At 52.2% G+C, this 47150-nt stretch carries 38 protein-coding genes (1 of these 38 only partly in view); 4 read left to right on the top strand and 34 right to left on the bottom strand.

Annotated features, from left to right (window positions below):
• The first annotated feature begins 55 nt into the window (after positions 1–55).
• From ACFQND_RS08365 to ACFQND_RS08355, 3 genes are all read left to right on the top strand, one after another.
• Positions 56–283 (top strand): helix-turn-helix domain-containing protein, encoded by a 228-nt coding sequence (locus ACFQND_RS08365; protein ID WP_377413107.1) that lies wholly within the window; start codon positions 56–58, stop codon positions 281–283.
• The gene (locus ACFQND_RS08360; RefSeq protein ID WP_377413104.1) at positions 280–1398 is read left to right on the top strand and encodes a site-specific integrase; all 1119 of its coding nucleotides are present in this window, start codon (positions 280–282) and stop codon (positions 1396–1398) included. Before ACFQND_RS08365 ends, ACFQND_RS08360 begins: the two co-directional genes overlap by 4 nt.
• Before the next feature lie 4634 nt (positions 1399–6032).
• The gene (locus ACFQND_RS08355) at positions 6033–6641 is read left to right on the top strand and encodes a glycine-rich domain-containing protein (protein ID WP_377413101.1); all 609 of its coding nucleotides are present in this window, start codon (positions 6033–6035) and stop codon (positions 6639–6641) included.
• Positions 6642–7738: 1097 nt separating this feature from the next.
• Here the strand turns inward: ACFQND_RS08355 and ACFQND_RS08350 are convergent.
• The 31 genes from ACFQND_RS08350 to ACFQND_RS08200 all read right to left on the bottom strand — a co-directional run bounded on the left by ACFQND_RS08350 (position 7739) and on the right by ACFQND_RS08200 (position 44207).
• Positions 7739–8140: a hypothetical protein gene (locus ACFQND_RS08350; protein ID WP_377413098.1), complete on the bottom strand. Its 402-nt coding sequence runs from the start codon at positions 8138–8140 to the stop codon at positions 7739–7741.
• Between the two features lie 3572 nt (positions 8141–11712).
• Positions 11713–13167 (bottom strand): shufflon system plasmid conjugative transfer pilus tip adhesin PilV, encoded by a 1455-nt coding sequence (gene pilV / locus ACFQND_RS08345; protein ID WP_377413096.1) that lies wholly within the window; start codon positions 13165–13167, stop codon positions 11713–11715.
• 25 nt (positions 13168–13192) lie between these two features.
• Complete coding sequence (locus ACFQND_RS08340) at positions 13193–14296, bottom strand: type IV pilus twitching motility protein PilT (RefSeq protein WP_377413093.1); 1104 nt, start codon at positions 14294–14296, stop codon at positions 13193–13195.
• Positions 14297–14298: 2 nt separating this feature from the next.
• Positions 14299–14751 carry a type IV pilus biogenesis protein PilM gene (gene pilM / locus ACFQND_RS08335; RefSeq protein WP_377413091.1) on the bottom strand — a complete coding sequence of 151 codons (453 nt, stop codon included), beginning with the start codon at positions 14749–14751 and terminating at the stop codon, positions 14299–14301.
• 7 nt (positions 14752–14758) lie between these two features.
• Positions 14759–15709, bottom strand: a complete 951-nt coding sequence (locus ACFQND_RS08330) for an ATPase, T2SS/T4P/T4SS family (protein WP_377413088.1) — start codon at positions 15707–15709, stop codon at positions 14759–14761.
• Positions 15710–15745: 36 nt separating this feature from the next.
• Positions 15746–16285, bottom strand: coding sequence for a type 4 pilus major pilin (locus tag ACFQND_RS08325; protein WP_377413085.1), 540 nt, complete (start codon positions 16283–16285; stop codon positions 15746–15748).
• A 48-nt stretch (positions 16286–16333) separates the two neighbouring features.
• Positions 16334–17407: a type II secretion system F family protein gene (locus tag ACFQND_RS08320; protein ID WP_377413082.1), complete on the bottom strand. Its 1074-nt coding sequence runs from the start codon at positions 17405–17407 to the stop codon at positions 16334–16336.
• Positions 17397–18896 (bottom strand): GspE/PulE family protein, encoded by a 1500-nt coding sequence (locus tag ACFQND_RS08315; protein ID WP_377413079.1) that lies wholly within the window; start codon positions 18894–18896, stop codon positions 17397–17399. Before ACFQND_RS08315 ends, ACFQND_RS08320 begins: the two co-directional genes overlap by 11 nt.
• A 58-nt stretch (positions 18897–18954) precedes the next feature.
• Positions 18955–19560 (bottom strand): type IV pilus biogenesis protein PilP, encoded by a 606-nt coding sequence (locus ACFQND_RS08310; RefSeq protein WP_377413077.1) that lies wholly within the window; start codon positions 19558–19560, stop codon positions 18955–18957.
• Positions 19547–20842: a type 4b pilus protein PilO2 gene (pilO2, locus tag ACFQND_RS08305; RefSeq protein WP_377413074.1), complete on the bottom strand. Its 1296-nt coding sequence runs from the start codon at positions 20840–20842 to the stop codon at positions 19547–19549. The genes ACFQND_RS08310 and pilO2 overlap by 14 nt, the downstream gene beginning before the upstream one ends.
• A 20-nt stretch (positions 20843–20862) precedes the next feature.
• Positions 20863–22539, bottom strand: coding sequence for a PilN family type IVB pilus formation outer membrane protein (gene pilN / locus ACFQND_RS08300; RefSeq protein WP_377413071.1), 1677 nt, complete (start codon positions 22537–22539; stop codon positions 20863–20865).
• Positions 22540–22541: 2 nt separating this feature from the next.
• Positions 22542–22958 carry a TcpQ domain-containing protein gene (locus tag ACFQND_RS08295; protein ID WP_377413068.1) on the bottom strand — a complete coding sequence of 139 codons (417 nt, stop codon included), beginning with the start codon at positions 22956–22958 and terminating at the stop codon, positions 22542–22544.
• A complete protein-coding gene (locus ACFQND_RS08290; RefSeq protein WP_377413065.1) occupies positions 22955–24280 on the bottom strand; it encodes a TcpQ domain-containing protein in 1326 nt (441 codons plus the stop codon). Before ACFQND_RS08290 ends, ACFQND_RS08295 begins: the two co-directional genes overlap by 4 nt.
• A complete protein-coding gene (locus ACFQND_RS08285; protein ID WP_377413062.1) occupies positions 24277–25722 on the bottom strand; it encodes a TrbI/VirB10 family protein in 1446 nt (481 codons plus the stop codon). Before ACFQND_RS08285 ends, ACFQND_RS08290 begins: the two co-directional genes overlap by 4 nt.
• On the bottom strand, positions 25719–26591 hold the full coding sequence (locus ACFQND_RS08280) for a TrbG/VirB9 family P-type conjugative transfer protein (RefSeq protein WP_377413059.1): 873 nt from the start codon (positions 26589–26591) through the stop codon (positions 25719–25721). The genes ACFQND_RS08285 and ACFQND_RS08280 overlap by 4 nt, the downstream gene beginning before the upstream one ends.
• Positions 26591–27322, bottom strand: coding sequence for a type IV secretion system protein (locus ACFQND_RS08275; protein WP_377413057.1), 732 nt, complete (start codon positions 27320–27322; stop codon positions 26591–26593). The genes ACFQND_RS08280 and ACFQND_RS08275 overlap by 1 nt, the downstream gene beginning before the upstream one ends.
• Before the next feature lie 277 nt (positions 27323–27599).
• On the bottom strand, positions 27600–28103 hold the full coding sequence (locus ACFQND_RS08270) for a hypothetical protein (protein WP_377413054.1): 504 nt from the start codon (positions 28101–28103) through the stop codon (positions 27600–27602).
• A gap of 54 nt (positions 28104–28157) precedes the next feature.
• The gene (locus ACFQND_RS08265; RefSeq protein WP_377413052.1) at positions 28158–28769 is read right to left on the bottom strand and encodes a lytic transglycosylase domain-containing protein; all 612 of its coding nucleotides are present in this window, start codon (positions 28767–28769) and stop codon (positions 28158–28160) included.
• Complete coding sequence (locus tag ACFQND_RS08260; protein ID WP_377413049.1) at positions 28763–30829, bottom strand: AAA family ATPase; 2067 nt, start codon at positions 30827–30829, stop codon at positions 28763–28765. The genes ACFQND_RS08265 and ACFQND_RS08260 overlap by 7 nt, the downstream gene beginning before the upstream one ends.
• A gap of 77 nt (positions 30830–30906) precedes the next feature.
• Positions 30907–32325, bottom strand: a complete 1419-nt coding sequence (locus tag ACFQND_RS08255; protein WP_377413046.1) for a type IV secretion system protein — start codon at positions 32323–32325, stop codon at positions 30907–30909.
• A gap of 19 nt (positions 32326–32344) precedes the next feature.
• Positions 32345–33124: a hypothetical protein gene (locus tag ACFQND_RS08250; protein ID WP_377413043.1), complete on the bottom strand. Its 780-nt coding sequence runs from the start codon at positions 33122–33124 to the stop codon at positions 32345–32347.
• Positions 33111–35651 (bottom strand): VirB4 family type IV secretion system protein, encoded by a 2541-nt coding sequence (locus ACFQND_RS08245; RefSeq protein WP_377413040.1) that lies wholly within the window; start codon positions 35649–35651, stop codon positions 33111–33113. The genes ACFQND_RS08250 and ACFQND_RS08245 overlap by 14 nt, the downstream gene beginning before the upstream one ends.
• Positions 35652–35660: 9 nt before the next feature.
• Positions 35661–35966, bottom strand: coding sequence for a VirB3 family type IV secretion system protein (locus ACFQND_RS08240; RefSeq protein ID WP_377413037.1), 306 nt, complete (start codon positions 35964–35966; stop codon positions 35661–35663).
• A 6-nt stretch (positions 35967–35972) separates the two neighbouring features.
• Entirely contained in the window at positions 35973–36356 is a 384-nt protein-coding gene (locus tag ACFQND_RS08235; RefSeq protein WP_377413034.1) for a TrbC/VirB2 family protein, read from the bottom strand.
• 36 nt (positions 36357–36392) lie between these two features.
• The gene (locus ACFQND_RS08230; RefSeq protein ID WP_377413031.1) at positions 36393–37388 is read right to left on the bottom strand and encodes a CpaF family protein; all 996 of its coding nucleotides are present in this window, start codon (positions 37386–37388) and stop codon (positions 36393–36395) included.
• A gap of 102 nt (positions 37389–37490) precedes the next feature.
• Positions 37491–38129, bottom strand: coding sequence for a DUF4400 domain-containing protein (locus ACFQND_RS08225; protein WP_377413028.1), 639 nt, complete (start codon positions 38127–38129; stop codon positions 37491–37493).
• Positions 38130–38132: 3 nt separating this feature from the next.
• Positions 38133–38744: a hypothetical protein gene (locus ACFQND_RS08220; protein WP_377413025.1), complete on the bottom strand. Its 612-nt coding sequence runs from the start codon at positions 38742–38744 to the stop codon at positions 38133–38135.
• A gap of 2 nt (positions 38745–38746) precedes the next feature.
• Entirely contained in the window at positions 38747–40702 is a 1956-nt protein-coding gene (traD, locus tag ACFQND_RS08215) for a conjugative transfer system coupling protein TraD (protein WP_377413022.1), read from the bottom strand.
• The gene (mobH, locus tag ACFQND_RS08210) at positions 40702–42609 is read right to left on the bottom strand and encodes a MobH family relaxase (protein ID WP_377413019.1); all 1908 of its coding nucleotides are present in this window, start codon (positions 42607–42609) and stop codon (positions 40702–40704) included. Before mobH ends, traD begins: the two co-directional genes overlap by 1 nt.
• A 204-nt stretch (positions 42610–42813) precedes the next feature.
• The gene (locus tag ACFQND_RS08205) at positions 42814–43560 is read right to left on the bottom strand and encodes a hypothetical protein (protein ID WP_377413016.1); all 747 of its coding nucleotides are present in this window, start codon (positions 43558–43560) and stop codon (positions 42814–42816) included.
• A 14-nt stretch (positions 43561–43574) separates the two neighbouring features.
• Entirely contained in the window at positions 43575–44207 is a 633-nt protein-coding gene (locus ACFQND_RS08200; protein WP_377413013.1) for a hypothetical protein, read from the bottom strand.
• 163 nt (positions 44208–44370) lie between these two features.
• Between ACFQND_RS08200 and ACFQND_RS08195 the strand changes: the two genes are divergently transcribed.
• Positions 44371–45075 carry a hypothetical protein gene (locus ACFQND_RS08195; RefSeq protein WP_377413011.1) on the top strand — a complete coding sequence of 235 codons (705 nt, stop codon included), beginning with the start codon at positions 44371–44373 and terminating at the stop codon, positions 45073–45075.
• 61 nt (positions 45076–45136) lie between these two features.
• Here ACFQND_RS08195 and ACFQND_RS08190 read toward each other — a convergent pair whose 3' ends face one another.
• From ACFQND_RS08190 to ACFQND_RS08180, 3 genes are all read right to left on the bottom strand, one after another.
• Positions 45137–45292, bottom strand: coding sequence for a hypothetical protein (locus tag ACFQND_RS08190; protein ID WP_377413008.1), 156 nt, complete (start codon positions 45290–45292; stop codon positions 45137–45139).
• A gap of 140 nt (positions 45293–45432) precedes the next feature.
• Positions 45433–46500, bottom strand: a complete 1068-nt coding sequence (locus tag ACFQND_RS08185) for a DUF7146 domain-containing protein (protein WP_377413005.1) — start codon at positions 46498–46500, stop codon at positions 45433–45435.
• 263 nt (positions 46501–46763) lie between these two features.
• On the bottom strand, positions 46764–47150 hold the 3' portion of the coding sequence (locus tag ACFQND_RS08180; protein WP_377413001.1) for a VWA domain-containing protein. 1881 nt of this gene lie beyond the right edge of the window; the window shows 387 of its 2268 coding nt (coding positions 1882–2268); its start codon lies beyond the right edge, outside the window — the gene reads right to left on this strand; the stop codon is at positions 46764–46766.

Raw genomic sequence — 47150 nt, 5'->3', positions numbered from 1 at the left:
TCTTGACCTTCTGAGCCCGCTGGCATTCGAGCAGCTTCGTACTGGAAGCTGAAATGTGTCTACGAAAACGGGTCAAGTCCAAAAAGCCAAAGGGTGGTCCCAAGAAACGCTTGCACTTGAAAGTGGCATCTCACGCAGCTATTTAGGCGACGTAGAGTGCGGAAAAAGGAATATCGCCCTAATCAACATTTGCAGACTTGCAATAACACTTGAAGTCAAGCTGGCCGTCTTAATGGATTTCCAAATCACAGAAGAAGAGAATTCACAGGCGCCGGTACGATGAGTAAGTTGCTATTAAAAGATGCCCTGGCCAAGTACACCGACCGAATTTCATCACAGAAAAAAGGACAGATCCAGGAGCAATACCGTGCGAACACCATTCGTCGATATCCACTGGCATTAAAACCTATCGATGAAATCACGACCGTTGACATCGCGGACTATCGTGACCTAAGACTGAAAACCATTTTCGGCAAAGATGGGAAGTCGATTTCGCCTTCAACGGTTCGTCTCGAACTGTCCCTACTTTCGGACGTTTTCACAATTGCAGAGATTGAGTGGGGGGCATGCTCAGGCAATCCCGTCACCAAAGTTCGTAAACCGAAAATCCCCCCAGGTCGTCAGAGACGCCTTGAGCGCTATGAGGAAAAACGCATCCTGCGCTATTGCGCGCTGACCAAAAACCATCTTGTTGCAGCCATCGTTTCGTTTGGACTGGAAACCGCCATGAGGCGCGGCGAGATCCTCGGCCTGCTCTGGGAACATGTGGACCTGCAATCACGTGTGGCCCACCTGCCTGACACCAAGAACGGCAGTAAGCGTGATGTTCCCCTTTCATTGGCTGCCGTGCGGATCTTGAATAGCTTAGGCCCCATGCGTACTGGCCTGGTCTTTGACTGCAACGTCAACAGGTTCAAGTCGGCCTGGCGGCTCATCATGCAGAAGACCCGCATCGTTGATCTTAGGTTCCACGACTTGCGACATGAAGCAATTTCTCGATTGTTCGAGCTGGGTACGCTGGACATGATGGAGATTGCGGCGATCAGCGGTCATAAGAGTCTTCAGATGCTCAAGCGTTACACACATTTGCGAGCGCGCATGCTTGTCAGCAAACTTGATGGCGGTAAGAATTTCCATCGAGGCGTTCGTGCTGTCATGCAGATATTTATGCCCTACCCTGCAAGCGTGAGGAATGAGGGCGACAGATTCCACCTTTCGTTTTTAGATTTCACCGACATCCAGGTTGATCACGAAGAGATGCAGGAGGCGGTTGCACTGGCAAGCAATGCGTTGCTCAGGCGATTGGCGGCGCTCATGAAAGACTGCAGGATACCGCCTCGACCGAACATGACGGTCGATGAAGAGGGCGAGGATTTCATGCTGATCAGTCCGGTATAGATACCTCTTTGCCAATCCGGGTTTTGGCGTACGCCCACTACGGCCGGGCAATATGCGTTCTTCAATTCAATGGTTTGCCCTTTGGGATGGACCCCCGCAAACGGGACAGCCGGCACCATAGACCTCAGAGGTGAGTTCATTAGGGGATGGGATAACGGGCGTGGTGCAGATCCTGCGCGAGACCTGGGCACTTGGCAGGCTAACGAATTGCAGGCCCACAACCACGGACTTGACAGCAGGGTCATCTACACCAACGGCGCAACATGGGGCCCGGTCGATGTTGTCTCCGGCGGCGGTGGTGATGGCTATGGCATAACGGCGCCTATAGGCGGCTCAGAAACTCGCCCACGGAATGTCGCCCTGTTGGCATGTGTGCAGCAGTGACTCGCGCCTTGCCAATCCGGGATTTGGGATTGGGTGGGTTCCAAGCCTGCAGCGTTTCAGACAATTAGCTTCGCCGATATGACGCCAGCTGGACCAGATGGCATTTGCACAGGGGTACTGAATACGCGAAGGAAATCGTATGTCTACGAAGCGCCAACGAAGTCGATCATCACGTTGACATCTTCGATGGGATCATCAGGGAGTCCTGCCGTCTGCCTGTTTATCGACTCCAATTTATGCGCTGCTGACGCTGGGTCCATGAATTCCAGCGTCAGCGCTACGTGCATCAAAAATATCGAAGCCGGAACTCACACAATCGATTTTGTGCTTATCGAGCAGGGGACGACTCACCTTTCGGGGACGCTGATGATCTCTCCGTTATGAAGTCTTTCGAATGACTATTGATACGGATAATTCCGACTAAAGATACGGATATTTTCATGGCCCGATTAAAGACCGCTACCTGAGCGCAGCTTTGCCAATCCGGGGTTTTGCATCGAACAGGGGAACCAGCCGCTGTCATCCAGGTTGATTCTGGTTGGTTCGGCGTAACCTCAACTTCTGGTGGAGCCAGATATTCGACTGCTACGGCCTATTGCCCTGCCGGTTTTCAATTAATTGAGACCAACAGCTCGTGTGGATCGGGTAGTGCGTCAAGCGACGTTAAATTTCTAGGAAGCGGCGGCGGCTCCACGACGTGTGGTACCACTACTGATCCGTATCCCATGGCTCGTGCCGTCGCCTCCTGTTGGGGTTGGTAGCCCCTTTATGGCGAGGCGCTGGTCGATGTTCTCGGGTTTCGTTTATTGACATATATAGGCATTCGAATCAGACCCGGTGAACTGTGAGTATTGGCCGGTTTGATATGCACTGAAACCTGCAGGACAACCGCATGCACCACTAGCTCTCGGGTTCCCGATGAGGCAACCAACATATATATTGGTTGCGAAATGCCCACCAAAGATGGTGCTTCCCCAACGGCCAATTGACCTCAAATAGACATCGTTTAGGTACGCAGAGCCAGGCGCGTTGCCTGCCGAGACGTTTGGATTTACGCCACTGTCATATAGAGTTAACCCCCAGTCATTGGCCGAAACGCCCAGCCGCCCCGTCATCAAGTCACCAGTTGTTTGCACATACCGGGTGTACGCCCCGGATTGGCAAGACATCACGAGCACATCCATGCCACGTAGGGCAGCAGAAAAACCTTGGCGACATATCTAGCCCTCACATCGGGCGTGAGCACGCTGTACTGAAGGACGCTAGTAACGCAGGCCAGATCACTGAGACAAATTTCCACAAAAGAACCCCAAGGATGGCTTCCAGGTGTTCCGTCCCAAATGTCACCAGTAAATAGCCCTGAGCCTCTTTTCATCCAACCCAAGCCAATGGCTGGCTGGCCTCCGATTGTCCCGCACCATTTTCCATAGGCTCCAGCGCCATCAGCAGACCAAATCCCGGATTGGCAAGGCGCATTAGTCCCAACAATTTGCCGAATTCCAGTTCCCACCGGCCGAAAGTTGCCAAAAGTAGCGCCCCTGTGTATCGGGGCCACTTCCGCGATACACGCCACCGTACGAGAACAAACGGCCCGTTAGGCAAACACGATGCCAGCCGAGATCGACAACCCCATTGAACGCACTGTGCTCAGTGAATCGACCGTCAAATGACTTATCCACCCACAACCCGGATTGGCAAGGCGCTCCTCGCTTGGATGGCGAAGCTAAAAACAGGCCGCATGAATTCGATTGTTCCCAGTTCCACCGGTCGCTGATGCTTCCCAATTCCGCTTCCCGAGTGCATCTTGTACGTCGGTGGGATAGACATCGAAGAAGGTCGAACCACCGCCAGGTTCAAGCCAAATTCTGCTTGCTGAGCAATATATAAAACGCCCGAGCTGGGCGGTGGTCGGACCGATAAGAAAAATTCTGAGGTCGGCTGAAATAGACACAGCATGCGAATTGACCCACAGCCCGGATTGGCAAGGTGGCCTCGGTCGGTAAATTGCGCCTTGCCAATCCGGGTTGTGGCAGAGCCTTGGAAAACCAAGCACCTGGATCGCCTATAGCGGGGAATCTGGGTATGTGTTCGGCTCATCGGGAATTAGCTCAGCACAAAGGCTCGGAGCAGGCCAATACCGATTTTTCTTTAATTCTCCAAAAACGAACTACATCCTTTCGGGCTCTTCCACGACCAATGTCGCCTTAGAAAACACATGGATTTGCTATGTGTATAAGTCGGCCAACTATGTTGACGTGAGTACCTGTGACACGTTGCCAACTTTGACCTATATCGATACCTCGAATCTGGATGTGCTCATCAGTGAGTTTTGACATCGTTTCCATTCCGAAAAATATCCGTATCTTTAGTCGGAATTATCCGTATCAATAGTCATTTGCAAGATGCTAATCAATGCAGGTCGCAAAACAAACGTAGTCCACGGTGAGCGCCGCCGAGGTTGCCGAATCAACTGACCAGGTGCCGTTTCCGTTTGGGTATGTAAGGCAACGCGCGTACGCGCTGTACGCCGCGCCGTAAAAGCTTTGTCCTACGGCTGAGAGGGCGCAGAACCGATGCTTCGCGGTGGTCTGAACGTTGTTGTACGCACCCGCTGAAAGAGTGCCGCTATACGAAGTGACGGTGTTGATCGCCTGCCGCGCCCACAACCCGGATTGGCAAGGCTGGCCGGCACGAGTTGAAGGCAGATTGCGTTTTGCCAATCCGGGGCGTGGCTGAGACAAACTCCAGACTGGAAAGCACCAACGTATTACGATGCAACTTCAAGCGATCTCTCAACAATTGTGCCCACTGCGACACATAAGTTTTGCACGCTGGCCGGAGCTGGTGGCAACTCCAGTGCGGGATACAACCGGTGTCTTATTTACCCAAATGGGGATGGAACTTGGACGCTTGACAATGGGAACTCATTCTCGGCGTACACAGTGTGCCGTGCCACTTGCTTTGATTAGCGTTTTGCCAATCCGGGATTTGGAAACCACAAGCAAAAAGCACTTACTACAGTGATTTAACAACTGACGCTCCCACCTATCTCGCGGGCGGAGATGGTTATTGCACCGAAGGGCCGATATATGTGACAGAGCATGTATTCAACAGCCCGGGCGAAGGTCTTGTGCTCGCAACCGCTTCGATCAATTCGGCGAACACAACAACGGGAGCCTTTGTTTGTGTGGTGCTTGATGGTTCTATTTGTGGTGGCGCGAATAACGCCGAGTCTTCAATGACCTCCGTCGTCACTGGAACTTGTCAAAGGCGCGTGTCAGCAGGCACCCATACCGTCAGGATTGGCGTAGCAAATCCCTTGTCAATTTTTGGTATGTCAATCCACGTAAGCCCACTCAATTAGCTTGCGTTTTGCCAATCCGGGGTTTGGAAAGGGGGGCCGATTAAAGACTACGTGGAGTATCCCTATGTGGCATTGAGCAGCTGCTCCGTTCCTGGCGTTTGTCGTGCTTACGTCGACAATTTCACGACCACGGCTGGCGGCTATGTTCTGGCAACTGGGACTCATCTAGCTGCCTGGCCATATGGGTCTTCCTATGTCCAAATCATCGTTGATGGAGCGAACTGTGCCATCGATAGGATGGCAGATACAGCGGGCTATACCCCTTACTCCTCGGCTACTTGTTTTAAATGGCTCCCTGCTGGTAGTCACCAAATAGTCACCTATTTTGTCGGCGATGGAGCATCGAGCGTCGCTGATGCGTACGGATCGCGAGCACTACTGTAGCCGGCCAGGTCCGCACAAAAAGTGTGGGCTGCGCGTTGCCAATCCGGGATTTGGACCGGCTTCGGAATTGGGTATGGGCAGAGTTGGGCGAATTTCACAGCGATGCGAGCGGCTGGTGTTCCTTACACGAACTTCACATCGAGGGCGATTCAGGTATCTGTGATAGCTGGTTCAACTGGAGGTAATGCGGTTTTGTGGGTGCAAGGCGTCATGGCGTCTCAATGGCTGGGGTCTAGCACGGATCTCCACACGTTGACCGCGACAGTGCCGCCAGGAGCTTCCTACTCGCTAACAATTTCCGGCGCCCTCAATGCACTCCTTTGGTCGGAATTGCGGTAGAGGTCTAGCTTTGCCAATCCGGGCTGTGGGTCAGCGCCGTCAGGACCTGGTGGACTGAGTCGTGTTATTCGACCTGGGGTACGTGGCGCGGAGAGATAACCTGGCAGGGTGGAAATCTTTGTCGCTATACCGCCCAGGGAGCCGGCGGCGACTACCACTATCTATGTTGTCCTGGTTGACGCGCGTTTGCCAATCCGGGTTGTGGGCGAAGTCGGCGCAGCCAAGCCTTTATCGCTACGTTTTCACCAGCTCCACGACGTGGACTGTCCCTGACTCCGTCAAAACAGCGTACATCAGCCTCGCAGGAGGGGGCGGGGGCGGTTTGTCAGGGTTGCAGTACTACGCAACCGGCTCAAGTGGTGGCTATCTTCTTTCCCGGCCGGTTGACCTGGTCCCCGGCCAATCCATACCCATAACCATCGGAGGTGCGGGCGCTGAAGGCTCATACGGCGGTACCACGAGCTTTGGCAGCTACTTCAGTTGCACAGGCGGTTCATCCACTCTAGGTGGACCCTCCAGCGGAGGAAATTGCGGTAGCGCTGGGGGTGAAGGCGCGTACAGTCAATACGTCATCATGTACGAACCAGATTCCTACAACTACGCAAACCACGGTGGATATTTTTCTGGCGCTGTGACGCCGCTGGGATACGGAAGCGGTGGCGGCGTGGGTCGGTGCGCCGGATGCTCACGCGCTGTCCACGGCGCCGCCTCGTTGTATACGAATGGCATTCCGGGTCGAGCTGGGGTTGTCTTCCTTGACGTGCTGTACTGAGCGTTTTGCCAATCCGGTAGCTGGCGAAAGTCCGGTGGCAATGCTGTAACTACCACGACTGAGTATCTAACTGATGGCATGGTGTCCACCGGCTGGCATCAGTTTTGCGCCTCCAATGGGGGATCATTTCCGAACAGCGGAAGCGGTTCCTATATTTATCCCTACGGCATCACAAACTCGGATGGCCAACGCCAGTGGGTTGTAAGCGGCAGCGCGAACACAAGGGCTGTCTGCTTCAATTGAGGGGTTGGCCAACACGGCGGATCAAGGGCTACTCATTGGGGATCACTACGATAGACCCGGCGCCGTTTACGCTGCCATCCGCAATACAAAAATTGAAAATGTAGGTGCCTGGGTCAAGCTTCTTGAAGCAACTCGTGGAGCTTGTCGAATATGAAGCGCCAGGAACAAACGAGGCGTCGTATCCGCAAAGCACCCCACTGATTCCAATTCCCGCAATAGACCCCTCACCAACCTTCCCATTTATCAATGACATCAGCACTATCGACCGCTTGGTAAGCGTGAGCACATACGTGCGTTGTGGCAATGGTGCTGCAGAGCAATAGTTCGAACCTAGAGAGAATCCAGATCCATCAAATGCATCATCGTAAGAGGCTGGCATCGGCTGTCCCGCCCACAACCCGGATTGGCAAAACGCTCATGATCGCATTGACGTTGCTATTTCAAAACGCTAACTGAGTACGTGGCAGTCCAACTATCTACCGCTCGACCAGAGGCGCATATCCGAATTGACCTATTACCTTGGAGGAGCGTTTCTGAGGCTGAAGCCGATACGCTGAAGCCACCGGTCGTCTGCGCAACGTCGTAATTTAATGCAGTCAGTCGTCCGTCCACATAAACGAAAGCAACTAGCTGAGCAAGTTTTTCAACTAGGCTAATTGCGCTTGTCTGGATATTGACAACGACGAGCCCGGTACTCTTAACAGTCTCAATATATTCTTTGCAGTAGGTGCTAAGTCCATCTCCGCCTGTTCCTAAATATGTAAGTACATCGCTCACAGAACCCGATTGCACATCTTTTCCGGCCACAGATAAGCTGCCGTCGTCCCACAACCCGGATTGGCAAAGCTAGACCTCTACCGCATTTCCGCCCACGAAAGCAATGTAACCGGCCCCGCCGTACCAACGATGTAAGTACCACCGGCAGGAACAATGCCCGAGACAGAGCCGTAATAGTCATAGTCCCCCATACCGTTTGAAGTCATGGATGCCAAGACACCATCGACGGTCAAGAAGGCGTGGCCATAAGCTGGTGTTCCGCCTACTTGCGCAACGACATCCACTTGAATTGGCCTGCCACTGAGATTTTTAAACGGAACGCCAAACGCGCGGATGGATGTGACATTCGTGAGTACCTGACCGTAGCCAAGACCAGCACCGTTCCAAACCCCGGATTGGCAACGTGGCCACAAGCTGCAAATTGCGCCTTGCCAATCCGGGTTGTGGGCGAAATCATTTAAAGGCGGTGGCGGCTTCATGGTGGGTAATTCAGGCTGCGGCGTAGGTAACTCAATGGCTGGTGGTGCGTTGGCCTGCCCTGCAGGCTTTACCGCCAGCTTGCAGGCAATGGTGAACGCACTAAGTGCATGTACTGGTCTCCAGGATCAGCAGTTTTTTTATGTCTGCAACTAACGGTCAGTGAAGGTCTGCTTTTGGAACGTGGACCGATTCAAAGGGGGAGGATGACCAGGGACCCGCCAAAGCTCAACAAGCCCGACAGCGAACCCACAAATTCGAGGGTATGCGTTCCAGCAGGAAGCGTTGTTATGCACGTAGCGCTGGAGCCTGCGCTACTCGTGCTCGACGCAGAGTTTTGACTACAAAGTCCACCATTAACCATGATGCATGTGATCGACTTTGCATCCCAGGCTCCAGCAGCGCTTTCAGCGTTCGCCGTATGCAGCGAGGCGTTCACCACAGAGTCCTCTTTTAAGGTCAAGGAGTACGCCCTTGAGGCAATAGGGGTCGTACAGCCCGTAGCCACTACTTTCGGGATATACCCTCCTGAAAATGAGTCGTAGAACGTTGTTTTTGCCTGCCTCTGGAAAACCCCGGATTGGCAAAGCGCGCATTTAAAGAGATTGTTCGCAGGTATAGCCCTGATACAGGGTATCCCAAGGAGCAGCCCAGAACCCATAACCCGATCCGACGACGCGGGAAGAATATCCGGGCGGGCACGCGCAAGCGCCAGTTGCCCAGTTCACCGAACCGCAGCCTGGTGGTGAAAGCGTGGCCAGCATGTCCATGGTTGCTTGCGTAGATGAGCTGGTGTGGGACATGACCAAGTAGGACCCGCCATACGCAACCGCCCCCTTGTTGATAAATTCCCAAAACCCGGATTGGCAAGGCTGACCGGCACGAGTTGAAGGCATATTGCGTTTTGCCAATCCGGGTTGTGGGGGAAACAGTCTGGCGGCTGGAGGCCGCTAAGCCTTGCTGACGCAAATCCATTCAACGCTCAGTGCCAATATTTAGTAGACGGTGCACAGGTGAGTCTTGTAAGTCCTACCGTCCTAATCGTCAACTATGCTGCCATCACGTCGTCAACATACACTGTGATGTACAACAGCAAATCAGTTAAGAGCTACGTTCAGTACAACTGGTCGAACTCGATGGACTATGGGAACGTTCCCGTCAGCAGCATCTTTTACAGCTGCCCATAGCGCCTTGCCAATCCGGGATTTGGAGCAAACAGACGGGCGTTGGAGTGGTGGGGCACGCCAGTTGGGGGCCAAATCAGGGCTGGATACAGACTTGGGGGACTTGTAGTGGAGCCTCGTATATCTATACAGGTTTTTCAACAGATTGCTGCCAAACAATAACCTGGCATGACTGCGTGCGGTAGCCCTGCGCCTTGCCAATCCGGGGTTTGGGCTAGACAAGCAAAGCCGTTTGGTGGGTACTACAAGTTATCGAATGGGGCTTCGTCTGTAAACCCACTGACAGGCGGATTCAGTTGCCCAGCTGGGTACTCTGCAGAGGGTCCTGGGCGGGTCGGGCGAGACTACATTTATCTTGCTTGGGACTATTGGTACGACCTCTATATTTGCATGTGACGTCAAGGTTCTCTCGGAATCTTGTCAATCTCGTTCGGACCAAATCAATAAGCTTGCTGGAGTATTCGTGTAGTTTCCGTTCACCAAATAGCTCTCATTGGGATTGACGGAAAACGACACTGGATTAATCAACCACGTGCTTGAAGAGAGAGAGATCATCGAAAAGGTGATGAGCGCTCCATTGACATACACGCCAATGCCACTGGACCCCCATGCACTAACTGTATTTGCGGCAACGATGACGTGGCGCACTCTGCCCGAATCATTGATAAACGGTATTCCAAATGCCCGGATCGACGTGACATCAGTCCATTCAGTGTTAAATCTATTGCTACCGGCCCACGCCCCGGATTGGCAAGTCTGAATTGCAAAGGCGGGCCTTTGCGCTGGCATCAGTCGGGTGTGACGATGATCGAGCCAGCGAACCAGTTGCTGTCCGCGATGGGGGAATGTGCCGTGAATTCGACTGTATTCAAGCCCGCAGGCAATCGAGCGATGCAGGTGGCCGATGTGCCCGTAAAGGCGCTATAGCTGCTTCCGCAAACTGCCGCGTTGTACGAGATGCAAGGAGTGTTCGTTGTGCCTCCTGCGAAGGTCCACAGTTGCATGAGGACCGTGGAAGGAGACGGAAGATTCAGGGTGTATTTGCGAACCAGGTCGTTGCTACTGCATACCGATGGTGACGCGGCTGCAAACCCACCATTGAAACTGTCGGTGTATGAGGGTTTGTTCTGTTTGCCCCACAACCCGGATTGGCAAAACGCTCAGTTGTAGCAAGCAGCCTCGCACCATCCATAGCCTGCGCCACTAGAGGTTGCCTGATCAAGTCGCCACGTTCTATCGGCGACCTGATACAGCGAGCATCTGCCGCCTTCATTTGTACCGGCGGAAGCCAGCGAGCAATGGGAGTGTTTAGAAGTGGCCGTAACTCGATTACCCCATCCGTTCGCGTCGTAAAAAATGGGTGCGCTCCAATTTAAACCAGGCTTGGCCCACAACCCGGATTGGCAACGCTGCATGGCCTCACTCTTATTGGCCAACCTTGCCAATCCGGGGCGTACCGCAAAGTGACAAAAAACGGTGGCAGTTTCTTTGTCGAATATTCAGTTGGAACTTGCTGGGGGCCAAATCCCCAGACTGGTGGTTGCTCATGCCCAACAGGCTACACAGCAAACCAGTCGGGGGCAGGCTACTACTTCAACCCATGGGACACGGTGTTTTGGTCGTGTTCATAAGATTGCCAATCCGGGCTTTGGAAAAAGCAGTTCAACCCCGTCCCCGACACTCAGGTTTTCAATTGGACCGAAAACTTCGGTTCGGCAGTCTGGCGATACTGTCCAACCGGATTTGCGGCAACTTCCTCGTCAGCTATTGAAGTTCCGAGTGGACAGTCGGTATGCCAGACAAGCATCTTCAATAACTCCACATCGGGACAGGCCGGATCTGTATATGGTGGTTGCGGCCAGAGTCTGCCTTCCGACGTCGGTTTTCTTCACCAGATGGTCTGCTCTCGCTTCCAGTAGCGCCTTGCCAATCCGGGGTTTGGAGCAAGGTGGCAAGAAACGGGGGCAGTTTTTTTGTCGCTTACTCTGGCGGCGCCTGCTGGGGACCCAACCCTCAAACGGGTAGCTGCTCATGCCCACCAGGCTACGCGACAAACCAAACAGGGGCAGGCTACTTTTTCAATCCGTGGGACACAGTGTTTTGGTTGTGCTCATAGGCTTGCAAAGAGCAGCCATTGCCAATCCGGGTTGTGGGTCGGTGGCGGCGGCCGACTCAAATACGGGGGGATGTATGCGATGCAATACTCAGTATTTTCAGGGTCAATGGATTGCTACGTTGCAAATCCATCGACTGGTGGTTGTTCATGCCCAGCTGGATACAACACTCAGCAGCTCTACACCGGAGCGGGCTGGAACGCCACATGGGAATTCGTTTTCTATTCGTTTAACTGCTGGGCCTAGCTTCTAGGCAATGCTCACTCAGTAGCTTTATTAAAGCTCCAGCACGGTGACTTTCCAGGTCTGGATGCCGAAGCCGCTCACATTAATTGAGTGTGTTCCAGGCCCATGGTATTGGGTACAACTCAAAGAGGCGAAGCTGTTCGTCCCAGTGGAGGCGGCCATACGGTCCTGGCCACAAACCCCACCATCGATATAGCCATAAATGTAGGCGTCGCTGAGAGACGTGGTATTAAGGTCCCAAGCCCAACCCTCAACAAAAATGAGTGACGGCCTGGAAAAGGTGACAGTGGTTATGCCAGGCCCGCTGAAATAACTGTTTGTGGTGATCTTGGTCTGCGAGGCTTTTTCAAACAACCCGGATTGGCAAGACAGTATCAATCCGGTGGCGTCCTTGGAAACTAAGCCATTTGGGCTACAAGCGGCCCCCAGGACCACGGTGTCATTGAGTTGGACTTTGCCGGTGGCAAGAATGCCTGGCAGCGTCAAATTGCCGCCGTCATCGACAGCCAAGGCCTTCCAGGCGGCGCCGTCGCAGGTATGGGCACGGGGTCCGGTGCCGGTCGTTGGGGTTGAGACGATGCGGGTCTGGCCGGAGATTGCCGCCGCACAAGCGGGCAAGGCCGCAAAGTTGGCAACTGGGTCCTGCCAGTAGGCAGAGCCTTGCGTCTTCCACTTACCGGCGTTGCACGACAGAACTGCGCCTGACGCATCGCGAGCAATGGCTCCCAGGCTGGAGCAAACTGCATCGGCAGTCTGGACCGAGTTCATGACCAGTGGGGTGTTCATCTGGTTCAGCTCTGGACGGCCAGGAACCGGATCACGGGCAAGAAAAGCGGAAGAAGTGTCACCGTTCTCAAACCACAACGCCATCGCTGGGTGTCCGGCAGTAAATCGGACATTTCCCGCCGTGCCATCACACCTCTTTCCGACGTTGTTCACGCGATTGTCGAAAGTTGCGGCCGGAATCGACCATCCGCCAATAGCACCACGAATGACCGATGGATCGGACGCATAAACGGCGCCACCACTTCCTCCAACGATGGCGGCGATATTCCCCAACGAAAGATCATCGATAACGGTACCGCCCTCGGCAATAACCATCGCCTGCAGGCGATTGGCGGTCGGTTGTAGAACCAAGGCGCACATGCTTTGGCCGAAAGCATTCTGAGCCAAAAATCCAGCGGGGAGATTGCCCGAAGCGATCAAGGTGGGAACATCAATCAAAGCAGGTGCTGTTGCGGTCGCAATGCCCTGCACTGCTGAATAGTTGTCCTTGATATAAGCCTTCGCAGCTTCACCAAAAGAGCGCCCCTGGCTGGCGGCTACGGTGTTTTTTGTGTCGTCAGAAAAACGGTCTGCAACCGTATTAAGACCAATCGTCGCACTGGCGATGATAGTCAAACTGATAAGCACTTCGAGCAGAGTTAAGCCCGTTTGTTTCGAGGAGCAGCGTGCGCCAGAGATCTGAAATTCATTGGTTCTCATCAAATTCACCATACCTAGAATGACTTCACAAATTGTTTATCAACACCTGGGCGCGGGCGTACACAGCGCCTTGACCCGCGACACTTCTCAGAGCATCGCCTTTGGTCACGCGCTTTGCTTTGACATGCTCTGCCAAACTGAATGCGAGCGATCTTGAAATGCCGTCCGTTGCAGCATCAAGCGCCTGCTGGATCTTCACTGCGTCACCAAGAATTGGGGAGAACACTTGCTTGTGATTGAAAAGGAGTTCAGTGGCCACGACTCCCTTAATCCCGTCCACTGCAGGAAGCATCGCCTGATAGGCCACACCCATGAGCGATGTTGCAAGCGATGTGAGTTTTGCCGCCTCCTCACCTGGGAAAAAGGACAGCATTTTTTGAATGGCACCATAAGCCGAACTGGCGTGCATGGTGGCGATGACCAGGTGTCCGGACTCGCCCGCAAGAATGGCGTTCTCAGCGGTTACACGGTCAAGAATTTCACCGATCACAATCACGTCAGGACGCTGCCGCATTGCGCCACGCACGCCTTCGCTAAAACTGGGCGTATCCGATCCGATTTCGCGTTGCGAGAAAATTGATTTTTTGCTCTCAAAGACGAACTCTATGGGATCTTCAATCGTCTCAATGTGGGCGCTGCGGGTCGTATTGATGAAATCGACCAACGCAGCCATGGTGGTGGACTTGCCCGCACCTGTGGCACCCACAATCAAAATGATGCCACTACGGTTTTCAGCCATGAGCCTGATTTGGTCAGGCAACCCAGTTTCACTGAGCGGAATTGGTTTGATAGGTGTCCGCCGAATGGCAAGCCTCTTTTTCTTGCCACGCAAAACGAGGTAAGCCGTAATGCGCAGACGCCACGGCCCCACTTCAAATGGACAGCTGAAGCCACCGGCCAACAGATGAGCTTGCCAATCGGAACGCATTGCTTCAAGAACGAAGTCAATGTCAGCATGCGTGAACCTCTTGTCTGGAAATTCAGTCCACCCGCTTGCGTTGTAGATCATCACAGGATCGTCAGCTGAGATCAGCATGTCACTGAACTCAACCTCACTATTGGCAACCTCAAGCAAGGCGGCCATAGTCTTCTGCGCTTGAGTGCGTTTTTCTGTTTGTTCCGAGTTCATAATTATTTACCTACAAACACAAGTGCACCGTTCGGGACAGCTGCGGGAACAGTAATCCCAGTCGAAAAACCATTTGCACTGACTAGCAAACCTGATGCGTTACGGCCGACCATGAATGACGAAGCAGTTTTCCGGTACAGCTTTTCCAGCACCAAAGACGTGTTTGGTGATTTGGCCACTACTTCATACACGTACAGCGTCCCGCCACTGACAACATTGCTCCATCGAGGATCACGAACGTATCCCCAAATAAACGTCAAAGACGAATCAGGAACGGTACCTGAGTAACCAGGGTTGCCATTGAGATAATTGATCACTGACTCTCGATAGGCCAATAGCGACGTAGCGCCCACATCTGCAACAGCAGTATTCCGCTGGGCCTCCTGGGCGGGCACGTACAAGGCCCCCAAAAGAGTGACCATTGCGACAAAGAAAACAGAAGCGAGCACTGGCATAAGTTGCTTAGCTGATTGCTTTTCCGCCCGAGACAATCATCCGATTTTTCTGGAGCTGACCAATACTCTTGAGCTGATCGAACTTACGCTGGCGAATGATATTTCGAGCGCCCTGCCCGTCTTCGGCAGTCATGAACAAAGGGTCCAATATCAACTGACGACGTGAGCCAGTGCTTTCCAGCTTTTGATGAATCACCGCCGTCAATCCGGATGCCAACATGCCAAGGACATCATCAGGTGATGAGCCATCTGCGCAAGCCAGTGCAAATATTCGCTCAATTGCCATCGCAGGGTTATCGGCATGAGCGGTACAAATCACCAGCTTGCCGTTGATGGAGGCGCGAAGTGCTTCAAGAGCTGTCTCAGAGTCCCGGATTTCACCCAAAAAAATGATCGATGGCGCCCAACGAGCTGCTTGCCGACAAGCATGGCCAAAGCCGCCGCGCTGGACCCAGGTCTGGTAGCAAACACCCTCCCCGTGTCTACCATGCAGGGGCATTTCAGGGGGTTCCTCAACAGTGATCGCTACACCACCATATTTGCCGATGCGCGAAGCGAGCAGTGCCGAAGCCGTAGTGGTTTTTCCCTGCCCGAAAGTACCGCTGATGATAAATAGACCCGTCAACTTGGGGCGCATCATCATCTCAACAAAGCCGGGAGGGATGCCCAATTCTGCGATAGATGCAATTTTCTCGCTCAAACGACGGAGCACATAGACGACCTCATCAATCGTTGTCATCACAGATGCTCGATAGCTGACGTCCGCGTATCGAATCGGGAAATCTTCGCGCTCGGGGTTTTTAGCGCGATATTCATCACAGGCCTCACGGAGTTTCATTACTTCGGGAACATCCTCGGGAGGGGTTGCTACTGGGTCTGATGTTCCAGGAACACCGGAGATCCAGGCGTCACTCACACCTAAGTACAAATCCGAGAAAATGAGATCTTTGAGGGCCATGAAATGTCTAAGTTGTAAGTTATACCGGGACTGGAATTACAAGGACGTAAACGTCATGTTGATGGGGTCCGAGACTGCGCATTGGGTCGATGCAGTCGCAGGACTGATCGGGAGAACCGGATTGTTGGTTGCGCCAATCTGCAATGAGCTCCACCCGTTCGCAGAAGCGATTCCAATGCATACATCGGTTGACACATTGGTAAGTGCGACAGTGAATTGTGTATTTGCGCCCGTCACGGTTACCGTGCCATTCTGGCTGTGATTGATCACGCGGGCAGGAGCCACGCCAGTGATTGGCATGGTGCTTGGAACCTTTTTCCCGTTGATCAGAACTTCGTTCAAACTGACTGCACCGTATCCACCCTGTCCGAAAAAGAGAGATTTTGTTGCAGCACGAATGGCAGACAGATCAGAAGTCATTTGCGTTGTCGTTTGACTTGACGATGCTGATCCGAATAGTGCAAGCGCACCGCCAACAACTAGAGCAAAGATTGCAAGAGACACCAGCGTTTCGATCAACGTCAGACCGAGTTGCGATTTAACATTGGCTTGATGGCAGCGAAGAGTTTTTTTCACGAGAGGCTCCTTGGGTTAAAAAAATAAACAGTGAATGTGTAAAGGAAACTATTGCGTCGCACGCTGCAGTATTTGAGTGAGTTGCAACTGCATGGCTACAAATCCAGCGGCGATAAACATGATCACGCCACCGACAAGCAACATGCTGACACCAAAGACAATATTCATCAGTGACTTGACTCGATCCACTGACTCTGTAATCCACTCATCTCCGATTTGCCGTAGAGCCTCGTCAAAGCCAGACTTGCTCGCATACAGACGAATGTCAGAAATAATCTCGCGGTCTGGGAACTCATATCCGCTTCTCTCAAGCGACTCGCCCAGATTACGTCCAGCACGCAAGCCTTTTAGTGCTGCGTCACTTCGTGCACGAGCCCACGCATGTGCATTCATTCCAAGTTGTTCAATGGCTGTCTCGATCCGAACGCCCGCCTGGACGAGTGCAGACAATGCGATCAGCCAGGAGGATCCCTGCATAACGCGATAGATGCTGTATGGAGCGTAGCGGTCCAAAACTACCCGAACCGATGAATTCCACCGTGGGAGCGAAACAAAAAAGGCGCCCACCAGGATGACAACCACAACACAGATCCAAAGCAGCCAATTTTGAATAAAAGCAGCGGCATCAATCATGGTCCGGGCCAATCCAACCCAGACATCTGGACGTGCCGCTTTTGAGAATGCCGGAATAATCTTGAAACCAAAGAAATACAAAGCGGCAATTGACACAAACAGCAGGAAAATTGGGTACGCCAATCCACCAATCACCGCCGACCTTATCGCGGCCGAAGCCTTAGCGACCTTGACCACGGATTGAAGAGCATCATCCAGCGATCCTGACTGTTCGCCAGCCACGATCAACATGCTCTCTTCGGTTGTCACCCATGGCTGAACCACATCAGAAAGTTTTCGGCCATTGTTGAGCCCGCGAACCCATTCAGCAATTGCCACAGAAATTGCTGCATTCGGCTTTTTCAGCGCACGAATCTCACTCAGGCCCGCAATAAGTGGAATTCCATCGCGCAATTGTTTCGAAAGCTTTCTCCAGAGTGCTTGTCGGACTTTCCCTGCACTCCTGAATTGCCAACGCACATAAGCACTATTCAATTCATCAAGAGTCATTGCCATCTCCTGCGAACGTTAGCGTCATGTCGCTGAGTGGCCCGATCTCCTCTTCGACCTTGAACGGATCGCACAATCCGTCGTTTATTTTGTCAATCGCCATTTCCCGCATGGTGCGTCCACCACGGCCACGCCAATATTCGATTGCACGGGCTTTCTGGCCACTTCGGATCAGGTCCATCATTGGCTCATCAGGTACAACCACCTCGGCGGCTGCAGTCATACCAGATATGCCACGCCCGCGACATTCAGGGCATCCATCGCCAATCACATGCGCGGACGATACATCGACCGCCTTCATAACGCGTTCAAGGTCGTCTTTCGCATAGCGCTCAAGGACGCTTGCCAATGGCCTTTTGCAAGACGGGCAAAGAACTTTGATCAATCGCTGACAGATGATCCCCGTAATGATTGCGTCGTCAGTCATGACATTGCTGGAGATGCCTAAATCGACCATTCGATCGATGACCGAAAACGCATTGTTTGCGTGAACCGAGGTCCAGACCTGGTGTCCGGTCATAGCGGCCTGCATGCCTAGGCTGGCCGATGGTGTATCACGCATTTCGCCAATCATGATCACGTTAGGATCCAGGCGCATCGTAGCCTTGATGGCTTCCTGGAAAGCAGCCGATCGTTCCTGTTCAGTTTTGGCGTTCGCAACGGGTGTTTGCACAATCCCCGGCATCGAATACTCCGGCGGATCCTCAACTGTCATGATGTTTTTTGTACCGTGACACTCTTTGTGAATAGTGAGCAAAGTACATCTGAGAGTCGTCGACTTTCCAGACCCGGTTGGACCAGAAATAATATTGATGCCCGTAGGCTTGCTTCTCATCTGATCGATTAGATCCTGCTGATCTCTTGTATAGCCATAATCACATATGTCAATGGATTTGCCCTCATCGTTGTAGAGCAGGCGCAAAACCATGACGAGCCCATCGACCTGGGGCGTCGTTGCTATTCGAATGCCATCGAGGCCCGGTGAAAGATTTTCACGTACAGAAATTCGAGCGTCCTGACGCGACAGTTCTTCGAATGTTGCGTCAGAAATATCAGACATGCCGGTATAAATTGCCGAACACAACAACTTTCCCCACGATGCTGGATGCTCCTCATAGAGCTCTAAATCACCATGGACGCGAAAGATGATCTTTGTGTGGCTTTTACTGGCAACGCGGATATGAATGTCAGAGGCACGCCGCTCAACAGCCACCTTAAATATTTCCGTCGCGGCGCGCTGCATGTCGCTTCGTCCCATGACCTCCGACTTCGCGTTGTCATTCAAAAGTCTTTTTTGATGAATGACATCCATCGCAACAGACTGCACCTCATAGCGAATACTCTTTTCATTGAGCAACTGCATATAACTTCTGACAGGAGCTTCAAATGCATTGTTCTTGGAGACATAGAGAACCTGCGTCCCCTGATCAAAAAATACCATCTTCTCCAGATCGGTACCTTGAGTGGGCGTGAGAGCGTGAAAAGTCATGCTTTTTACCTCGTGAAATGTACTGATGGTTTACTGAATGAGTTGCAGGCCAAGGTGATCAACGCGCCATTGGGACAGACGGCATTCCACCAGGCGGAGCCTGAATCGCACCACTGCCAGGAATGGATGAACCGGCCTCGCGTGTAATTGGTGTGGTTCCAAATGAAAGGCGTTGAACGTTTTTTCCTTTCAGGTCGGTTAACACGACTTCATTCACTGCTATCTTGGACACGCGGCGATCCTCAATCACATCACCCTCTTGGACCCGCTGGGTGACACCCCCCGGGAAAACTAAAACCGCTTTCAAACTGCCCATAAGCCCTGCGACAGAAACAATTGCCGGGCTCCCGTTCTTGCTGCCAAACGAACTGACCATTCCTCCACTCACAGCCATTAATTCACGCTGCTTGGCAGCGATCTTGGCTTGAAGTTCTAACTGATTGAACTGGGCTTGCAAAACAGTCATGTTTTCGCTGATTTTCTGAATCTCGGCAGCGGTTGCAGAACTCATTGGCGAAGACGGCAACGTGGCGGCAGATTCGACCGGTACCGCGGCAGGTTCTGCCTTTGTTTGCGCGTAGACAGTCGTTGTGAAGAACAGGGCAAGTGCGAGTACATGGCGCGCACGAAAAATGCAAGATTTTTTATTTTCAAAGACGAACATATTGAACTCCGGTCAACTGATATTGGATGGCGCCAGCTTTGTGGATGTAGGCGATTTTTGTAAATCGAAGCCCTGGGTAGTCGAGCACCGCCGCTACTTCGGCGGGATCAAAGTTCGCGGTAATGTTTACCCCGAAAGAGGACCATGTAGACGGGGTGACAGGTGCCGCATTGGCGACCTGTCCCGGTAGAACCGCCGGCGCTGCAGGCGCACTAGCCTGTTCAATGCGAAGTGCTAATCCATACCGTGATGCGAGATCGTAGTAACGCAACGCCAACCCGTTAGCGCTGGGCAACGATGTCACGGGGGCATGAATTTGTGAGGCGACCGCCTGGATTGCCACGGAAGCGCTCTGCCCGTCATTTGCAATGACTGCATTGGGGTGTGTGGTTTTCAGATGGCTTATCCAAGCCTGTTCACTTGTCTTTTTCCAAGTCACTGTGAGCAGCCCGCCCTCGCAAATTACGCCATCAAGGGTCCAGTTGCCACCGGCCAATTCAGCTTTGCTGTACGCCATCGAGCAGGCTTGAGCAAAAGCTGTTGCACCTGGACTAATAAGCCATGGTTTGGTCGGCACAACAGACGCGACACGTTGGCCACGCTCGTTTTCAGCCTCTTGCTGCAGTCGCAGTGCCTCAGCCGCTGCTATTTTCTTTTTCTGATAAAGATTCCATCCATATGAAGTTGCACCTGCAACAGCAATTAATAGTAGTAATGGCAACACGGCCTTGCGCCACGCAAGTTTGATTTCTTCAAGCCGCCAACTTTTTAAATTATTGAGAGATTCCTGCGAAAAGAAACTATCGAAAGTTCGCTCTTCTGAGTCAAGATTTCCCCATTCAGCTGGACAAATTATTCGATCCCATCCACCAAACGAAATGGCGCCGCCCATGCGAACTCGAATTTCGTCTGCAGTCCCTACGGCATCACCGTCAGCAAGGATGACTCCGCCCCGAACTGCGACGTACACATATACATCCTGGTTATCCGGAATCGACATGGCGACCAGAATATTTCTGGCGCTATTTTTGGCCAACGAATCGGCGATTACCGCGGCTGCAGAAAGTTGACCGGCTTTTGCCCCATCCGCCTTTTTGGCCAAGCCCACATGCGGCGAATCGTCACCTCGCATTACTTTCAAGTCCGCGCCACCGCTTTCAGCGAAGCTCAGGACTTCTTTAGCACGGGCTGACCTTGTGGCGTTAGTGTTTAGCGGATGCCAAATCAAGCCCGCTACGAATTCCAGCGTCTTTTTGCCTGACTGAATTTCAATGATTCTCATCGGAACGTCGATTCAGGTGATTAAGGTGCAAGAGTAGGTTGGATCATTACCACGAGCATCGTGCGCTTGCGGGTTCCATTCCGACTACCAAGGAGAGGGTTTTCTGCCGCGCCAATACCGTTTGAAACGGCGGAAAGGTTGTCCTGATCAAAGCCGGCCACAACCAAAGTTTCACCAGTCTGCATGCGAACGCGCTGGATGAAGTTCGATGTCGATACATCAGGAGCTTGGATTGATGCCTCACCCGAAGTGATAGTTGTCAATCGCAACAGTGAGGACAGATCAATGGAATACTGCAAGAGCAGTTCACTCTCATCGATGATGTGAGGAATCAACGTCATCGAAAATCCAGTCTGCACGTTGCCTGGCGTCAATGCCGTCGTTGCACCCACATTCGGTGTTTGGGTTGTGGATGAGCTTGCCAGGTACGAAATACGACGGCCGACGTTGACAGGGGACGGCTGATTGTTGAGCGTCACAACAGTAGAGGAAGTTAACTCACGAACATTTCCCTGCGTAGAAAGTGCGGAGATCATGGCGCTAGACCCCGCCCAGCGACTCGTCGAGGTATTTGGTGCGGAAATTACCAAATTGCCCGCCCCACTCGCTTTGGGGAATGCAGTTTTTAAGGCGACTGAGTAGGCGCCTGAAACGGCACTGAGGTTTTGGGATACAACGTCCCAATTAATGCCGTAGTCATCCGTATCATTGAGTTCGACGGAGAGAACACGAACATTGACAGATACCTGGCGGTTTAAAGCCTTGTTCTGGCTATTAACAAATTCCGTGACTCGCGCCAGAACACTCGGTGTATCCGTGACGGTGACAGTGCCAGTCGCAGGGCTAGCAATAACGCGGCCGTCCTTGCTCAGCATCTGTTTGATGCCTGATTCCAGCCCTGACCAGACTGACAGTCCAGTAAAGCCAACGCCTGTTGAGTTCGCCGAAGACCCTGTTTGGGTTGCTCCAGAAGATGTGCCAGACGAACCACCACCTGTTGAACTTGATGCGGATTCCACGGAACTGCTCAAGCGTGTATCACCTGGTAGTGCGGCAATCCTGAACGTTTTCGAATCCATCAGAAAAAACCGGAGTCCAGATGATTCCGTTTTCCAGAATACGCCGTAGTAGGCGGAAACCATGTTCATGAAGCCCGTCAAACTGCCCGAGTAATTCGCCGAAAATGGTGATGCGACAGTGATTTGGCCTGTGGCCGACGAAGCAGGTCCAGCGAGGGCTGAAGGGAAGCCACCAGCTGGCAGTGGTCCGCCAGGGATACTTGGAATTCCTGAAGAAGGTGGCCCACCAAGCATCTGCCCACCTGTGGGCATGCCAACCGCAGTCGGTGTACGAATTTCAGCGCCGATGAATACTGGCAGCCCGGTCAATGATGAAACCACACCAGCAACATCATTCAAACTTGTGAATCGTTGGTTGATTTCGATCTTTACCGTGTCCGCTTTTGCATTCGCGATATCACGATCCGATTTTTCCAATTTGCGCAGAGGCACCCAACTTTGATCGGTGTAACTCACTGGGCTGGCAACTACTGGTGACATGCTTGTAGCGAGCAAACGTTGAGCTTCTGCCTTGGCAGTTGCAACTTGCGATTTGATGCCAGCGATTTCAGCCGGCCCTGTTGCGCAACCAGCCAAAAGCGAAGCGGTCACGGCCAGAAATATTGGGGTGCATTTCATAATCAAAACTCCATAACCCTGACGGTCTTGTTGCCTTTGTAGAAGGTTGCCTTGAGGCGCGAACCGCTCAGATTTGCGGATTCGATAACAGTTGTTAACGCCTTAACGAAATCGCTGCTGACCGCGACCTTTTGTTCAACATTGAAATCGGCTGCTTCCCAAATCAGTTGCCAGCCGCTTTCATTGGCCATGATTTGCAATTGCACTGAGATTTGCTTGCCAGCCATGAGCGATGTAAAGGGGTTCGCTGCAATGACGTCGTCAAAGCCCGGTGCGCTTTTGACCGGAATGACATCCGTTCCAGCTGCCGCCGGCACGTAAGGCGCATCAACAGTCTTGGCCCCTTGCTGTGCTGCCGCGGTCAACGACAAAAACATACCCATTGCTATGAGCGAAAGCTTTATTGCTTGCTTCTTCACTTTGTTCCCCCGGTAAATCGAACCACTCGATTGCTATAGACAGTTGCTTGAATGTCGTATCCTTTGCGTTGCAGCGCAGTCACAACTTTGTCCAAGGCTTCTTTCATTGAAACGGCGGCTATGACAGCGTCACCAGTAACTGGAGCATCGACGGATGGCGCCGCATCCCAGATCAGCTGGTAATTGGTAGCGTCTGCCCAACGACGTATGGAGCCGGCGATAGTCTTGTCGCCCGACCTGAAGTCAAATCCTGTTGGTGGGACTTCCAGGTTCACCGGTGCTTGAGGTGCAGGTGCCGATGCCGGCACCGCGGAAGCCACTGTTTCAGAGTGCAGATCAACTTTTTTACGCAGGATTGCGATGGCTTGATCACGGGTTAAGACTCCAGCTCGCACCAGACTTTCAACGTTGGATTGAACGTGTGCAGTTTTTTCGTTCTGGGCCTCGGATGGTCGCGCGATTGCTGTAGGCACAACTCGCTCGATGCGGATGTCGCTTGGCCACAACTTATCCTTTGGCGTACCTTTCACGCCAATCTTTACGCTGATTCGATCAGCGCTGATGCCCATCTTGAGCAAAGCGTCACGCAAGTTGTCAGCCCTGGCTTTTTCCAGGCCTTCTTTCTCGCTGGAATCGTCACGTCCAATAATCGTGATGCTGGTCGCGCTCTTGACCTGGGCAGTCATGGAGTTCAATGCCTTTTTGGCTTGTGGACCCAATGCCGCAGTTCCAGCTACAAAGAAAACCTGACGTTCGGAAAGTTCAGTTTCACCTTCTTTCCAGGTGACACGATCACCTTTAGCTGGGGTAGCGTAGGAATTTGATTCCAAGGCATCATTTGGAAGGAACGAAAGCGTGGGGCCCAGCGAAGCAATCAGTTTGACATTTGCATTCGCTGGGTAGCCTCCCCCGTTGTATGCCGTCCGCAACCCGTTCCGATTCACCGCGTCAATTGCTGGTGTTTCTTCGCGGCCAGAACCACCATAGACAACTTGTGCCTGCGCCCTACCCAGTTGAAGCGTGAACCTCCCCGATGTTTCTTGAACCCGGATATAGGGTCCTTCAAAGTAGGGAACCAGCAAGCCGACTTTCCCATCTTTGTTACTGAAGATTGCCGGAATGGCCTCACCAGCACGGAATTGAAAATATGTGCTCTTCCCATCATCAAAGACTTGAACAGGCGTAGCGCGCTGCTCACCGCTTGTGAAATATGTGAAGTCATACTGACCAACACGCTGCGCGGAAGACCCAATCACCGACGGCGATACCACCAGGGCCAGAGCGAACAATCCACTGAGCGCTGTTATTTTGTTGAGTTTCACTTTTTGCTCCAGCTATACGGACCTGAAAATTCCATGTCTTTTTTGACTTCGACATTGATGCGTGTACCCTGCTCAACACTGATGGTCGGAGCAATGGTGCGGTTTCTGTCGAGGATGGCTTTGCTCACATCTACAAGAACTTGCCCGGCTGGAGACACTGAGGTAGTCAATCCAGTTGTTCCGGCGGTTGTTGTCTGTGGTTTGACACGATCGGCGAGCCATGCCGTAAAGAAGCTCGCACTGAACATCTTAAAAAAGTGGTTATTTACGTCGCCCGTGATACCCGCAGCTCCTGCGAGATCAGAACCTTGAGCACCAGGTAGATCGAAACTCTGCCCATTCGGCATAATCAAGCGATTGAAGGCAAACAAGACTCGCTCTTGGCCAGGCTTGACTTCCGAGTTGTAGCGCCCAGCCAGTACAGAACCCTGTGGGATAAGGAGGGCACCATTACCAAGGCTGTCATAGACGTTGGACACTACATAGGCTGTAATCTCACCCGGCAAGTCAGAATTGATCTGACGGCCAAGGACAGCAGGGATGATCTTTCCTTGATGCAGGGTGTAAGGTGAATTTGTCGGGTAGGATTTAATCGTTTCTGAGCTACGCTGACCCGTACCGGCCGCATATTCACTGACCCACGCTGTATTTCCACTGCCACCACCTTGGCTACGACCTGCGGCCCCGCCGGGAGCAGCTCGCAAGTTTCCGAGCATTCGATCCATTGAGCTTTGCATCGATGCACTTGGCGCCTGGACGTTACCTGCAGAGGCAGCATCCGGCAGTGCAACTAACGCACGTTGAGCGCCATTTCCACCTGATGGCGCCTGAAGACCAGTCAGCACAGTCGCTGCTTGCCCAACCTGGGCAATGCCTGACGAACCCTGTGACTCATCAAAAGCAACCGATTTAGCCCCCCGGACTTGTGCCTCGATCTCAAAGTCATCACCACCGCGCCCATTGCCGGCCACCGCAGCGGTATGAGTTCCAGTAGTGACGTTCCCCTTAGACAATGCCCTGTCGTATAACGCTCCATCTTGGTTGTCACGACGAACTCCAGGAGGCAAAGGGTTTTGCAGAACGCTTGCAGCAGTTACTGATGGCTGTACACCTGGCTGATGTGTCACTTGTGCATTTGGCTGTGAGGTCTGGTTAGGTTTCCCACCACCCTGTTTCTTTTCCTCTTCATCAGCAGCTTGCTTTGCCTTCTTCAGCTCTTCATCAATAGCGACTTTCGAACCAGAGTCTTGGGTAGGATCAGTTGACTTTGCATCAGCAAGTGCAATCGGAGGAGTCGTCGGATTTCCTGCGTTGAGTACCAATGCGCTGACAAACGCAACACCCACGACCAATGCAGCGATTACAGCCAATGTCGACTTCTTGACTGGAATACCAGGATTGTTGGGCTCCGGGTCAATAATTGACTTGTCGGAAATGCTCATTGCGCGCCGTCCCCACGAAGAAAGCCCATAAATCCACCGCCCGACTTAACCTTGGTAACCATCACTTCGGACTTGCCCAACTTGAGCACGGCGTTTTCCAGCAAGCGTTGTGCAACCATGTAGCTGCCATCGACCGTGTAATTCACCAGTGAATATTCTTGGCCTTCGATAACACTGAAGAGCGCCGGCATCTCCTGGACATCCTGAGGCATTTTTAAGTAGGTGAACTTGCCATCGTCAAAGACCTGTGTGGGCTTAAATGCAGCGTCACCCTCAATCTTGTAGTTGAAGCGCAAAGAGTCAGGCTTCAAGGTAGTTGGAGAACTAACTGACGCAGTAACGCGAGGAAGATTGAATGCCGTTTGGGACGGGCGAATGCCGTTATTAGCGGCGAGATCAGGTAGCCCGCCAGACACGGGAGCATTCGGTTGTGCATCCAGAAGGGCGTCTTGTTCTAGTACAAGACTGGACGAGTACATCCAGGAAACACGCTGGTACCACTTTTTGCCGTCCGCTGTTGATCGCAGCACAAACTGATAGGTACGCTTATCGGTGATCACCGTCATTGAAGTTTCGATACCTTCAAATTTCGGCTTGATGAACAGGTTTTTCCGGTTCTTCGTGGGGGTTAGCTCCCACTGGGCGGTATCTCCAGAAGCAACAGACTGCAGCATTTCATCCGCGGCAAACTGCAAATGAGTCACAGCTTTCGGTTTAGCAAGGACCAAGAATGTGTTGTCTTCATCGTAAGTGAACTGCACTAGCCGCGTATCACCGGTCAGAGGGGTAGCAATCAGTTCCGCGTGGGATTGACCAACTAAGCCAATGAGGGATAGCGCAGTTACTAGCGCCATTTGCCGAAAATTCATCAGTTGGCCCTTTCTTCGGCTTCATTAAAGAAGTTCACATACAAGCCAAGTGGGTTCGCCAGCAGGGCAGTCTCTTCTCGTGGGGAATCAAGTTGGTAGTGCAGCGTCAGGCGATAACGCTTGACCTTGCTGTCCTCAACACTTTGGTTGCCGGTACGCTCCAGTGTTTTCAAAAAGATGAAGGCCATTCCGGTCTGGCTGGCATCAACCGAAGAGACTTTCACCTCACGGACAAGGCCAGCTTCACGTTGCAAGCGGGCGAAGACTTGTTCGCGCGCCCTGAACTCAGAGAACTGGGCAATCGCTTTTCCCCGTGATCGCACGTTTGCGTACTTGAACAAATCATTGGTGCGAAGGGGATCAATCGTGTACACAGCTTCGGCCCAACGCGCCAACTCAGCCTTCACCACAGCTATATTGGGAGTTATCTTCTGGACCTCGATTGGCTTGTTGACCATCCCCGAGCCCGGATTGACCTCGATCACATACGGCGTGACCTCTTTGAGCGGGGTCAATACCATGACAGCCCCAACCGCGGTAATGGCCAATAAAAGCGACACCACGGAAATGACGAACAACCGTCCAGAATTGACCATGGAAGAACCCCAGATCTCAGCGAACTTGTTGGCCCCATCCTCATAAGCTGAAACGGGTGTATTGGGTTGGAGGCGAATGTCTTCGCTTCGATTGCCCTTAGGCTGCTTGCCTGATTTACCTGAAAATAACCCCATGCGACGATTCCTACAGTAGTGTGGTAATCGTAGGTGTGCAGTCATCTTTTTTTGACCGCCCAACACACGTGAAACAGTGCATTGCTCCTGTCTTTGGCCTACAAATCGTGGGTGTTGAGGTGATATTTCAATTCAGTGGGGTGTGCAATGCCCACTAGTTTTCCTTCCCCAGACTACGGCCGCTTGCTTCACGTCATCTCGGCTTAGTGCGTGCCCCCTCTCCCGGGCATAAAAAAAGACCCGCAAGCAGGCCTTCTCAGTTGGTTGAGGAATTTTTCTAAAAGATCCACCCCACAAAAACCTTGCCGAATCTGTAAAGTCCCAGGCCAAGACCGAACAATGCAACAAACATCAGGACTGGGTGCTCATAGGCATACCGGACAACTGCATTCTCAGCAGCGAGCCATGGGTGAGCATTCTGGACCTTGGCGATTTCGGCATGCAAAAGGGTGATTACCCATTCTTCACTCTCTTGGTCGAGCGCTGCCTTTAATTTCTCAATCCTCTCTTTCGGTGGCAATGGCTGTTGCGCACTAATCCACTCAGTAAGCTTTGCAACCGCATTTGGATCAATAACCCCGTCCTGCGCTATAGCTTCGGACGGAAAGGAACCACCCCTTTGGGATTGGTCCTGCCCAAACGAAGGATCCATGGCCGCCCACACTCTCGCGAGTGCCTGCCTCTGTTGATCTGGCATAACCAGGATCTGATGCACGAGAGCCAACACCTCAGAATTCTGATCTGGAGGTTGGGTTTGAGATTCTGTTGCGGTTGAGCTCATTGATCTGTCCGAAGTCTAAGAATTGAACGTTGAATGAAGGATGTGCTGGCAGCTTCAATCCAGTGCGAGCAGTGAGGATTCTTTAGTCTGAGTGGATTTGGTAACCCTTGTGCTCGATTTATCAGGAGCGCAGGCCGACATGGCTACAGGTTTTGCCTTTGGGCCATTGACCACTCCCCATTTGAGAAGAACATTCCAAACCAACCCTGTGTACCGGCGATTAAAGCAGGGCGTTGCAGAGTGATATGCGCCCACAGCAAACCATGTATTCCCATACGCATTGACCTGTTTTTTCAAATGCCAAGCAGCAACATAACTTGCAATGCACCCATTCATCAAATCGCGAGGCGCAATTCCAAACTTGCCCAGTTCTTTGAAGTGCATGGAGTTAATTTGTGCGATCCCAACATCTACCGTGCCATTATTGTTTTTATTCATAGCATTAGGATTGAAACTGGATTCCACCTGGATGATGGCGCGAAGAACCCAAGGACTCACCGAGTGATAGGTAGCCGCCTGGGTCACGCAATCATCAGGTTGTTTCGGTCCTTGCACTACCACTTCGTCACCAGAGGTACTCTGTGCGAATGACGTCTGGGTGGAGGCGATGAAAAGAAAGCCCACCACCGAAGTGGCGAGCAGCTTAGAGATACGGATTTTCAGCACGAAGCCCCCAAAACCATCGTTACACCCCTTTGAACATCGGCTGTTCCTACTTCAATGAAATCATCGTTCGTCTTCGAGATTGCACGGTTAACTGCATACTGCAAGACAGCTTCTGCATTGGCAATACTTTCATCGCCCAGCATGGATGCGATCGTCGGTGCATCCAAACCTGACTTCAGGCCAATCTTGCGGCTTGTGAACCACTGTGCAATATGTGTTGTCAACTGGTTTTCGTCTGGACGAACAAATTCAACCTTCTCTGTGAAGCGACCGCCACGTAGCAGAGCGGTATCAATCTGCTCTGGATTGTTGGTAGCAGCCACCCACACCACATCGCGCACACGGTCATTCACGCCATCCATGATGGTCAGAAGCTTGTTGGTAGCTTCCGAATTACGGGATGCTTCACGTGAAATCAACAAATCATCTGCCTCGTCCACAAAAATGATGCACGGCCGCAAATCCTTTGCCTGCGCATAGAGCTTGTCCAGGGCTTTGGGGTCACGCACCAGATCGGGGCCGGTCTTGGTCAGGAATGCCCACTCGACTTCTTTCGCCAAAGCCTTGCATGCGACGGTCTTACCCGTGCCAGGAGGGCCAAAGAACAGGACACCTGAGGGCAGCGTGCCGCCGAGGCGTTCAATGCGCTGTGGGTCTTTCAGGCGGCTCGCAAGCATCGTCATGGCTTCCCGCGTCACCTCGGGCAGAACCAGGTCAGCCATGGCCTTAACATTCTCAGGTGTTGACCCCTTACGGCCCTGCAGCCGGCGCAATGCGGCCATGAAGTCGTCAAACTCCAGTTCACCCTTGAAAGCACCTTGCTCACGTGCTTCAGCCACGTAGGACGGCACTTCCTCCGTTACGGCAAGGATTCGCTTCACCGAAAAGCCATTCCACCGCTGAGCAACGGTTTTTATAGTCGCCAGATTCACTCGCAAAGTGGGTGCGTTGGTTTTTAAACCGGCGGTCAGTAGGCCAATACGAGCTTCCTCATCCGGTGGGGTTATCTCGATCTTGAAGTCAAAGCGACCTTCACGAATGGCAGCACTGTCAAGGCGATCAACGTAGTTCGTTGCAGCCACGACCACGACACGGTGCTTACGAATTTCTATCAGTAGCGTCAGAAGTGAATTGGTGACATCGCTGTCTTCCTTGGTTTGGGCGCTATCGGTTGACCGATCTGGCAAGAAGCTGTCGATTTCGTCAATGAAGAAGACGCAGGGCTGTGTGCGAATCGCCTGCTCAAAAGCGGCCTTAACTTTTTCAGTGCGTTCTCCTACCCAGCGACTGGCCACATCCGAGTGGGTGAGTGTCAACAATGGGAGCTTGAGTTCACCGGCAAGGGCTTCGGCCAAGACCGTTTTGCCATTGCCTGGCCCACCGTCCATCAAGATACCGTTGCGAGCTTTGCCCAGGCCTCCTTTAGGAGCATCCACGATGGCACGTCCTGCCTCCAACAGACGACGCTTGATAGCTGTGTTGCCGTGAATGTCCTTGAATGTGATTTTGGCTACTTGCTTGCGGGCCACGTTCGCGTGTTGTGCTGGCTCAGAGGAATCACCGTACTGAACACGTGAGCGGTCAGCAATTACGAAACCGTAGAGCCAACCTGTTTTGATGATTACCCAGCTCAGGAAAGTTATGAGACCAAATGCAGCCAGAAGCACATAGTTGGTTGCCGCAACTTTGGTGCCAAATGCACCCCACAAGGCGAAGAACACAATGTAGGACGTCATGACTGCGGGCAGAAAGGCGCGAAGACTGTCACTGGTCAATTCAGGCTCAAATGGAATTGTCCCATTTGCATCAGTAAGGCGCTTGCACATCCAAATGCGGGCCAAATGAAGCAACACTAGGTACGCTATCAAGCTCAATAAAACACGGGCTTCCGTGGTGAACCTGCCGAAGATATGAAAGCTCAGTGGTGGGTTCTTATCACCCATCCAGGTACTGAACATAATCACGGCGGAAAGGATTGCCGCGGCTGATGGCAATACACCAAACAGCCAAAAGCCTACTGTTTTCAGAAGGCGGCTCAGATATTGTGATCTAGCTTTCATTTATAAATCCCGTGTCTATTTACATTCAAATTAGCACGGAATTGTCCTCTGTCAACAGCCGCCCCCCTGCCCCCATATCAGTCTCGCCAAGTGCTCTTTTTGCCAGCGGAGGCGTTTTGTGTTTGCCCACCTTTAGCCTCCGAATGTCCTTTAAGGTAGGCTGAAGTTGTACGATTGCTTCCATATTGGCGGCCACCAGTTGAAAAGCCGCCGGCAGCATCTTTAGCCCCCTGGCGGGCTGCACGAGCCTCACCAATGCCCTTGTCGTAGGCCAATCGACCACCAGAGCTCGCTGCACTGGTGCCAGCTTTAGAGCCCAAGTTCTGCGAAACACCCTTTAGGCCACTGAAGCCAGCCCCACCGGCACTTCCGGCCAACAATCCACTTGCAATGCTTGGCACCTGGGCCATCAGCAAGCCCGCAAGTACAGACATAAGCAGGATTGTGGCGAACAAAACAATGTCTCCAGTGAAGGTGTCAAAGGTTCCGGACGCTGAATCGGAATCTATCTTCTGTGCAACAAGCATCATCGAGCTCATCAGTCCAGAGGTAAGGCTCAGCATGAAAGCACCCACCAACTTCATCATGGAAGCACCAAGTAGAAATTTCAGCCATGAATCAAAGAGCCACGCTGTAGGCTTGAAGATTAAGAATGGGACCATGACGGGCGCAAGCGCAATCACCAATTTGATACTCACCATGGCCATCACAGCGGTTGCCATGTAGATACACATTGCTATGACAATGATGAAACTGGTAACGAGTTTCATGATAGTCGCGTAAACCCAAATTGGAACGGATGCAATAGCGCCCGCAATATCACTCCAGCCACCTTCGGTACGTTGAGGAGCACTGGCAACACTCACAACGGCGTTGAATGTGGTTGTCACGGCGGAACTGATAATGCCCTGTACGCTTGAGGTATCAATTGCTTGGCCACCAGCTGCGCCTGTGATTGCACCTGCAATATTGTCCATGGTGAGGGCTATTTGATTACCAGCACTGCCTGGCCCAGGAGTGGTTAATGCCGTAACCACTCCTGCAGTGATCAGAATGGGAATCCACTCTCCAAGCAGTTCACCAATACCCTTGCCGGCAACCATGGTCTTGAGTCCTGTCCAGAACAGGCCAATTGCCAAACCAACGCCCAAGATGATGTCGCGAGCACCCATTAAGGTTGACGAACCGGTTAATCCGTTCAACTTATCGTCCATGGACTTCGCAATCATGGCAGCCACATCAACGGAATTCAATCCAGTGCTGTTTACAGCTGGCGGTCTTGACACTGCGCCCTCAGATGCCCCGGGGGTGTTGTTCTGTGCCACCGCCATTAAGCTTGACATCATCAACACAAAGATGATGCCCCCGAACGTCACCTTTCTAGCCTTTGCTGTGGCAATTGCGTTCGCGACGAAAACACGCACCACACGTATCATTCCGCCAACGGCATATGCGAAGATTCTGCGTCCAGCATCCTCAGAAGTCATGTTGTTCATATGAGTTACGACGTGAGGGTTAGTTTGATTTTGGTGCAATGAATTCAAGCTGGCGCTTCCGCAACGCATCTTGGTAATCCTTGCGGTACTGTTCGATCCGGTTGCTGTTTTCCGCATCAACATTCCGGTCCATGTTGTTGGTGCGATTGGATGCATTGCTTTCCACCAGTAGCTCGATCATTTTGGTATTCTGGAATGCGATCTTGTTCATCGTTCGGTGCATGTTCTGGATCGACTCATTCATGCCTTGACTTCGAGGAATATCAGCTTCAGTTTGCCGCAGTTGGTCAATATCGGAATTCACTTCCTGCATGATCTGCTCATCACGCTTGGCACGCTCCAGAGCAGCGCCGTTACGGCCTTCACGTAGTTTTGCTTCGGCTTCAAGCTGTTCTTTGAGAGTTCGGCCTGCGACTTTCGCAGTTGTGAACCGCTGGCCCCAGGCGTTGATCTGGGTTGTCATGCTGCCAGAGGTGCGGTTAATTTGGTCTCGATATACAGACAACTGTTGGTACGAGGTATTGAGGCTGTTCAGCTGTGCATTGAGCTTCATGGGATCAATGCCAACAGTATTGATGAGCTGGTTCCGGTATTGCTCAATTTGGGTCATGTATTGGTTGACTGAAGTCACTGCAGTTTGTGCCGTGTCCACGCCCACCTTCAATAATTCAGCGTTGTTCATGAGCTGAGTAATTTCAGTCGCCCCACCAGTTCCAGCAACTGATCCTGCATTGGCATGTGGCATTCCGACCACTGATCCAAAGGCGATGACGAAAGCAACAAATTTAGACTTGAACATGAAGCACCTCTCTTACAAAATTAAGTTCCCAATCGGGGCCACCCTTGGCCGCAGCTGCGAGCACCGCGGACCGCATTGAAGGTTGTGTGGTCGCCTCATTGATGGCGATTAGTATTGGTGGCATCTGTGTGGTGACCAAACGCGTAACTGACGGCTTGACGATCAGGTAATCTCGCTTGGGGATGGCACGAGCGAGAAGATCAAGTTGGTTGTCGTTAATGCCGAATACCTCTTTGTACAAGTCCGCTTGTTGGTGAACTGAATTCTTAACGGCTGGCAGCAGGATCTGTGTGGGAATATTGGTGACTATTCCCTCAAGGTTTTTGAGACGCGCGATTTCACCCAGGGATTGCGTAGCAAAGACAATAAATGCTCGCTTACTTCTGAACGTGCGTAACCAGGCCTCGAACTTCTCAACGAAAGTCTCGTTGGCCAGCATGTACCAGGCTTCTTCAATGTAAATCAGGGTTGGCGTAGATCCATCCAGCCGGCGCTCGATGTTATAGAACGCATAGTCCATAAATGGACTTGCCAGTTGTGGCGTTTTCAAAATGCCCTCAACCTCCATACCGACAATCTGGGTCAGCTGGAAATGATCTTCGTCGTTGTCGAAATATGAGGCATATGGCCCAGAACCACTCTCATCGTCATCGGTTCGGTCGACATATGGCGCTAGTTTTGCTGCCAGATCCTGGTCGGCGCCAGCAATCAGTGCATACAGGGCAGATAGCCGCCATGTGGAAGATGGTGAACGCCGGAGTCCTTGAATGGCCGTGTAAATTACTTGGCTCTCGTTCGAGGAAATCGTGTTCCCGCCTGCACCAATCAGCACTTCAACCCACTGGCGCAGCTGCATGTCGTCATTGGCGAGAAGCATGGTTTTGACCGGGTTCATCCCGATGTTCTTGCCACCTTTGGCGCCCATATCTATGTGCTTTCCCCCGAGCAACACAGTGGCCATCATCAACGAATATTTCATGTCGAAGATGAACGTCTGGCCAGGGTTGTACTTTTGAAACATCGAGATGAAGAGGGTCATCAACGATGTTTTTCCGGCTCCTGTACCGCCAATGACCGCAGTATGTCCAACATCAGTTTCGTGATTGTTGAAATCGTACGTCACGCCGTATGGGGTCAAGAACCTGGTCAATGCAGGCACGTCATGACCTATAAGCCGAGAAAACAGTGGATGGGTGGGCTCGCCCTTTGATATTGTGCGGATAGGCGCTAGGTCGGCCAGATTCGCCGTAGATGCCAGTTTCCAGCGAAGGATGGCATTTGCATTTCCTGGCATTGTTGCCAAAAATGCAGACATCAGCCCTTGCCGCTCGCGAAGGATTGTGAAGCCGTTTGCCCTCAAGTTGCTCGACATAAGGTCGGCCGCATTTTCGGCTTCTTTCTGCGTTGCTCCGAGCGCAAGAATTGTCATGTTGTAGTAGCCATAGCTCACATCAGAAGCAGTGAGTTCTACCAGGGCATCCTGCGCATCTTGCGCCAGTTGCAGGTTACCGGTGTTGACCTTTTCCGATTCGGAGTCCGTCATGCGCTCAAAGACACGAGTTAAAACCGACTTCACTTCGGAGCGGTAGAACATTTCTGCATCTTGAATTGCTTTTTCTGCAACAGTGCGATCAATGAAGCGATAGCACTGAACCAGGACATACTCACAATCCACGGCCATCAGTGAATCCATGTAACCGCTGTACGCCTCTTGTGGCGTGCCGGTGGTTGAGAGCGCCGCAACGTATGCGCTTTTTGTTGGTCCTTTGAACTCGAATTGGTCCTGGCGCCTGATCACGGTATCGGATGCCAGTGCAGTATTCAGATAAGCCCCCCCCTTTGGCAAACGAACAGGCCCAGGAGGTGAAGCCAAGTTGGCACGTGAGTACAGTTCACCCAGGAGGTCTTCCCCCTCAAGGCGTTTGAACCCGAGATTCATCTCGACAATCCCGGAGAAGCTTCCCAGAATCTTTTCAAACTCTATGGTCATGTCCGCAAGTTGTCCGCGGACCTTACCGATAGCGCCCTTGTCAGAGAATCTTCGTTTGATTAGCCCCCCCAAAGCCTGCAGGACCTTTCCATCGTTTTCTTCAAGCTCAGCTCGTAAGGCTTCAAAAAAGGCTTCGCTGGAGTTTGGGAACTTGAATCCGAGGTAGATCCGCTGCGTCAAGCGTGCATTACGCTGCTTCGTAATGGCCCTTTCCCACTGCTCATCAATTGCTCGTGCTATTGGACTGGAGAAATCCCCTTTCGGGTAACCAGATACAAACCGCCGCTCCTGAACCGTCCACATGGTGATTCGGTCAGTCAGCGTACGAAGGGCCGTCTGAAGCTGATTGATTTTCTGATCGGATTCGAAGTCCTGTCGCCCCTCAACATCGGCGCCTTCAAAGGTATAGGCCGCAAGTAGCGAGCCGTCCTGGCAGATTACCAGTCCGGGTGCGACTTGGGCAAACCAAGGAAGCAATTCTCCAAAGGAACGAGCCGCTTTACGCGGCTTGTTGAAAAGATCTTCAAAAGCAATCATTTTTTCCAGTCAGAGCGGAAGGTCTTTGCCCCAGCCTTTGGGCCGGGACTTGTAATCGCTTATTCGCGGTGTGGCGTCGTAGACATGGTCCTCATTGAGGTACTTGAAAAACACCTCCATGAACTGCCCATCACGCTTGGTAAGCCACTTGGCGAGCAGATATAGGAGGACGATGATTGGGACGCCCCAATAGCTGCGAGCAACCAGACAGAAGGAGCTGGCGAAGACCAAACCCCCGAAGCTTGTCTTTTCGATTCCCATGATCAATCGCGATCGCTGCAGCGACTGATGAAAGGCCGACGAACGCGATGCCATATGGCCTTAGGCCAGGCAGGATTGCATTGCGGGCATGGCCTGGAAATATGACGAATTCGCCAGAATGCCGCCAAGGCCAATAATGATGCCAAAGACCACACAAACAGAAATGATGCGGCTCCAGTCCATCTTCGAAATCATGCCGATAACCAGTGTGGCGATCACTACCAACACGAAGATCAAAATCGCCAACGGACCTTTAAGCCATTTCACCACCCCACAGCCAAACGTCGTGATGAATGGAATGTCGAAGGATTGCGCCATAGCCTCCAGGGGCATGACTGTGAGCAGCGCCGCTACCAGCGTGGACGTCACAACCGCTTTAAAGTTCTGGTCATTCCATTGGATTTGGCGCATTGCGTTGAGTTTTGATTTGATGGTTTTGATCATGAGAGCTCTCCTAGGGTAAAAAACAGTAAAGGGAAATCAGAACTTTTCAAGGATGTATTCACCCTTTACGCGGTCGTAGTCGTGCACACGGCAGACTTCGCTAACCTTGCGAATAGGACCATCGCGTTTGATGAAGAACAGCCACTGAACGCTGTCAGCGATGGCCACTTTTAATGCTTCGTGGGGGATGCCCATGCTTGCCATCAGAAGCAGGTTCTCCAGCCGGCCAAGGCCGCGGACGGCACTGTTGGCATGGATGGTTGCCGCTGATCCAGGATGGCCTGTGTTGGCTGCGTCCATCCAGTCATAGGCTTCAGGACCACGCAACTCGCCGACGATCACACGTTTTGGGGCATAACGCATGGCGGTACGCACAGCTTTGCGCGGGGTCATGCCGTGTTCGTCGTCACATTCAACGATCACTTTATTCGGTGAAACAATCTGCAATTCGTGTACTGTTTCAATGACAAACAGACGCTCTTCTTGAGGAACCATGCTCAAGGCCGTGTTCATCATCGTTGTCTTGCCAGAGCCAGTTCCACCGACGATCAGGAAGTTTTCCTTGCTAAGGATCGCTTGCCTTAGCAAATCCGCATATTCCTTCGAAATCACGCCACTTGCGATGTACTCTTCGATGCTGAAAACGCGGGCGGCATGGCGCCGAATACACATGGTCGGGCCATTAACTGCAACGGGAGGAAGAATTGCCTCTACCCGGAATCCTGGGAGTCGGGCAGACAAGACACGCTGCTTGTTCTTTTCGCCAACCTCTTTTTCCATCAGACCAGCAATCAAACTGATTGCGGCACGAATGTTTGTGGCGGCTAACTTGACCTTTAGCCTGATTGTTTTGCCGTTCTTTTCGATGAACACGTCATCCGGCCCATTGATCATGATTTCGCTGATTTCAACGTCATCAAAGTAGGTTCTAAGAACTGCCAAGGTATCCATCAGCTGCGCCAGAACCCTTTGGGTATGACCTAGACGGATGGCTTCTTGAGGATTTACGGCTGACGACGTATCGGTATGCATGCTTGGAATTTTCCAAGCTCAGACCTGATTTCTTACCCGGCCAATGACGCTAAAAGGATGCAAAGCGCCATTGGCAGGCAGCCAATGGCGATATAAATCGACTCAACGTCCAAATAGTGGCTGCATGTTGGATACCAGCAGTGATAGAGGCAAAGCAACAATCAAAGCCCAAAGCGGCGCGAGCAAAGGCGACAGGCTGAAAGGAATGACCAGGTAGACGAGAGGCAGCGCCAATAAAGGGATGACAAACATACCAGCTACGGTGAACGTTGCAGGACGGATGGCACCAAATTCAGCGCGCTTGATGCGCCGTTGCATGAACCCGTCGAACACCGAAGCTCCCAACATTGGGGCAAGCACTACTAGCCAGATCAGTACGATCGCCAGCCTCATTGCGACGACGAATGCCTGGAGTATCAGTCCCTGCAGGTAGCTGTTGTAAACCGAAGACATGAGCTCGCCGCCAGGTCCAGCCACCCTCTTCGATAAGGCAACTTCTTCCTTGGTGTGCTTGGCCGTCTTTGCCGTTTGAGCAATCATGCCCAAAGGGGTGTCTTGAAAGGCTGCGTTCGCGAACGAAACAACAAAATCGCCCACGCGGATTCCAAGTGCCTCACGTGTCTGACGAACTTCGTCCACCACAAAGGACTCAATGCTTGATCCACTTCTCATCAATGGTGCGATGAAAAAACCCAGGAACACAACTGCCAACCAAAATCCAAGGTGCTGACTGTTCTTCATTCTTTAGCCCCTCGGTGCATACATTTCCAGGTATCCGGCGTCCACGGGATCGGTGATGCTGGCCACCAAATGCGTGCGCAGGCCTGCCGTGACTTCTTCAGCTGGGTCCTCATCGACCAAAACAGCCTCGATGTGATCAATACCATTGGCTTTCACCCAGACACTCAAAGGCTGGGAGAAATACTTCCAAATGATGCGCTCACCATGCTTGTTGTAGCCATGAACAGAAATTCGCGCAACATCACGAACACAACTGGCTAGCCAAAAAAGGTAAATTCCGACTACCCGCCCGTGGTAACTTTCGCCCCGCTGCACCGCAAGGTCCACCTTTGTCACCGCCTTCTCGATAGCTTCACTCCAAAGTGACTGGCCATCAGGTGCTGGCCACAGAGGCGTAAGGTAAGCACCCAACTTCTCGGTTGCAACACGCAGGTTCGGCTGGTGCGTCCAAATCGACAAGGCGATGCTCTCATACGGCTTATTGCGAATGATCTCGTTCAGCCAGGCGTTTGGTGTCTTGGGAGCAAGTGCATTGATAGCCCAAACAGCCGCGCCACCCTGGGCGAGCAATCTGTCTTGTCTAGCTACGGTCCCGATGTTTGATACTGAATTCATTTTTATTTGGTAACGCTTTTGTTCTGCACAATGACAGGGATACGACCCTTAATCAGTTCACCACGGTTAAAGAATCCGATGTAATGCAGATCCTGTAGTTGCGGTAACAAACTCCTCGGGAAAATTTCTACCGTCTTTTCCGAGATAGATTCGCTCTGATTGGCGCTGAATTCCAGCCCAACATCCTCGGTTTTTGAGCCCATGCCTGTAGATTGGCTTTTGACAATAATCGAGGTCTCACCCAGCTTGTCGATGATCAGGTTCATCGTGTCCGGGTCTTGAGTTGCACCTACGATCAGGTTGTTCATGTTGCCGATGAAAGTACGCGCACGCGCGGTATTGCCACCAAATTTGTCAACCAAATCGGAGAATGTTTGACCAAGCGCCCAAATGAAGAACCCAGCCCCGCGTCCTTTATTCGCCTGTTGGATCATGGGCTCACAAGCGGCATCGCGCCATTCGTCCACGACCACGTGAACACGACGTGGTTGCGAACCATCATCCTTTGACGCAACACCATGGTTGTAAATCTCTGCTGCAACCGAAGAAAGCTCGGCCAAAGCCATTGTTGACATTGCTTTACCAACGGATTCGTCGGCCAGGGTGTCTGTACCCATGTAAAAGATGTGATTCCCTTCTACCAGGCGCTTTCCATCCATGATGGGGCGTGTGTCGTTGATGTCCTCATAGTCCGGCGACAAGAGCCCACGCAGATCGTCGGTGGTCAACTTGGTAAGCAGCGGAGTAATACTGACGATCATCTTGCCGAACCATTCCTTGTTGGCTTCGAGAATGGCAACCAAACCGCGTACTTCCTCTGGCTTGGAAGGTAGGCCCTTCAAAGTAGCCTCGTCCTGACTCTCGGGCACTTCGGAAAGGAAGACCTTGATCATTGCGCTCAACTCCGGAGAGTTGGTCTCTACTGCGTTCTTGCTGACTGGGCGCTTGCCGGCGGCGTTCGATGCGTTGATTTCCTTTTCAATCGACTCCAGCAACTGGGGACATTCTTCTTTGAAGAATTTCCGCAGAGCTTGCTCTGTCAGCTTTTCGACTGATACCCGTGACTCCATTGATGTTTTCAGGTTGTAGAGGCTCACGCGGCGACCGATGTACTTCATTCCATTGGTAATCCGGTGGACGGCCATCCAGCAGAACTCCTTGAAGTTGTCACTCTCCTGAGAGCCCAACACCATAGTGATGCGGGAAGCCACCTGAGACACCTGATCCCAGTTTTTCACCAGATCAAGTCTGACGGATTCGGAAGCGAATGCCGGGTGAAGCATCAAAAACCGTTCAGGGTGGCCGGCGAGCACAGCTGCCTGCCGGCAGATCTCGCGCAAGTCACGATCTCCTTTAGGGTCAATCACGATAACGCAATCGCCTCGCAAGGCTAGTTGGAAGATCACCAATGCCGCCAGACGGGTTTTGATAGCCCCTGTCGTTGCAATGATTGCGCAGTGCCCCTTCAAGGATTCGAAAGGCAGCAGCACGTCGCTTTCCTTCATGTCCAGGCCATGCACCCAGGGCAAGCCTTTTGCCTTGCGAGGATCTTTTGTCTTACCCATCCACTTGAGCCACCATAGGGGTGGATACACATCATCCAAATCACGTTTGAGAACCTCATATGCGCGCTGTGTATGACGAGGCTCCCACCGGTAGCCCCAGCCCAGCCAAAGGTTTTCACCGAGCTTCGGCATGGCCTTTTGGAGGTCCGTGGTCTGCATGATCACCACTTCTTTGCCCGAAAGCGAGAGCTTGTATTTGAGTAAGCGTTGAGCCCCGAACATTCGCCATGACGCCATTACGACAGCAAGACCTGCAGATGCAAGTAGAGTGGCACGAGGTGCGTTAACAAGGACGGCACAGATAAACATCCAGACGGCCGCGATCCCCCACCCCACTGCAGCCCGAGCCTCAAATGCTGGACGCAAAAGTTGTTCAAATCTTTTTTCAGCCATTAGAGCACCAGCTTTTTGCAACCATAGCGTGAAATGACGATTGCCTCTTTGGCCTTGGATCCTTCCGGAATCGCCACCTTATGAACCTTTAGACCTGGACGGTCAGGAGGCGCGTAAATCAAACCGGCAGCTGCCATTTCGTTGGCCCAGTCCGGGATACTGCGCATGAGTGTTCCCAAAAACTCGATACTGATTGCAGCCCCGTTATCAGTCATACGCATGGTGGTACTCTGTTCACCACGCTCGCGCCAAGCCTTTATGACCTTGCCAAGCAACTCAATCGTCAGAGTTGTCTTGATTTCCTTACGGATTTCTTCTGGAACAAGGTCACTGAACTTCACTTCTGCCGCCTCCTTGATCCTTCCGCCTTGCTCTGGAATTGTTGCTGGTGCAGGTGCCGACGATTGGATAGCCTCACTTGCTACCTTTGAAAATGCTGTCGGTGTGTCTGCTGGATTTTCAGGCGGCGAATCAGTCTCTCCAGCGCTGGCAAGGACTGGGTTAGCATCAGTAGACGCAATGACTTCACCGGTCTCTTGGTCTACCGTTGCGTTCGCAGGAGAAGTGGGCACCTCTGGTGTTTCGAGCTCAGGTTTTGCCTGTGCAGGCTTGGACTTTTTCGCTACTGCTTTCGATTCAACACTCGCAAGAGGGTCCCGATCTAAAACACCGTTCAACGTCTTAGGTGATGCCTTCTGATAGTCGGAGGCCTCATAGGTTTCGATGACCGTTGTCGGTTTCTTCAGCTTGTAAGACTGGAGGATGTTGCCCTCTTTATCAACGACCTCTGTCATCCCCATATCGTTTCCATATGAGGTTTCAAAAACTCCATCCTGCTTGAGCAATTCCGCCAGGGTAGCCGAAGATGACGGCCAACCATCGCGCCCTTCGCGAGCGCCTTGACGGACAATTTCCTCCCCTGCATCCGGCCAAACCAGGTACACACCGGTGCTATCCACGATGAGAGGACCGTCATTTGGCTTCCATTTGCCGTCGGTAACAAGCGAACGCATCGCCCCCACCAAGTAAGGTGTGAGGTGTGTGCCGACAGTCAAGCGTCCGTAAGCTTGCGGGCGCCGCGACTCTTCTCGCTGCTGTACCTTGCCCCACATCGTTGAGACAACATCCTTGGCAATTCGTGAAGTGGTCTCGCTTCCACCAACCAGCTCGAATAGAGTACGTGTCAGATCGGGTGAACCTTCTTCCAACCACCCTAGATTCTCGTGCCCAACTATTTTGTGCAGGATTGATGCTGTGTATGGGGATGGCCCAAGTAGCTTTTTCTGGTCGATCTTGGACTCATCCGACCAATTCACATACACGCGGTCAATCTTGGTGTCCTGGGCCCAAGTGGTGATGTCGTATTTGTGCTTGGGCCATGACGCCCCCGCTTTGGTGGATACGACCATGCGTACCAGGGGAATTCCTATTGGGTGGAGCAAACCTGCCAGAAAGCAGATATATCGCCAGCGAGGCTCCAGTTTGTGTCGAACCTCTACGGTGTCCGCGCCGGTAAAGATTCGACCATCCGAGGCCTGAAAGCACAAAAATCCCATTTCAAGAGACGCTCGCAACAGGCCACCCGCCCCTGAGAAAAGTGAAGAGGATGAGGCCGGCAGTGCATTGATCTGCATGGCCAAATTCGTGATGGGCGTCAGGAATCGGACATCGAACATTTCCACGTCTGCAGCGGCATGGAGCCGGATACGTGAAATTAAACTTTCATTGCCCGCTAGCAGATCTTCTATTTTGCGGAGCGGCAGACCTTGATCGTCTGGAGGATAGATATTTTGGACCGTTACTGCAAGTGCAGCGACGGCAGTTTGCGCCGTGGAAGGGTTGGAAGGTACGGCCTGAACCTCAGGTTTGCTTCGTGTCGTTAAATTGGATAGCCATTTCAATACCATTTAACAATTGTCTCGATTCAACCTTCTTGCTGAGTACGCTCTACGTCCGCTTTTTAGTGTGTTGCCCGGTTTTATCTTCACTTTGAAAGCGAAAACGCATTCTCTAGAACTCCATGCTTAATACAGAATGTTGCATTAATGAGTTGCATGGGCCAAAAAAAACGCCCTCTAAAAGGGCGCTTTTTTAAAAAGTCCGACTGAAATTCAAGTTGGTTCACCAGACTTACCACCCGACAAATGACTCCGGACAGGGGCCGCATTGATCTTTTTGGCGTTGAGCATCGCGTCGAGCTTCTGCTTGGCAGCTTTCACATCGAGTTGATGGACGGCGCAGACTGGGCAGGAATGACGCACGTAGGAACCTACAGGCCAGCAATAAGTAGTACTGCAATCTTTGCAGGTATGAATGGGTACTTCATGGTTTTTGATACCTTCAATCAAGACAATGTAGGTTTCAAAGCTTATGCTTGCGTCTTCCGTACGTTCGTGCATGTCGCTGCAGTAGCGCAAGTAGGTTTCCATCCTCTTGTCCAGGGCATTCCCCAGGCTAGTGTCAAACGCGGCCTGTGATCCGGGACCATTGGCTCCAAAGTGCAGCCCAAGCAAATAGGCTGCCTCGTATTTGTCCGACATCTTGTAAAGGAAACCCTTGGCGGTGTATGTCTGGCCGCTTCCTCGTGGGCGCTGAATCTCTACGCCCATTTCCTCCAGGCGCTTGTCGATCGCAGCCTTGATCCGCTGGGGACGAAGGTCGGTGCCAGTTAAGTCTTTGATCAGTTGGGTACGCTGGGTCAAGCGAATCAGAACGTCGAAACGGTCTTCCCATCTTGGATCATCAAACAGGTTGATCCTTGACTTTGACGCCGTGGCTTTACCAGTAGCCACTTTATTGGCCGTTGCTTGGTTGACTGAGCGCATAATTTTGAAAACTTCCTGGTCCTTGGATTTCATTTGCAGGCTTATGCCTACATCGCTCTTTTTCTGCGCGCCGTACCAGCCAATACCGTTCTTTCTTTGAAGGTCAGTTGGGTAGTAGATGCGATCAAAAAGTATTCATCGGCAACGGTTGGCAAAAGCACCACTGCTGGGTCGGTAGCGATCATGTGCAACTCACGTGGGCTGTGGCGACTGATCAAGCTAGCCTGCGCGGAGGGCAGATCGAAAAGCATGGTGGCCTGGGTCGGTGAAGTGCGAAGGCAGTCCAAGCGGGAAATCAAAGCCATGAAGACTTCCTCAATGGCTTCTGCCTGGAATGCATCTTTTGGCTTGTGGGCGTCGAAAGAATCATTCTGAGCAGCGATGGGGGTACGGATGGAGAAAAGAGGCAGGCCGCAGTCGGCGAGTTCGAGGACCTGCTCCTCATTTAAAACAGTAAGCATTTCCAGGAGCACCCGCTGCCCAGGAAACCACTGCTGGCAAACACGTATATCGTTAGCCAGGTCAGTCGAAACGAAGTTCCAGCGGCGCAAAAGGGCACTTTTGTTCTCATCCTGGATACTTCGATCAACAATGGGCAAGTACATGCGCTTTGGCGGCTTTGTCTGCTTTGGTAGAGCAGATGTTGGACTAATAACAATTTCCATTGCAGAATGATTCATTTTGTATCAAGACATTACTTTGCATTCGATGGCTCGACACTGCAACCCCTAAACTGACAAAATTGACAGGTTTGCCACATAAATCTGTTCCAAATTGAAAATATGAATCAGAATTGCGCATTTGAATACGGACCCCGTTTAGTTGTGAGTTGCTAAAATCATCATGTCATCGACCGCATCGCAAGCACTCCTGAAACGATTCGCCAACCGCCTTAATCGAGCTCTGGACACATTAGGTGCTCCAGCTCTTCCGCTTGACCGTGCCCGTTTTTTGGGCAACGCAATAGAACATGACGCCGGCAACGTTTCTGCGATGCTCGGTAGTTTCCTTATGCCGGAATGGGACATCTTCTTAAAGATTTGTGACGTTACCAACCAGCAGCCGGGGTACTTCCTGAATGACTCGATAACTCAATATCCGCCAGAAACACGTCTTGTCAAGCCCTTGGGAACGGGTGAAAACATAGTTATTCGAATTCCCACCCAATATTCCAAAGAACCCTTTACGGCACCTGACAATGTCTGGAGCTATGTGGTGGCCAAACATCCAATGGGATTTGGTGTTCTTCCTGGGGACTACGTGATCAACTGCGCTCCAGCTGAGGGCACGATCTCCGCCATCCAAAATCGGCTTTACCTGATGTGGTGTGCGAACAAGTTTGAAATCCTCAAGTGTGTGGACGTTCATCCAGGCAGATCCACTTTTACAAGCATGTCCACCAGCAAGGCGCCAGGAATATCCAAAATCCTCCCTCTTGACGCTGATGGCCAGCGCCTGAAACCCCACTACATGAAGGAAGCGGGCATCGAACACCTTGGAGTCATCATGATGACGACCAGATCCGCGCAGCTTATGGCTCACCTGTAGCTGTTGACATCTCAAGTTCTTACGCGACATAAAAAGTCATATCCCAACAATTAGAGTTCCTTCACACTGTGCTGGCTGAGATGGCCTCACTTTCGTTGTTGGCATATTTGCCAAAATGCCAGCCCAACGAATCACCCGCTTCAAAGATATAACGGCAGAATGCGCGAATTCTTGAACTGGTGTTGGTGAATGCCCAAGGGGTAGCAGGGTAGTTCATTGTTTGTTGCCAACAGCAGCCGGCCAAATCAGGATTGGTGAGGGTTCCCGTTCTTCCTCACAGGATGGCGCTGGCTGGGCCCAAAAAAAACCCTCCACCCAACGAAGGGTAGAGGGTTCAATCAATTTTTTCTAGAAGCGTCAAGCCGTGGCTTGGGCACTCCAGTAGTCGGCCATGTCATCACCAACCTTCGCAGACTTGATGATCAATGTCCTCAGCCCCGCCAAACGGGCTCGGTCTGCCAGTTTCTGAGCGTAGACACTACCTGGCCGTCTCCATTTTGTGGAGCCGTCAGGATTGCGCCCAAAAGCCTTGAGTTCGTCCGAATCTTCGAAGATCACCAGTTTCCTGATTTTCCCGTGAAGATCCTTGGGCAACTCAAACTCCGACATGGCAGGCCCATTTAGGCACGGCCACACCGGTATGTCACGCAGCATCGCCGAGGCGCAGCCGGTTTCAAACCCCTCACACACACCGAGCGTGTCGCCATAAGGCTCCAGCATTCGAACGGCAAACGAATTGACACCAACACCTAGATCAGTCTTCTTCACCAGAGGCACGTTCGCCTTGACACCTTCCGGCGTCAAGTAGGTTTTGTGCAACTGTGCAAGTGATCCATCAGGCGCTTGAGCGAATGCCAGCATGGCTGGGAAGCGTCCAAGCAACACGGGCTTGTCTTGTCCATCAGGCGGCGGCGCCCAATACGGCAACGCTGGATGGAATCGAATGTTGGCCGGTATGAAATCCAGCCCCCGCACCCGCGCATGCAAGTACAGATCGACTGGGTCTCCTGCAGTGACTTCATGGCCTTCATCCCAGGTCCGTTGCATCCTGGACCGGTTGCGCAGAACAAGTTCTGGAGTCATAGACCCATCCATGGCAATGCGCTGCTCTCTGGTTATGGGTTTCACATTCGGGTTCGCACCGAAGTAGTCCCGCACATCATCAGCAGCCTCACGGAATGTTTTGTATCCCATGTGCTTCATCAGCATGTTGAAGCCAGTTGCGTATTTGCCTTCAGTGCACGCACTGCAGACCCACACACCACCGTACTTCTTCTGGGTCCAACGATACCTGTCTTTGCCGCCACCATCTGGGCAGAAAGGACACGGGCCGTTTTTACTTCCGAAGTAACTTGCTGACATCCCTCTCGCTTGAAGGATGTCCGGCCAGCGGCCAAATGCTAGATCTTCCGCTTTTTCGTTCATAGTCCCTCCAAAAAAAAGGGACCGACCACCCCAGTAGGGGCAGCTGGCCCCATGGGGTTAAAGATAAAGGCAACCATGGAAGGTTGCGAAATTCGCGTAGATGCGAAAACCATTACATTGTCCAGCATTTAGAGCTCTCCGTCCAGACGTTTGACTTGCCGTGTCCAATTTCCTGCCGTTGGTTTTGGCTTTTTGCGCAACCCCTTTTGGAAAGTAGGACTGCGGAAAAAGCCCCCTCACGCTTTCGCGCAAAGGAGCCCCAATCAAGCTGCCAACTTCAAGGCAATGTTGCCTCGAAACAGCTTTTCAAATGCATCCGGTAATTCAGATGCGTCGTTGATCCAAACCGAGAAAGGGGTCAGCCCCTCAATCGCTTTACCGTATTCACCGATACCGATGCCTACGAACTCAACGCCCAATTTTTTCGCCTTCTCGATTTCATCAAGCGCCCCAGCAAGGTTGTTGGGAATGCCATCAGTCACTAAAAAGACAATCCTCTTCTTCACGCGCTGAGCAAGCAACTTGGGCATCACTTCCATCAGCGCTTCTGCCAAAGGCGTTCCACCCTCTGCATCCACATCATTGACCTTGCGCGCCACTTGCCGTGCGGATTGGCCAAATGCCTGCAGCGTCACCGTGTTTTGCAAACT

This window comes from Polaromonas aquatica (assembly GCF_042659145.1).
Classification (GTDB): Bacteria; Pseudomonadota; Gammaproteobacteria; order Burkholderiales; family Burkholderiaceae_C; genus Polaromonas; species Polaromonas aquatica.
Note: the sequence above shows the minus strand (reverse complement) of the source record. Positions and strands in the feature narration are given on the sequence as shown.

Excerpts from the sequence above, each read along its gene's own strand:
- ACFQND_RS08360 (WP_377413104.1), top strand. The coding sequence starts at position 280 with ATGAGTAAGTTGCTATTAAAAGATGCCCTGGCCAAGTACACCGACCGA.
- ACFQND_RS08355 (WP_377413101.1), top strand. The coding sequence starts at position 6,033 with ATGTTGTCCTGGTTGACGCGCGTTTGCCAATCCGGGTTGTGGGCGAAG.
- ACFQND_RS08350 (WP_377413098.1), bottom strand. The coding sequence starts at position 8,140 with ATGAAGCCGCCACCGCCTTTAAATGATTTCGCCCACAACCCGGATTGG.
- pilV (WP_377413096.1), bottom strand. The coding sequence starts at position 13,167 with ATGAGAACCAATGAATTTCAGATCTCTGGCGCACGCTGCTCCTCGAAA.
- ACFQND_RS08340 (WP_377413093.1), bottom strand. The coding sequence starts at position 14,296 with ATGAACTCGGAACAAACAGAAAAACGCACTCAAGCGCAGAAGACTATG.
- pilM (WP_377413091.1), bottom strand. The coding sequence starts at position 14,751 with ATGCCAGTGCTCGCTTCTGTTTTCTTTGTCGCAATGGTCACTCTTTTG.
- ACFQND_RS08330 (WP_377413088.1), bottom strand. The coding sequence starts at position 15,709 with ATGGCCCTCAAAGATCTCATTTTCTCGGATTTGTACTTAGGTGTGAGT.
- ACFQND_RS08320 (WP_377413082.1), bottom strand. The coding sequence starts at position 17,407 with ATGACTCTTGATGAATTGAATAGTGCTTATGTGCGTTGGCAATTCAGG.
- ACFQND_RS08315 (WP_377413079.1), bottom strand. The coding sequence starts at position 18,896 with ATGACTTTTCACGCTCTCACGCCCACTCAAGGTACCGATCTGGAGAAG.
- ACFQND_RS08310 (WP_377413077.1), bottom strand. The coding sequence starts at position 19,560 with ATGTTCGTCTTTGAAAATAAAAAATCTTGCATTTTTCGTGCGCGCCAT.
- pilO2 (WP_377413074.1), bottom strand. The coding sequence starts at position 20,842 with ATGAGAATCATTGAAATTCAGTCAGGCAAAAAGACGCTGGAATTCGTA.
- pilN (WP_377413071.1), bottom strand. The coding sequence starts at position 22,539 with ATGAAATGCACCCCAATATTTCTGGCCGTGACCGCTTCGCTTTTGGCT.
- ACFQND_RS08285 (WP_377413062.1), bottom strand. The coding sequence starts at position 25,722 with ATGAGCATTTCCGACAAGTCAATTATTGACCCGGAGCCCAACAATCCT.
- ACFQND_RS08280 (WP_377413059.1), bottom strand. The coding sequence starts at position 26,591 with ATGAATTTTCGGCAAATGGCGCTAGTAACTGCGCTATCCCTCATTGGC.
- ACFQND_RS08275 (WP_377413057.1), bottom strand. The coding sequence starts at position 27,322 with ATGGGGTTATTTTCAGGTAAATCAGGCAAGCAGCCTAAGGGCAATCGA.
- ACFQND_RS08270 (WP_377413054.1), bottom strand. The coding sequence starts at position 28,103 with ATGAGCTCAACCGCAACAGAATCTCAAACCCAACCTCCAGATCAGAAT.
- ACFQND_RS08260 (WP_377413049.1), bottom strand. The coding sequence starts at position 30,829 with ATGAAAGCTAGATCACAATATCTGAGCCGCCTTCTGAAAACAGTAGGC.
- ACFQND_RS08255 (WP_377413046.1), bottom strand. The coding sequence starts at position 32,325 with ATGAACAACATGACTTCTGAGGATGCTGGACGCAGAATCTTCGCATAT.
- ACFQND_RS08250 (WP_377413043.1), bottom strand. The coding sequence starts at position 33,124 with ATGTTCAAGTCTAAATTTGTTGCTTTCGTCATCGCCTTTGGATCAGTG.
- ACFQND_RS08245 (WP_377413040.1), bottom strand. The coding sequence starts at position 35,651 with ATGATTGCTTTTGAAGATCTTTTCAACAAGCCGCGTAAAGCGGCTCGT.
- ACFQND_RS08240 (WP_377413037.1), bottom strand. The coding sequence starts at position 35,966 with ATGGCATCGCGTTCGTCGGCCTTTCATCAGTCGCTGCAGCGATCGCGA.
- ACFQND_RS08235 (WP_377413034.1), bottom strand. The coding sequence starts at position 36,356 with ATGATCAAAACCATCAAATCAAAACTCAACGCAATGCGCCAAATCCAA.
- ACFQND_RS08230 (WP_377413031.1), bottom strand. The coding sequence starts at position 37,388 with ATGCATACCGATACGTCGTCAGCCGTAAATCCTCAAGAAGCCATCCGT.
- ACFQND_RS08225 (WP_377413028.1), bottom strand. The coding sequence starts at position 38,129 with ATGAAGAACAGTCAGCACCTTGGATTTTGGTTGGCAGTTGTGTTCCTG.
- ACFQND_RS08220 (WP_377413025.1), bottom strand. The coding sequence starts at position 38,744 with ATGAATTCAGTATCAAACATCGGGACCGTAGCTAGACAAGACAGATTG.
- traD (WP_377413022.1), bottom strand. The coding sequence starts at position 40,702 with ATGGCTGAAAAAAGATTTGAACAACTTTTGCGTCCAGCATTTGAGGCT.
- mobH (WP_377413019.1), bottom strand. The coding sequence starts at position 42,609 with ATGGTATTGAAATGGCTATCCAATTTAACGACACGAAGCAAACCTGAG.
- ACFQND_RS08205 (WP_377413016.1), bottom strand. The coding sequence starts at position 43,560 with ATGAAATCCAAGGACCAGGAAGTTTTCAAAATTATGCGCTCAGTCAAC.
- ACFQND_RS08200 (WP_377413013.1), bottom strand. The coding sequence starts at position 44,207 with ATGAATCATTCTGCAATGGAAATTGTTATTAGTCCAACATCTGCTCTA.
- ACFQND_RS08195 (WP_377413011.1), top strand. The coding sequence starts at position 44,371 with ATGTCATCGACCGCATCGCAAGCACTCCTGAAACGATTCGCCAACCGC.
- ACFQND_RS08190 (WP_377413008.1), bottom strand. The coding sequence starts at position 45,292 with ATGAACTACCCTGCTACCCCTTGGGCATTCACCAACACCAGTTCAAGA.
- ACFQND_RS08185 (WP_377413005.1), bottom strand. The coding sequence starts at position 46,500 with ATGAACGAAAAAGCGGAAGATCTAGCATTTGGCCGCTGGCCGGACATC.